The organism is Brumimicrobium aurantiacum, assembly GCF_003402975.1.
In the GTDB taxonomy this organism is placed as follows: domain Bacteria; phylum Bacteroidota; class Bacteroidia; order Flavobacteriales_D; family Crocinitomicaceae; genus Brumimicrobium; species Brumimicrobium aurantiacum.
This window is the reverse complement of sequence record NZ_QURB01000008.1, coordinates 115,344-173,014: the sequence shown is the minus strand read 5'-3', so window position 1 is coordinate 173,014 and position 57,671 is coordinate 115,344. Positions and strand designations below refer to the sequence as shown.

Sequence of the window (57,671 nt, the reverse complement as noted above, 5' to 3'; positions counted from 1 at the left end):
TTATACGACTTCAATTCGGCTATGAAGTCCTCAATCTTCTTATTTCCGTGTCCTATTGAATATATTGTCGTGTCTTTCATATTTGCAATTTACGAAATTCTTGTCATTTTTATGTGTTGTTTTTCAAATGCACCCCAACGTTGTTGTATATGGTTTGTTGCGTGGTTTAAGCACCTAATTTAGCAAATAAAAACCGAATAGAAAATCCGCGAGGATTTTCGTAAATAGGCTAGAACTAGCAATAAATTATATACGGTGTTGGCAGTAGTATTTATGATACCCAAAGCATATTTCTTTCCACTATTTTCCATTTACCATTTTCTTTAATACAAAATATTATTTCGCCTGAGCCACATAATTCCCCACATAAGAAATCAAAGTAAAAAATTGCTTTATCGTTGTTTTTATTTAATTTAAAATCAGAAAACCTAATTGACGCAATATATCTGTATTCTTTACTTTTCCAATATTCTTTATTTTGTTTTTCTAATTGCCCTAAATCCTTAATGCTATATTTTCCTGTTTGTTCTAATTTTTCCAATTCCAATTTACCTTTTTGAAATGATGTACTATCAACTAATTCAATTAAGAGTTGGTCAAAGTCTTTTGAATGTAGAGAGTCAGGATAGTATTTTCTAGGAAATGTTGATTCTTTGGTATTCCAATCTCTAAATTCCCTTTTAGGATTATTGAAATTAGAACTAATTCCTAATACTAGTTCTGACTTATCTAATTTAGGATTAGCAAAAGCTTCATCATACTTTTCTTTTTGAACATGGTGGCTTATTGAATCTTGTTTGTTCTCAGCATATTCCAATGGCATTGGTGGAATCGGAAGTCTTTCATAATAATATTCAGTTCCGACTAATTCAAGAAAGATATCGTTGAGTATATTTAGTTCAGAATCAATATTGTCTTTTTTAGATAAACAACTTACCAAAATAAAGAAAAAACTAATGTTGATAATGACTTTTTTCATATTACTGCCAACGTGTTTATATATCCAGTTAAACTGTATTTAGCCTTCCTGAAATAGAAATATTGTACAGTTTTATTGTTTTTTATTACCATAAAACTAATAAATATTACTTGATTTACAAGTCATCAAACGGACTTTTAATTCGTTGAATATCTCTATTGGTAACATGCGTGTAAATCTCAGTGGTTTTTGAACTTCCATGACCCAATAATTCTTGTATATAACGCAAATCTGTTCCGCTTTCCAATAAATGGGTAGCATAGCTATGCCTTAGCCAATGTAATGTGACTGGTTTCTTTATTCCTGCTTTTTTAACGGCCTTTTTTAAAACCTCTTGAATACTTGTAGGGCTATATTGTGTGCCTGGTGTCTGTCCCTCAAATAACCACGTTTTTGGTCGGTATGCTTTATAATAACTGCGTAATTCTTTAATTATCTTCTCACTAATGGGAACAACTCTATCTTTATTCCCCTTTGATTGATTTATTCGGAGTAAATAACGATCCGTGAGTATATCAGTAGGCTTTAGATTTAAAATTTCACCTCTACGTAAACCACAAGCATATGCCAAGATTACATAGTTCGGTGTTTCAAATTAAGTGGTGCATCTAAAATTTTCTTGATTTCTTCTTTACTCAATGCATTTGGTAATCGCTTTTCTTTCCTAGGTCGTTGAATTAACTCAGTCTCTAATTTCCTTTTCTCAACTGTTTTAAAAAATAATTTCAACGCGTTTATAAATTGATTCTGATAGGAATTGGATAGTTTGTTCTTTAAAATATACATATTATCAAATCGTATAATATCGTCATTTTCTATTTCGGAAATAGGTTTATCCTTATAAAACACTAAAAAGACACGCATAACATTTATGTAGGTGTTTTCCGTACTTTTAGAATAGCGATGAGCTGTGAGCCAATCTTTGAAATTCTTTAGTTGTTCAATTTTTTCCTCCGAAAGAGTGTCTTTATCGTAAATAGGCAGACCAAATTGCTTTCGATAGATCTTATTATCAGGTAAATGTCATGTTTTCTTAGAAGCGCTCCATTTTGCACCACGAAGTTTTTTAAATCGTTGGCGTAATTCTGGTTTGTTTTCGAAGCTTACAGCAATTCTAGACTGTCCTTTATGGGTGATAATCGTTGCTTTAAATTTAGACATGATTTAGGTTTTATTCAGTAACTCTTATTTAAGTTAATAAAAAACAATCATTAGTACGATGTTAAAAAGAATCATTTCTTCCCGGCCCTGACGGTAACGGAAATCCTGACGCAGTTGAATGTACAGCTGTTTGCGACAGAAGAGCGACCTTGGAAGCTCCTTTTGGGGCATTTTACAGCGTTACTTTTCAGCAAGACAGATTGGAGGTGTAGGCAGAACAGGACGCCAAATCAGCAAGAGTTTTGAGCAAAAGCATACAGGTAAAAATCAGCATGAGTATTGGGCAAGAGTATAGAAGTAACCAAACTATCCAACTTTAAAACTATCGAACTTGAAAACTAACCAACTTGACAACTAACCAACTTGAAAACTATGTAACTAACCACCTACTTCGTAAACTTAAACTGCAGGGTCACATACCCAGAAATCCCATCTGATGGTAAAATCCCTGGGCCAGGATATCCCGTTGCTCTTCGGGTGAAATAGCTAGCATTGGTGAAATTGTTTACCCCAAACTCTACTTGGAAGAACTTTTTGAAAGCATATTTTCCGCTAAAATCAAAGACAGCATAAGCCGGAACTAGTCCAATTACAGCGTCTCCTGATGCTTCTTCAGCATTCGAGGCATCCGAAAATTGAGAAGAATTGTAAGAATATTGTACTTTTAATGTCCAGTTTTTAAAGGAGCTACTGATCCCTGTTTTAATCATAAATTCACTCACATATTCAACTTTATTGCCTACATAATTTGGTTCTTTCGAGGTGATATAATTCGCATTGATATAAGAAGTATTCACGAAGGTTTTTAAAGTCCACTTTCTTTTCTTCGCACCTAGCTTTAACCAGTCAATTTCTGAGAACAATTCGAGTCCATAATTTTGTGCGTCTCCAATATTGGTACGTTCCTTTTTGATGGTTTTAGGTTTTGGTGCCAATCCAATTTTATCACCATAGAAAATGTAAAATGCAGATAAATCATAAATCAAAAGGTCGTTTAACAAGCCACGGAATCCGAGTTCAGAAGTAAAACCGTATTCATCTTTAATGTCAGGATCAACCACAACATTTGGATTGGTTACACGGATATCTGTAAAGTTAATGGCACGATAATTTTGTGTAATGTTTGTGTATAAATTCGATTTCTTTCCTGTTTTGTAAGAAACTCCGGCTCCAAAAAGAGGAACTGTTCTTTCTACAACATTCGAATCATTAATAGTAGAAATGGATAAGGTATCGAAATTCAAAGGGTGAACTACATATTGCTTGTAAAACCCACTGGATTGTGTTTCAATATTTTCAATTCGCACACCTAAATTAATCCTCAACTTTTTTCCTATAAAAAACATGTTTTCGGCAAAGACGGCTTGATTTAACGAAGGATAGGTAAACGATGAACCTTCGACATCATCTGGATTGACGAAAATAAAGTTGGCATCATCTCCATCGGCCGCTGTTCCTTGTTCTGTTTTTGTTTCTCCTTGATAAACCCTTGCTCCTATCAATAAGGCACCTTTAATTTTAGCTTCGTTTTGTTCGGATTTAAACCAACTGTATTTCTTCAAAAAACGCGCCTCTACTCCACCGTTCATAAAGTCAGAATAGATCATTTCACGATTTCCTCCTTGATCAGTTTGGGTGATTTTCCCTAAAAAGCCAATTGTTCTTCGGTTAGACACCATTCCGAAAGCACGTACGTTAAGTGTTGCGGTTTTACTTAATTCATAAGTCGAACGTAAGGCCAATAAATTCCAGTCAACAGCAAACCAATTTCGATCGCGCACACTTTGTCGTGGATCTTCTTCAAAATTAACATCGGTAAGACCTCCAGCTTGTTTGGTGAGGTAATTCATGTGGGTAAACTCTGCACTCACCTTCCAATTTTCATTTAAATAGTAGCCCAATTGTGCAAACGCTTGATGCTGGTAAAACGCACTATTATCACGGTAACCGTCTCCCCTTTTATATTGGTGATAAGCTTGATAAAACATACGGTTGTGCGTTCCTGAAACACGGTTAAAAGTACTGAAGTATCCATAACTTCCAACGGTATTTCGACTGGTAAATTCAAAAGGAGAATGTTCAACTGGATCTAAAATTTCAAAATTCAATAATCCACCAAACTGTGTTCCGAATTGCAAGGCGGCAGAACCTCGAATAATTTCAATGCTTTTTAAGGCTTCGATGGGTGGTGTATAATAGCTTTCGGGATATCCTAAGGCATCTGCACTAATGTCGTATCCATTTTGTCTGGTATTGAAATTCGCCGTTCTTTTTGGACTTAATCCTCTTCCTCCAATTCCTACTTGAATTCCTGCTCCATCATTTTCCCAAATGTTTAAACCCGGAACTTTAGCGTACATTTCACGTGCATTTCCTGTAGATTTTGCACCACTTAAATTTTCTAATTCTATAATTGAATTGGTTCCTGTGTTTAGTCTTACTCCTTTAATGGGTGGCATAAATCCGACGTTAAAATCAGCCATGCGTTTTTGAATGATCATGACCTCCTCAATATCTTGCGTTTGGTATTTCATGAACAATAGGTTTTTTCCGCCTAATTTCAATTCTTTTCCTACAACAACGAATAAACTATCATAGTAAGAAAAGCTAAAAACGAGGGTATCTTTAGGTTGTGCGGCTATCGCAAAATCTCCGTCAATTGAGGTACGTTTTAGCGCACCACTAGTAAGGTTGTGAATTTTCACTCCCGGAATAGCGTCATTTTCTTTATCTAGAACTTTTCCACGGTAAATTTCTTGACCAAATGAAAAAGTGACGAAGAATAACGCTATTGCAAATACAACTAATTTCATTTTTCAAATGGTTCTAACCAATTACGGTGTTTCAAATTATAATTTAAGGTAGACAAATCATGTTTTTTATCGACAAACAGTTGTGCTCGTCTACCGTTTAAAGCGACAAATACTTCTGCGTTTACTTCAGGATCGCGCAAAGTTATTGATTTAGTGGAATTAGAGAATGTCTTTCCATCAAATTCTGACTTTAAAAATTTAGCATACTGTAAAATCATATCGGGCTGGGTAGCCATTTGATCTTCTTGTCGAACGGTTAAATAGTCAGAATTGTCTACTTCAATGGTTCTTCCAGTTGCTTTATCCTTAATATAAAAAGTCGCTAAACCTTCTTTGTGCATCAACATTACACGCCATGAAAAACGGAACCCTTCTTCGTTCCAAAACAAATTTCCTGGATACAATACATAACGGAAAGGAATTACAATTTGGATAAAGATATAAATTACCAATGCTAATTTCACAAAACTATTGGCCTTTGGTTTGGCATCAATTTTATCTGGAACATAAGCTGGCCATTTGAAAATCGATTTCAATGCCAACAATAAAGTGCGGTGGAATTTGACACTAAAGAAAATAGTCGTAGAGAAAATCATGACCCAAGGAAAAACACCGATGGGAAACAACAACCATGTAACCAAATGGAAGAATATCACAACGATATAAGCGAAAGGTCTGGTTTTACGTTGCAAGAGGAAAAACACGATAAATAAGTCGTAAAAACATCCACCCCAACTCAATAAATAAGCCGTTGCTTCTTCTTGCAATAAATTTCCAATAAGCGGAATTTGATGATGCGCTTGCAGCCAAATTTTTAAAGGTTGTGCTTCCAAAAGCCAATCGGAGTTTAGTTTAGCGATTCCAGCGAAAATATAAACGACCGCCATTTGAAATTTCAAAATTCCTATGTGCCATGCCGAAACTAATTTTCTGCGTAAATGTGGTCTTCTTAAAACATCAATGGAAAAATCGCGATTGGCAGGTACAAAAATGAGTAAGAAAACCATTAAACTTACAAAATAGTAATGGTTTAAATAATTAGATTTATCAATCAGTTCTACGTAAGTAAAGCAAAGAAAATAAACAAAAGTACTGTAGCGATAAAAGAGTCCGATGACAATAAATAGAGCAGAAATCACCATGATAACAAAAGGCAAAAACATCCAGTTTCCGGGTAAAGGTTTCACCCATTCAAAGCCTAAATATCCGAAATAAAATTGCGGTTCGATATATTGTGTTGTTACCCAACCTTTATAAATAAACCGTACACTACTGAAAAGCAAAATAGCCCCAAAAATAATGCGAAACATTATTAGAGGAGCTATAGATTCTTGCTTAAAAAAATCAATTTTAAAAGGATTCCCTTTTGTCATATCTATCGATTAATCACCGTCATTGTCTTGGTATGTAATGAGCACACCAAAGGCACCCGTCATATCAGTCTTAATGTACACTACATGCTCTTGCAATTTGAGGTACAATTCATCCAACTGATCTGTTTTTGAAGGATCATTAATCGCCTCTTCTAAGGTCATTGAAAATCCTTGGGTTTTATCTAAAATAATTTCAAATCTATCTTTGATGGTTTGGTCTAAATCATCTTTACCAAGGTGAACTAGGTAATCGCTAAATCCAATTCCAGCAGCATCAGTTCTGTAACTATTTCCTTTATATGTTGTTGCCAAAGCTCTAATACTCTCTTCAAGTAATTCGAAAGAAATTCCACTGTAACGTGCTTCAACATAATCTGGATTAGCAAGACCTAAGTTCGCTTTTCCGATTGGAATACCTACTTTGGCTGTTTTCGCCAATTCAAAATCTCTATTGAACTCATTCACAAACTCTGAAAATGCAGAAGTTGATGAAGTTCCAGTAGATTCATTGAATTCACTTTCGTAAGTTGACCATCCATTCACTACATTTTGCGTTTCGTTGTATAATTTCTCAATCACTTCAGAAGCGTAATCTGCATAATCTGAATTGTTTTGAAACGATGTTAGCGAATTTGAGTTGTAGAACAAATAGTCTAAAGCGTTAAAACCAATAGCATCAAGGTTTACTACAGAAGACAAGTTATAACCACCGTTACTAATATTATCTTCTATTTTTGCTGTATCGACAGGATAAGTTGCTGTTGCACTTTTGAACCCGATATCTCTAATCGGTCCAAAGTCAAATATTTTAAGCCATTGCCAAATTATGTAACTCTCTTTCCAATGTAATTTTACTTCTTCAAGATTTGCACTATTTGGTGTCGCTTTGAAAGTTTCAAAACTTGACTTAAGATCTGATACTTCAGTACTAAAAGCGTTCAATGACGGCACAATGATGTTTGAAGAAACGTTTTCTAACATTTCTGCTTTATCAAAATCTGTCACATCATCGTCAACTCCTACCTTATCCTTACAAGAAAAGAGTAGTCCAGTACTTAATAAAACAACTAATCCTATCGATTTATATAGCATAACCTATTGTGTTAAATAATTTTGTGTCTATTTTCGACAAGCCACTAATTAATAGTTTGCTTCAATTGCAGCAATAATTCCATTTATGTCAGCAACAGTAATATCCCACATATTAGCAGGGAACATCGCCATAATTAATGCGTGATCAGTTTGAGAAACTCTTCTTGTTTCAAGCGGTGCATAACGGATGTTCCAAGCAAATGCATACGCTTCTGAAAGTGCATGGAAAGCTTTAGCATTGTCTGTTCCTAACTGTCCTTTTGCTGAATTCAAGTAAGTAACTGCTTGTCTAGCTGTAATTTCTTCCCACATCAAACGGATTTCTTCAATTGCTGCATCACGAGAAGTCATATCGTCATTCGAAATTGCAGCACGACCTTTCAAGAAGTTATCCATCATTACTGAATTCGAATTGATGTCAGCATCTTGTTTATCACAATATTTACCCCAGAAACTACCAGGAACTGTATTTGGGAAGTCTACATCTACACCGAAGTAACCAAACGCTTCGTCAAAGTGGTGCTCCATTGCTGTATAGTAATCTCCATTTGTTGGGTCTTCAGCTTCTGTATTATCAGCATTGATTTTCGAATCTCCAAAATAAACATTTACTGCTTGGTGCATGAAAGTCGCTCCCATCAATCCTTTTTCAATCAATTGAACTGGCTCATATCCATTTTCGTCAAACAAATAAGAACTAGTTCCTGATGTTAAAACACCTGCTTGACCACTTGCAGCAGTTTCCATATAATCGTTACTTGCTGTTGCTAAGTCAGACATCCAATCTTTAAACATTTGAACGTCGTTTGTAAAAGTTTTGTTTTCTAATTGTTTCGTTGAAGAAAATGAAAAGTTTCCACCACCATTATCTCCTGTATTTGCATACATATCTATTAAAGCTTGCTCAGAAACAGTAGCTCCTGTACCCGACTTCATCAAAACAACCATTTCTTCTAATTGATTCAAACGATCAGTTTGACCACTGTAACTCACTGTTGAATTACCGTTTTCATCTACAAAAGCATAAGTCGTAGGTACAGTATAACCGTCTTCACCTTGCTCATCGTATTTACAAGAACCATCATCTTTCTCAGCTTCAGAACTATAGTTTGTTGCCAATTCATCTATACAACCTTCTTTTTTACATGCAAACATCATTGTTGCTGCTAACGTAAAAACAAAAACTTTTTTATTCATATCAGTGTTTAATTATTTTTGTGCAAAAATATAGTTTGACCAAGGAAATCACAATACCACCAATTAGGTATTTAGAATGGTTTTAAATAAACTTTTTGAGGTTAACCGACGTTATATCAATAAATAAAAGTGAAAACAATGAGTTCAAAACGTAATAAATTATCACCGGAAGAAGAAAGAGTAATCCTTCACAAAGGAACTGAAAGACCATTTACAGGAGGTCTACTCAATGAAAAAGCAAAAGGTGTTTATACTTGTAAGCAATGTGACACGCCTTTATATACCTCTGAATCTAAATTCGACTCAATGTGTGGATGGCCATCTTTTGATGACGAAATAGACGGAGCTGTTGAGAGGGTTCCCGATGCGGATGGTAGAAGAACAGAAATTGTTTGTGCGAATTGTAAAGGACATTTGGGACACGTTTTTGAAGGAGAAGGATTTACAGCTAAGAATACGCGTCATTGTGTAAATTCTGTTTCTATGAATTTTAAGGGATTATAGTATCGAAGTTTTTTTTCGAAAATTTCATCTACGAAATTTCTCTGCGCATGGTATGGACGTTTTACAAAACGTCCATACAAATACACATCCTTTTTACGCTTGCGCAAAAGCATGGAAAAACAATTAAAATTTCTGACTTTATAATCGTTTGAATAGTATTTTTGTAGATACAGTGAAAAACACTCAAAACAATTGTTTTTTACAATCTTAAAATAGGTAAAAATGAAATACAGTAAGTGGTTTGTTCGGGTCAATTGGATAACATTGGTTTTAATATTTTTGGTTGTCATTGCGGGAAGCTTTGTTCGCATTACAGGAAGTGGAATGGGTTGTCCAGACTGGCCAAAATGTTTCGGACAATGGGTTCCACCAACAGACAGTTCTGCTTTACCTAGTGATTACAAACTCATTTACAGTGAAAAACGCGCTAAGAAAGTAGAAAAATTCGGCAACATTCTTACTTCTATCGGAATGGAAGAAACCGCCGAGAAAATTCGCAACGACAAATCCATTTTATATGAGCAGGATTTTAATGCACGTAAAACTTGGACAGAATATGCCAATCGTCTATTTGGCTTCTTGGCGGGAAATGGAGTTCTTCTCGTATTTCTATGGATCATGTTGAAATACCGAAAACGAAAATTGGTCATAACTGCAACGCTTAATTTAGTTCTACTTGTGTTTCAAGCATGGTTTGGATCTATTGTTGTGGCAACAAATCTAGTACCTTGGACCATTACCGTTCATTTATTCCTTGCGCTGGTCATAATTGGTTTGCAACTTTATCTTATTCGCTTAATTGCACCTTCTCAACAAAGAAACATCAAAGTAAGTAAGCAATTTTACGCCTTGGTCTTCTTCATCTTCGTGGTTACATTTTTTCAAATGTTTCTTGGAACACAGGTAAGAGAAGAGATTGATCATCTCACTAAGGCTGGAATTGGTCGTGAAGGTTGGTCCGAAAACTTGGGAATGATTTTCTTTATTCACAGAAGTTCTTCATGGTTGGTTTTAATTCTAATCACTGTGATGTTTTGGATTTCAAGAAAAAGTAAAGACTTACGCATCATTCATTGGGCGTTTGCCATGTTAGCCATTGAATTACTCAGTGGAGTGATCTTGAATCATTTCAATGTACCTGGACTAGTTCAAACAGCGCACTTACTCTTTGCTTGTGTGTTATTTGGAATTTTAATGATGGCTACGTTTAGATTAAAAACAAAGGAAATCGCTTAACTTTTATTATTTTACAACACAATACTTAAGGTAATCAAGATGGAAAAGATTCAGAATTATATCGATGGAGAATTTGTAGCACCAAAAGAAGGAAAGTATTTCGACAATATTGAGCCCGCTATAGGAAAAGCTTATTCATTAATTCCAGATTCTCAAGCGGAGGATGTTGAAAAAGCTGTTTCAGCAGCGAAAGAGGCTTTTCCAAAATGGTCTGGATTAAGTATTGAAGAGCGCGGAGACTGGATGATGAAGTTATCTGAAGGAATTGCAGCCAGAATGGATGAATTTGTTGAGGCAGAAAGTCGTGACAATGGAAAGCCAATCAAACTTGCTGAACATATAGATATTCCAAGAGCCATTTCCAATTTCAAATTCTTTGCAACAGGTATTCAACATTACGCTTCTGAATCGCATGAAATGGTTGGTGTAGGTGTAAATTATACATTGCGTAAACCACTTGGAGTTGTGGGTTGTATTTCTCCGTGGAATTTACCTTTGTATTTATTTTCTTGGAAAATTGCTCCTGCAATGGCCACTGGAAACTGCGTAGTTGCAAAACCTTCTGAAGTCACACCATACACTGCTTACTTGTTATGTAAAGTAATGGACGACATCAATTTTCCAAGAGGTGTTTTGAATATCGTTCATGGATTTGGTCATACCGCTGGAGACGCTATCGTTCGTCACGAAGTAACCAAGGCAATTTCATTTACGGGAGGAACAACAACTGGAAAAACAATTGCTAAAATTGCAGCACCAATGTTCAAGAAATTATCATTGGAATTGGGTGGAAAAAATCCAAACATCATTTTTGACGATTGTGATTTTGACGAAATGTTACGTACGACTATTCGTTCAAGTTTTGCCAATCAAGGTCAGATTTGCTTATGTGGATCAAGAATTTTTGTACAAAAAGGCATTTACGAGAAATTTAAAACAGCATTTGTTGAGAAAATCAAAAAATCAAAGGTTTCGTATCCATCAGATCCTAAAGCACAATTAGGCGCCGTGGTTTCTAAACCGCATATGGAAAAAGTATTGAACTATATTGAATTGGCGAAGGAAGAAGGTGGAACTGTTTTAGCTGGTGGACACCAAGTGAAATTAGACGCACCTTACGATCAAGGATTTTACATTGCACCAACTATAATTGAAGGACTAGACTATCAATGCAGAACAAATCAAGAAGAAATTTTTGGTCCGGTAGTAACACTTACCCCATTCGAATCAGAAGAGGAAGTACTTAAAATGGCCAATTCAACGCAGTACGGATTATCAGCAACTATTTGGACGAATGATTTAAAACGTGCGCATCGCATGGCCAATGATATCGAGGCGGGAATTGTTTGGATCAACGCTTGGTTGGTGAGAGATTTACGTACGCCATTTGGTGGAACAAAATCTTCTGGTGTTGGTCGTGAAGGAGGCTGGGAAGCAATGAAATTTTTTACTGAACCGAAGAATGTTTTTGTGAAATATTGATAGCTGTAGGCTTTAGGCGGTTTGCTTTAGGCATGTAATACTATTGAGATTTAGTTTTAACCCAAAGGGAAAGAAAGATACTCTTCGTTAGGTTTACGCAAAGTTCCTCGAAGATTCGCAGAGATACGCAGAGAGGAAAAGATTTTTTCTAACACAGAGATCATGGAGGAGTCACAAAGGTCTATAGGGTGTTTATTCATTATAACTTACGCTGAGTTTCGCAAAGATTCGCAGAGTTACGCAAAGGAAAGAAGGCAGAAGCACTTATATTGTAGACCACGACTTGGTCAACTAAAAAGAATTCCTTTTCTAATCACGATTTTCCTAAAACAGATTTCTCCATCGAGTAAAATCAAAGATTTCACACAATGATCGAAATGACAAGTCATATGAGTAGAACATCGAAAGAGGCTGTTTCAAGCAAAGCTTGAAACAGCCTCTTTCGCCACTAAATCAAAAAATGAATGTCATTTCGAAAATGCTTGCATTGAGAAATCTAATTCTAGTTGCGTTATAAAAAACCATTCAAAACCACATAATAAATCGTGAAATGCAGCGCTGCATTGACCAATAATAACAGAATAAAAGGAAAAGTTACTTGATCAGAAGTTAGCTTTTTATATTCTTTGTCAGGCCATTGTCTGGCTATTTTACGGATTTGAGTTCCGACAATAATCGTTAAAATCAAATAGAAAATAAAATATACAAAAGCATAAATGATGATTGAACTATCCTCCAAATTATTTACATAAATGAAAATTGGAACGAAAGGCAAGAAAAAGATCAATCCGTATTTTGCTCGTCCTTGATGTATTGAATTCCAAGAAAGACTACGCATTATATATTCCAAGGCCATTATTGGTGCTTTGAAGAATTCGAATTTTTTCTTATCTATTTTACCCATCACCGATTATATATACCTAAAAGGCGACTGCGATGAAGTATGATAACCTAATTCGTAATTCTCCATTCCCCATTCGTAATTACTCAATTAAAACTATCCAACAGAGTACTTCACTTTTTCTTCCGAGCTCAATGAAGCTTTCAATTCTGGCAACATAGACAACACTGTTTTGATAATGCCTTTAACATCGAAACCAACATCTGCATAAAGCTCTTGCTGTGTACCGTGGTGAATATATTCATCAGGAATTCCAAGCCTCTTCACTTTAGAAGTATATCCTTGATCAACCATAAATTCAAGAATTGCACTTCCCATTCCGCCCATCAAACAACCGTCTTCAAGCGTGATTACTTTATCGAATTTAGAGAATATTTCATGCAATAAACTTTCGTCTAGTGGTTTCACAAATCGCATATCGTAATGTGCCACTGAAGCACCCATTCCTTCAAGTTCTTTGATTGCTTCTTGGGCAAAATTTCCAGGGTGACCAATAGACAAAATGGCTACATCTTCACCATTGGTAACTTTTCGTCCAGTTCCAACTTTAATAGGTTTCATCACTGTTTTCCATTCTGTCATAACTCCTTTGCCTCTAGGATAACGAATACTGAATGGTCCCATATTGTCTTGCTGCGCTGTAAACATCATGTTTCTCAATTCCGCTTCATTCATAGGAGCGGCAACAATCATATTTGGAATACTACGCATATAAGCGATATCGTAAGCTCCATGATGCGTTGCTCCATCAGCACCAGCAAATCCTGCACGGTCTAAACAGAAAACAACATTTAGGTTTTGCAATGCCACATCATGAATCACTTGATCGTAGGCACGCTGCATGAAAGAAGAATAAATATTACAGAAAGGCACCAATCCTTGAGTAGCCAATCCAGCAGAAAATGTTACAGCATGTTGTTCTGCAATTCCCACATCGAAAGAACGATCTGGCATTGCTTTCATCATAATATTCAACGAAGAACCAGAAGGCATCGCAGGAGTAATTCCCATGATTTTCTCATTCTTTTCTGCTAATTCTACGATGGTATGACCAAAAACTTCTTGGTATTTTGGTGGTTGAGGAGAACTCGGTACAATTTTGACAATTTCACCCGTTTCTTTATTGAAAACTCCTGGTGCGTGCCACTGTGTTGGATTTCCTTCCTCAGAATATTTGAATCCTTTCCCTTTTTTGGTCAAACAATGTAAAATTTTAGGTCCAGGAATATCTTTTAAATCTTCTAACACTTTCGCTAATCCAATTACATCATGACCATCTACTGGTCCGAAATAACGAAAATTCAACGATTCGAACATGTTACTTTGTTTCAACAAACTTCCTTTTAAAGCGGTTGAAACTTTACTCACAACAGAACGTGCGTCAGGTCCAAATTTTGAAATCTTTTCCAACATGGTCCAGACTTCATCTTTCACTTTATTGTAGGTATGTGAAGTGGTAATATCAGTTAAATAGTCTCTTAAAGCTCCAACATTTGGATCGATGGACATACAGTTGTCATTGAGAATCACCAATAAGTTAGCGTCTTTTTCAAAACCGGCATGGTTCATTCCTTCGAAAGCCAAACCAGCTGTCATTGCACCATCACCTATTACAGCGATGTGTTGGCGCTCAGGAAGTCCTTTGTAACGATTCGCAACAGCCATTCCTAGAGCCCCAGAAATTGAAGTTGATGAATGTCCAACTCCAAAAGTATCATATTCGCTTTCACTTCTTTTTGGGAAACCACTTATTCCTCCTCGGGTACGATTCGTTGGAAAAGCATCTCTTCTCCCAGTCAATATCTTATGTCCGTAGGCTTGATGACCAACATCCCAAACCAATTGATCGTTTGGAGTATCAAAAACATAATGTAAAGCTACTGTCAATTCCACAACTCCAAGACTTGCGCCGAAGTGTGAATTTCCAATTTCAGATAAAACATCAATCATATATTGACGCACTTCCTCAGAAACTTGAGGCAATTGCTCCTCTGTTAACTTACGTAAGTCAGCAGGATTATTGATGTCTTTTAAGAGGGTACCCGGGTTAAATTTCGCCATGATCTAAAATGTGTTATTACAAAAGTACACTTACTTATGATATGTACAAAACACTTTAAACTTAAAATATGTTTAAACATTGTTTTTCGCTTCGTTAGAATTTTAAATTTAAATAAATTTCTTGATAAAACAGCTTTAAAACACAGGATTTCAAGGCGAAAGAAATAATCTTAGGAGATTGTATCAAATTCAAAAACCTCATCTTTAAAAATGTCGTGATTTTTTGAATCATATGTTCTTTCAACAAATCTCACTCTCCCATCTTTAGCAATAAAAAGCAAAGTAGAACATCGTGTTCCATAGTTTGGTGTATCAATAAAAATTGAAGACATGGCTTTTTCCAGTTCTTCGGATAATCCTGTTTCTGGAAGCTCATGAGTTTCGGCTTGATCTTGATTATTCAACATAGAAAACAGCACATTTTTATTGAGTTCATCATTTTGAACTTTCGTTGCGAATCGACTTTTAAGCGCTGTTAATTTTGGCCAAGGTGTATTAAGTACAGCATTACTCACTCCATGAAATCCAGCTTCTATTTTAGTAATTTCATTCGTATGATTAGAAAAATGATACACTCCCGTCGCATCGCCAAGTAACAAATTAAAGCCATTGTATTGACCTGCTTCCGCTTGAAGTTGTAACAAATACGCTTCACATGTATCACTGGAGTTTAAAAAATCAGGAATCAATTTCCCACGGGTAGGTGCGTCTTCTTTAATGTTTTCAAGATCCCGATAATTGGTTAACGCTGCCCATTTTCCTTTTTTACTAACGCCTAGCCAAGTTCCACCACCTTGTAAATCTTTACCGGCAAGAATATATGTTTCATTTTCTTCTTTCCAAAAATGTGCAGGTACAGTTGCGCGCTGATAAAACTCATCACGATTCGCAATAAGGATTAAAGGATACTCCTCCGAAACATTATACGCAAATGTGATTAGACACATAAAATTATATAGAATAAATTACAAACTTCAACAGCGATAATTAATTTCGCTTAATCCTCTTAAAATCTAAATGTCAATCCGGCCATAAATTGAAATGCATTTACTGGGTAACCATTCCAACGTTGATAATTTTGCGCTGCAATATTATTGAAGTTTGCAAAAATTGATAAACGTTTGGTGTATCTAAATTCAGCTCCCAAATTCACATCAGCAATTACTCCCAAATCACGGTAATAAACACCATCTTCAAGTTCAGCACCCTCTATTGTTGGATCAAAAACTTGTGCTTTTCTTCCTGTTTCTAAAGAGAAATCAAGGTTTGCAATTAATTTATCTGCAATATTGTATTTACCTCTTGTGATTAACTCCAATTGTGGCAAGTTCCACGCATAAGGATTATTATTGGCTGCATAAGTATTGAACTTACCAATTACATCAATCTTCAACTTTTCACTTTGTTGATAAGAAATACTTCCTGAAATTGTGGTTACAGAAACCGTATCGTACGCCACCCTAAACTGATTTCCTGACGAATGAATAGTATCATTGATAAATAGCGCATGATTTCTCCAATTTTCAAATGACACGTTTGCATTAAAACTAATTCTCGAAGTTAATGTTCCTTTAATTCCGAAATGAAATTTATAGACACTTTCGTTTAACAGTGGATTATTTGAACCGATAAATTCATTTTCTTCAGCCAACAAAGCAAATCGTTGTTGTTTTAACCCACCTTCTATACCTGCATAAGGGATAAACATATCATCGAATAAAGAGTATCTTGCTTCAGCAATTGGATATAAACTTGCATTGGTTTCATCGTGAATATCTAATGCGAACTCCCCTCCAATCTTGAACTGAACTTTTTCGTTTAATCCATAAAAACTCGTTAATGGACGTAATTGAATAACAGTATTGTTTGATGTGAATCCAGCATCATAAGGTGAAAGCGAATCGCCCGTTACACCATAACTAAATCCATTCCAACTTACATCTAAATCAGCACGAAGGTTTGACAACAAAACATTAGAACTGGTATTGTATTGCCAGCTTGTTTTTAAGCCAACATAATTTTCCATTCCTCTCCAGTCACTTAAACTGTCAGCTTCTGGTTTACGATCTGAGAAATTATCATATTCTAAACCTATTCTATAATTTAAAGTTGCAGAATCTTTTTTGTGCGAATCATAAAATGCATTGAAACCAAATGATTGGTAACGTTGTTTTATACTGTCGCGATCTGCTTCTGGATTTTGGAAACCATAATAATGTAAACCTTGATTTCTATAATGTGCTCCTCCACCATAAGAAAAACGGCTTTCTTCAATTTTACCAAAGGCTTTCACCTGAGTATTGTCATACATTGAGGGAGCATAGTCAGACAATTCTCCCCATTCAGAATGATGTAAAGCATGCACTCCCCAATTAAATCTTCTTGAACGTGTTGAATTATAATAAACCTCTCCCAATCCTCTCAACAAACTTCCAGCACCTAGTTTTGCATATCCATTGTACAACTGTGAAAGTTGTGCTCTATGACGAATATTCGCAGGCTCAATTCCTTCGACTTCAAAAGATGTTTCCTCTTTTAACACCAATAATGGATATTCAATCACAGAAGAAGTAATTGCTGTATCAATCATTTTTGGTCGCAAATAAATACGATATGCTGGAGCGATAGATCGATCCGAATCTGTAACGATATTCACATCACCTTCGTTTTGACCAAAAGCCAATGACAAAGTAGAAAATATACTTAAAAAGATAATTATATGTTTATTCATTGTCTTCATTATTAATGTCTATCATTCGGTTTGTATCGTCTTCAAAATCGTCTGGTGTATCTTTCAATTGCATCAGTTCAGCTTTTACTTTCTCCGCCTCTTGAATCACACCATCTTCCTTGTTTGGGTAATTGCTAATCACCAAATCAATTGTTTTTTCAGCTTGGAATAAATCATCTTTCATCATAAACACTCTCGACTGAAGGATTAATGATTTGGCAATCCAAAAGTCATAAGCTGGTTTACGCTGTAACAATTCATTGTGTAATTGCTCTGCCTTTTCGTAGTTCTCAAGTTGATAATTGGCGAAAGTTAAAGTATAAAGTGCTTCAGTTCCTCTCACCTTTCCTGTGTTGTCTGCCGTCCATCGAAGAAAAGTTAGAGACTTCTGGTATTCTTCTATTTCAAAATAAGACATTCCAGCAATGTAATTCCCTTCAATCTTGATGGTTTCATCATCCAACAATTCATCTTGAAGCACTTTATTTGCAGAATATGCTGCCTCATCATAATTTTCTAGAATGTAATTGGTTCTCATTAATCCAACACGCGTATTGAATACAATTTGCGGTTGTGAAGCTAAATTTTCTAACTTCTCATAATGCGGTAGTGCACGACTGTACTGTTCACTATTATACAATAGTTTTGAGGTTCTCACAAGTGCCTCTTCCGTATATGCAGAATTTGGTCGATTAATAATATTCTCATAATAAGTAATGGCCAATTCTTTCTCTCCACGTTGGTAATAAATATCCCCTAAATAACTCAACAATTGAACAGAAAAACGTCCATTTGGATAACGATTCAAATACTTTTTCAATTCTGGAATGGCTTCATCGTATTCTTCGTTGACATACAACTCACTTGCCGTTTCATAAAAGAAAATCTCTTCATCATCTTCAGAAATCTCAGCACATGCATATTCTTTTCCTAGACTCACAATCTCATCCTGACGACGTGTTGCACGGTAAACATCAACAATTCCTTGTGTTGCTCTTTTACAAGTTTCGTCATCTAATGTATATTCATTCAAGACTCTTCTAAAGAAACTTTCTGAATCTTGATACTGCTGTTGCTTAAACTTAATGTCAGCAATTTCTATCAAAGCATCCTTTACCAAGATGTTATTCGGATATTCTTTTGTAATATTCAAGAAGTTGGTTAATGATTCATTGTATTCTCCTTTGTTTTTATAACTCATTGCGATATCAAACTTCGCTGGAATAACATAGGATGATTTAGGGTAATCATTTAAAATTCTATTCAGTGTAGAAATTTGAGCATCTCTTTTTCCTGGGATTAACTTATATACCTTAGATAACGAATATAAGTATTGATCCTTTTTAGGGATATCATAGCTCAAGGCTTTTTCGTAATTCAATGCTGATTTTTGAAAATCTGGTACAGCTTTAGTATAATAACAATCCCCAATTCTAGCGTAAGCATCTGCCAATTTAGTCTCATTCTGAATGTCATTCAACTGTGTAAAAGTCCTAAAAGCTTGTATCGCTTGGGTCCAATCTTCTTGCATAAAATAAGCATAGGCTATATTGTAATAAGCAGCTTGTTTCAATTCAACATCATTCATTCCAGGAACATTCAAGAACTCCCTGAATTCAGTAATTGCTGTTGGAAATTGCTGTAACATGTAATGTGCATCAGCTTCCCAAAACTTAGCTTTACCAGTAATCATCGGGTCAATATCATAGCGAGAAACTCCTTGCAAGGCGTCTATACTTTCTTGGTAATTCCCTCTTTCATACTTCTCAATTCCCATATTATAAGAAACAACTTGATAAGCGGTTTTTAATTTGATATTCAATACAGGTATTCTGTCCAATGATTTCAAAGCTTCTTCATAATTCTTCGTACTTGAATAGACATTTACCAAGTAACTATACACATCATCTTTGCGTTCTGAATTTGGAAATTCTTTTAGAAACAATTCAAAAGCTTTGATGGCTTCATTGTAAGGATTGTAATCTAACTTATAAGATAAAACGGCATAGTTATATAAAGCATCTTCTTGAACAACTGGGTCAAAATCCAAGTTTGCAGCCGACTTAAAAGCAGTTCTTGCATAATTTAGTTCCTCCTTTTTAAGGTAAGATTCTGCAATATGGTAAAACGAAGTTTGTCCTAATTTATCTTCTGTTCTCGACACGCGGTCAAACATGCGAATGGCCTGATCATAACTTTTACTTCTAAAATAAGCATACGCCAAAGCATAACTTTGATCTCGGGTCATTTGCTTACGATTACTATAGTCTTCTAGGTAAGCAACCGCTTCATCAAACTTTCCAATTTTATAGTAAGCATCACCAATCAAAAGATTCATTTCTGCAGAATTATTTTCGATTCCATTTTCTTCTGCTGAGAAATCTGGCGCAAACTCTGTTACTTTGTCAAAATCTCCAAGTAGATAATATATTTGAGTTAGATAATATGAAACCTCATCCTTAAAAGTTGGGTTTTCTCTTAATTTCAAAAATCCATCCAAGGCTTCTTGATAGGTTTTATTCATGTAGGCAATGTGCGAATAATAGTACAAAGCAGGCGCACTGTAGTTTGAATTACCGTCTTTTATATCAAAAAATTCATTACGCGCGGCACTGTAATCCTCCAATTGAAAGTTTGAATATCCTAACTTGAATCTATAAGCTGTTAACAATGCTGTATCAATAGCAGTTGGGTCTGTTTTATCTAACCATTCGCGTGCATCTTTATATTTTTTACGCTGATAAAAGTGTTCTCCTATTTTGAAGAAAATATCGTTTTTATAAATACTTTCAGGATATTCATTGTTGAATTCCATTAAAATTTTCACTGCATCAGTATTATATAATTCCAATGCTGAAAGACCGACATAGTATTTTGCCTTGATGTACTGTGGATCTTGGGTGTCTTCAAAATCCTTTAGAAAAGTCGAAAAAACTTCCCTTGCAGCACTGTATTGTTCTTTTTCAAACAATTCTTCAGCCCTGTAAAAATCGGCATACTCTCCACTATATTCTTTGGTGGATTGACCCCAACCAAGAGTTGAGATTAAGGTAAAAACGAGAAAAATAAAACCACGTGTTGTAATCATCTTACGACTTTAATAAATACATTTACTTTAACTTATAAAAATAGGGAGTATTGGCATTGCAATTATGAGGGCCCTGAAAAGTTTTAAACGCAAATCTGTTAAGATTGTTATTTATATCAATATAATTCTTGTATTATTTTGTTGATATTTGTAAAAATTAACGACTGTGGAGAAGGTAATCGATATAAATCAAGGAAGGGTTGAACAGAAAAAAGTAACTGTTTTACAAGATATCAATGTAACTATTTCTTCGAAGGAATTTGTTTACTTAATTGGTAAAACAGGATCTGGAAAGAGTAGTTTCCTCAAAACGCTTTATGCCGATTTAGGTTTGGCTGACGGTCAAGGGGAAGTTGTAGGATACGATTTAAATAAACTTCGAAAAAGAGAAATTCCTTTATTGAGAAGAAAAATAGGCATCGTATTTCAAGATTTTCAATTGCTCACAGATCGTTCTGTAATGAAAAACTTATTTTTCGTAATGAAAGCCACTGGTTGGAAAAAGAAATCAGTGATGGAACAACGCGGATTAGAAGTGTTAAAAATGGTAGGAATTGAAGAGAAAGCCTACAAAATGCCACACGAGCTTTCAGGAGGTGAGCAACAAAGGGTTTCGATTGCCAGAGCGTTGCTCAATAATCCAAAGTTAATTCTTGCAGATGAGCCAACAGGAAATTTAGACCCTGAAACTTCTGGAGCCATTATGAATTTATTGCATGCTATTGCCAATGAAGGAACAGCAATGCTAATGGCCACTCACGATATGGGATTGGTGGAAAAATATCCTGGTCGTGTCTTACGTGTTGAGAAAAACACAATTAAAGAAGTAGAATCATTGGGGAATTTCAATCCCTTTGAAGTACAGGAATTTTAAAAAATAAAAAGCTTCAGAAACAAATAGAGATTAGAGTAACTCCAATACATTTTCTGGTGGTCTCCCTACAACAGCTTTATCGCCATTGACAAATATTGGCCTTTCGATTAATTTAGGGTATTGAATAAAAGCATCAATCCATTCATCATCAGAAAGAGACTTTCCTTTAAAGTTTTCCTTATAATCTTTTTCTCCTTTTCTAACAATCTCTTCCGCTTTCATTCCAAGCTTCCCTAGTAACGCTTTCAATTCAGTTTTACTTGGAGTATCATCAAGGTATTTTACAACCTCTACATCTGCACCTTTTTCTTCTAAGATTTGAAGTGCATTTCTACTTTTTGAACAACGTGGATTATGGTAAATTTTCATACGAATTATTTTAAAATAGAATGGGGTTAACCTAATTTCCCTTTAAGGGATTTCATAAATTTAGAGGCATAAACGAAATCAATGATCTCTTCATTCTCTGTTTTAATGATTTCTTCTTTCGTTCCTTGCCACCAGTTTCTTCCAGTATGGATAAAAACAATATGATCTCCGATTTCAATCACACTATTCATATCGTGTGTAATGACCACTGTAGTCATATTATACTCATAAGTAATTTCTTGAATCAAGTTATCAATCAACAAAGATGTACTTGGATCCAAGCCTGAATTTGGCTCATCACAAAACAAATATTTTGGCTTCATTGATATTGCTCTTGCGATGGCGACCCTTTTCATCATTCCTCCACTTAATTCAGCAGGCAATAATTTATTTCGGCCAGATAAGTTTACTCTTTCCAAACAAGTATTCGCCCTTTCGAGCATTTCTTTTTTGGACATATCAGTAAACATTTTCAATGGAAACATGATGTTTTCCTCAACGGTCATCGAATCAAACAAAGCAGAACCCTGAAACAACATACCGATTTCTTTACGGATGTTTTTTCTCTCTTTTCTTTTCATTTTAGAAAAGTCCCTGTCGTTGTACAAAACACTTCCTGAATCGACTTCCATCAATCCAACAATACATTTTGTTAGTACAGATTTTCCTTGACCTGATTGACCTATAATCAAATTCACCTTTCCCGCTTCAAAACGAGCTGAGAAGTCATGTAAAACATGATTTTCTCCAAAGGATTTATTTATGTTTTTCACTTCAATCATTACATGAGTATTAATTGAGTAAGAATAAAGTTTGCCAATAATATAGTAATACTACTCCATACCACTGCTTGGGTAGAAGATGTTCCTACATCAAGCGCTCCTCCTTTGGTATAATATCCGTAGTAAGAAGAAACAGAAACAATAATGAATGCAAAAACACAGGTTTTCACCAAGGCATAAATAATGTCTCCCATTTTAAAGAAGGCCCTCACACCGTAAGTAAATTCTTCATGAGAAGCTAATCCGGAAGCTGTAACTGAATAATAACCTCCTAGAATACTCAATCCCATTGAACAAATAATCAAAAATGGAAAGAAGAATACTGCTGCAATAATTTTAGGTAGTACCAAAAATGAAAGTGAATTTACACCCATTATTTCTAGGGCGTCAATTTGTTCTGTCACCTTCATTGTTCCAATCTCAGAGGCGATATTCGACCCTACTTTCCCTGCTAAAATCAAGGAGATAATTGTGGGTGAAAACTCTAAAATGGTACTCGATCGTGTGATATAACCAATCGTGTACTTGGGCAACAAAGGACTATCCATATTGGATGCTGTTTGCAAGGCAATAACCGCCCCCATAAAAACAGATAAAATGGCAACAATCCCTGCTGATTTTATCCCAATAGTTTCGATTTCTGTTATCGTTCTGGTATAATAGACTTTAAAGCGTTCTGGTTTAGAGAACACCTCTTTAATCATACCAACGTATTTTCCTATGCTTGTTATGTAACTCATTACTATTGCTAAATTAATAGCTTATTCTTAAACAAGCCCAATTATTCGATAAAATTTATTCTTATCGTTACTTTTACGACGTGAAAACAAAGAGAGAAAATATATCAAAAGCATTGGAAAGTTACATTCCAACATGTTACGTCCCGTATGTGGTAGACTTGATGTTTTCTCAAAAATTGAACTTTAGAATTAGTAAACCACGCAAAACGAAGGCAGGTGATTATCGACCTCCATTCAACGGAAAACCTCACAGAATTTCCGTCAATAGTGATCTAAATCCATACGCATTTCTAATTACAACTATCCATGAATTTGCACACATGACGACTTATATCAAATATGGCGGTTATGTTTCTCCTCATGGTAAAGAATGGAAAAGTGAATTTAAACGACTATTGATTCCCGTTTTAGAAAAAAAAGAATTGCCGGAGTCGATTGAACAAGCCTTATTGAAAAGTTTGAATAATTTAAAAGCATCAAGTTGTACAGACATTCACTTAACAAGAGCTTTGATGGCGTTCAACGAGAAGAAAGAAGGCACCGCTTTGGTTGAAGAATTAGAAAACAATTCATACTTTAAATTAGGTAAAATGGTGTTTCAACGTGGAATATTGCGCAGAAGAAAGTATCTTTGCACGGAAGTAAAAACTGGCAAAAAATATCTCGTCAATCGATTGGCGGAAGTTAAGCCATTAAATGAGGAGAAATGAAAGAAAATAATTACGCTGTAATTATGGCTGGTGGTGTTGGTAGTCGATTTTGGCCAATGTCTGTAAACGAATGCCCTAAACAATTTTTAGATGTTTTAGGAATTGGGAAAACGCTAATCCAATTAACTTATGAGCGACTTACTAAAATTGTTCCTGACGAAAACATTTACATCGTAACGAATGAAAGTTATGTTGAATTGGTAAAAACACAGTTACCTAAATTGAAGTCAAATCAAATTTTAACTGAGCCAGAACGTAAAAACACCGCTCCATGTATCACATTTGCTGCAGCCAAAATATACTCTCAAAATAAAGATGCCAACTTAATTGTTGCTCCTTCTGATCATTTAATATTAAAAGAAGAAAAATTTGAACGCATCATTAGTACTGCCTTAGAACGTTCAGATAGAGAAAATAGAATTTTAACACTTGGAATAAAACCAACTCGTCCTGACACAGGATATGGATACATTCAATTCCACATGGAAGGCGATATTATCGCAGGTCAAATCTCAAAAGTGCGTCAGTTTACGGAAAAGCCGAACAGAGAGATGGCTGAAATATTCCTAAAAAGTGGAGATTACTACTGGAATTCAGGAATTTTTGTTTGGAAAGCAGCTACGATTCTAAATGCCATTCAAAAGTTCAAACCAGATTTACATGAGTTATTCTGTGGTGAATTAGAGATTTACAACACACCTGGAGAATTTGAATTTGTCAACGAAGCCTTTAGAAAATGTGAAGATATTTCTATCGATTTTGCGGTTATGGAAAACGCAAAAAATGTTGATGTTATTTTAGCCGATTTTGACTGGAGTGACCTTGGAACTTGGGGAAGTTTATTCGACCACCTTGACAAAGATGTAAACGGAAACAGTATTAAAGGAGAGAATACGCATATTTTCAAGTCTTCAAACTGCTTAATTAATCTACCTGACGACAAATTAGCCATCATTCAAGGTTTAGATAATCATATTGTGGTGGAATCGGAGAATCGTTTACTTATTTTAGACAAAAAAGATGAACAAAGTTTAAAAACGTACTTGAAAGCAATTCAAGAATCATAGTATAACACAATTTTTGACCATTAAATTATGAGTTTAGAAATCCCCAACGATTTTAATTCCGATACCGACGACAAACCGTTTATTAGGTGTAAAGTTTGCGACCGCGATTTATCAGAAAGTCAAACACCTTACACCATTGAAAAAGCATACAAACGTGTTGACGAAGGTGAAGATGTAACCTTGTTTGAAGTAGCCATTTGTATTCCTTGTGCTGAAAAACAAGGAAAAAAAATGAGCAAAGAGTCAAGAGCATACATGATGAAAATGATGGGTAACGCCTCTTTTATCGAGAAACGTCAAAAAAGATGGGAAGAAGATTGGAGAGCCGATTGGAAATCCGCTTGTTTATTTTCTGACGAAGAAATTAAAATCAATGACGAATACCATATCGTAGGTCAATTTCAAAATGGAAAAATCATTCCATCGATGACTCCTTTTGTGATTGGACAAAGTTATATCGAGGAAATCCAAGAGAATCTATCTCTAGAAACGAAGGAAGAAATGGACCGATTTGGAGAACAGTTTCTGGGACCAGATCCAGCTTTGAGAGCCTTATTGAAGGACCATCAATTCGTTATCGTTTAAATAATTACGGATTATTCAATTACGAATTTAGGTTGGGTTCGCTTCGCTCAAGTTTTTTTTTCACACGGAATCACCTACAAAAGTCGGGATATAGAGTTTTTTCACTCTTGTGTTGAACTTTCCGATGTAGAGAGGTGCGCGGAGGTTTTATCTTTGGTGATTGGATAAAATTAAAGAAATAAGTAAAATAAATATTCGGAAATTCTCCTGAGGTAAGAGGAAACACTAACCCCAATGGAGAATGCTGAATTGATAAATTAATAGCAAAACAATAATCAACAAATTTTTATACTGATTTAAAAATCAATACAAAAAGTTATTATAAGGATATCTTACTTGGAAAATTGTTTTTACTTCTTCGTAAATCACGTGTTTCAATTCGTCAAAATTCGTTTTGTTTTCAGCGGAAATAAACACACACTTGTTGTTGTCAATTTTTGAAATCCATTGACTTTTCAACTCTTCAAGAGAATAGTTCTCTTGTGTTTTTGGTGACAAGTCATCTTCCTCTTGAGGGACGTATTTATACGCATCAATTTTATTGAAAACAACGATTGTTGGCTTGTCTTTCTTGTCAATTTCAGCCAAGGTTTCATTTACCACACGGTGGTGATCTTCGAAGTTTGGATGAGATACATCCACTACGTGAATCAATAAATCGGCTTCTCGAACTTCATCCAAAGTAGATTTAAACGACTCTACCAATTGATGTGGTAATTTCCGAATAAAACCAACCGTATCTGTCAATAAAAAAGGTAAATTCTCAATAACCACCTTTCGAACAGTAGTATCTAACGTTGCAAAAAGTTTATTCTCTGCAAACACCTCTGATTTACTCAAGGTATTCATGATGGTACTTTTCCCTACATTTGTATAACCAACTAACGCAGCACGCACCAATTGACCACGATTACCGCGTTGAACAGCTTTTTGTTTATCAATTTCCTTTAATTTTTTCTTTAAAAGTGAAATTCTGTCTTTAATAATTCGACGGTCAGTTTCAATTTGTCGCTCTCCTGGACCACGCATACCGATCCCTCCTTTTTGTTTATCAAGGTGAGTCCACATGTTTGTTAATCGTGGCAACAAGTATTGATATTGTGCCAATTCAACTTGCGTTCTTGCGTGAGAAGTTTGTGCTCTGGAAGCGAAAATATCTAAGATTAAATTACTTCGGTCGAGGACTTTAATTTCAAAAATTCGTTCGATGTTTCGGAGTTGGGCTGGAGATAGTTCCTCGTCAAAAATGACCATGTCAATCTTATTCTGAAGGACATATTTCTTAACTTCTTCAATTTTACCACTTCCCAAGAAAGTTTTAGGATTTATATTTTGCAATTTCTGCAAAAACTTTTTCTCTGTTATTGCACCCGCTGTTTTTGCTAAAAACTCAAGTTCTTCAATGTGGTCGATTGCTTCTTCTTCCGATTGATTTTGTACGATTGCACCAACCAATACGGCTCTTTCTCCTTTTAAATCCTCTTTTAACTTCCCTACTTCCATTCAGTTATTCTACGAATTAATTATTTTAATATTTGAAATTATACTTCCCTTAAGGCGTCTAGAAATAGCCAGCTCCTACATTGTAAATAAAAGGCCATGGAATAGCAACAAAAATGATTATCAAACCTAATCCATAATATCTTAAAATCATTTTATGCTTTAATGCTGGAATCGTTTGCTTTTCGGCTTTCTTTCTTCCTAAAGTAACAAAAATAATGGCTACAACCATTAATAAAATATGTTCAACTGTGAAAAATCTATACGTTGTTTCACTCATGGTCTGACTTGAAAAATTTACTTTATCACTGATGGCATAAAGCGCCAATCCAAGTAGCAATTGAATGTGTAAAAAGATCATCGAAAATAGATTGATCATTTTGTCTTTTTTCTCGTATTTATCTGATTTCAAATTCGCAATTGCATTCACAATAGCAATCACCAAAAACAACAATACGATATAACGTAAACCTGAGTGAGCAGCAACTAATCCTTTCATAATTATTTTTTTTCTCAAAAATACCAAAATAGACCGATTAAAGCGTATAAAAAGGAGAAATTAAGACGAAGGCTTCTCGGATGGAAATCAAGGTTGAATTCGAACCCTTATTACTGACCTACTTGCATTCACGAAATAATAGGATTTACCGCCTTCATCAACTTTTGCATATTGCATTGTCATTACCCTTAACGCAGATTCGTCTGCATATTTAAAATATCCAGACAACATAGATACAGGATTGGCTAAACCACTTTTTGTAATTCCAACAATAATTCCCGATTGCTCTTGAGAAACTCCTAATGAGGAAATTAAATAGATAAAGTAGTGCTGATCTCATGTGCTTTTCAATTAATAGACTTAAATATAGTCGATTACTTCAAATCTACAAAAGATAAAGCCTAAAACTATTGCTAAGGCGATTTTCCTAAATAAGCTATGAATTATCTATATTTCAAATACTTTAAATCTTAAAAACGAAATAATGAAGACACTTCATAATACCCTTCAGCAAGTCCTAAAATTCAACTTATGCGTTAAATAAAGTTATGTAACCAATTCATTACAACTTAAACACTAAAAAATATTAATTTCGCATCTTTTATATTAAATTATGGAAACTGTGCGAATATTCATTTGTATCTCTCTTTTCTCGTTGATTCAGCTTTTTGTTCATAGTCAAACCCCAATTCCAAACAATGGTGTTAAGGAATCGGAACCTTCAGCGCTTGTACTACGAAACGCTACAATTATTGTGAGTCCTGAAAAAACAATCAACAATGCTTCTATTGCGATTAAAGATGGTAAAATCACAGCCGTTGGAAAATTAATTCGATTTCCTGAAGGGGCTGTAATTGTTGATATGGATGGTAAAACAATCGTTCCTTCATTTATTGAAAGTTACACAAATGTCGGTCTACCAAACGTAAAAAGAAAAGAATGGAGTCCTCGACCTCAAATTGAAAGCAGTAAAGACGGGGCGTTTTATTGGAATGAAGCCATACACCCTGAGGTAGATGCAGCAAGACACTTTAAAGTGGACCCAAAAGCATCAAAAAAACTACAGGAAATGGGTTTCAATATTGCTGTTACACATATTAACGATGGTATTGCACGAGGAAACGGAGCCATTGTTGCTCTTGGAGAAGTTCCAGAGGAAAAAGCCATCATCAAAACAAAAGGTGCAGCTTTTTTCTCTTTGCAAAAAGGAGTTTCAAGACAAACCTATCCGTCTTCTCAAATGGGGGCAATTGCTTTATTAAGACAAGCCATTTATGATGCGCAATACTATGCAGTAAATAAAAAAGAGCTTCAAGAAAATTTATCATTAAATGCTTTAAGTGAACAATTAAATCACCCAATAATCTTTGTGGTTGAAGATAAATTAGAGGTTTTACGTGCCAATAAAATCGCACAAGAATTTGATTTGGATTTCGTTATTATTGGAGCAGGAAACGAATTTGAGCAAATTAACGACTTTAAAGAATGGGAGCAACCACTTGTTTTACCAATTGACTTCCCAGAAGCTTATGATGTAGGAGACCCATACATTTCTCAACAAATTCCACTAAGCGACCTAAAAGAATGGGAATTAGCTCCTTCAAATCCTTATGTTCTTCAGTCCAACAAAGTAGATATAGCCCTAACTTCAAAAGGACATCAAGACGCCAAAACATTTTGGAAGCATTTTCATAATGCATTAGAACGTGGATTATCAAGAGAAGATGCCATTGCTGCCCTGACTACAACCCCGGCAAAAATCTTCGGAATTAGTGAACAGGCAGGAACTTTAGAAAAAGGAAAGATTGCTAGTTTCTCCGTTTTTGATGCCGATCCATTTGTAATGAAAAACACAACCTTGCTAGAATCATGGTCAATGGGAGTAAAACACCATACCAAAGAGGTGGCTGATATTGACATTCGTGGGAAATACAGATTTAGCCTTCCAGAAACATCTTACATCATTGACATCAAAGGAAGTGCTGAGAAGCCAACTGGTACAGCCATGAGTTTCTTCAAATCGGTTGATCCTGAAACAAAATTATCCACTATAGACACTCTAAAATCAAAGGTAAATATTACTGTAGATTATAGAGATGCTGTTTTCTATTTTGATGTTAAAGACAATTACAATGAAGGCGTTGTAACGCTACACGGTAATTATAGTCAGAAAATCAATGCTTTTCTAGGTCAAGGTCAATTACCAGACGGAGAATGGGTTAAATGGTCAGGGATACAATTATCAAGCTTAGAGAATGACAAGGATGAAATTTCAAAAAACACAATAAGTGTTGACACCAGTGAAGTGGGTGACATTTGGTTCCCGAACATGGCATATGGATTCGACACTATTCCTGAGGAGGAGATTTATGTTTTAAGAAACGCAACCCTCTGGACGAACGAAAAAGAAGGAATTATTGAGAAAGGAACCATCATTTTAAAAGATGGAAAAATTGATTTTATAGGAACAGGAAACTTTAGCATTCCTTCACGTGCAATTGAAATTGATTGTAGCGGAATGCATGTCACTTCTGGAATTATTGACGAACATTCGCACATTGCAATTTCAAAAGGCGTTAATGAAAGTGGACAAGCTGTTTCTGCAGAGGTGAGCATAGCCGATGTTGTGCGTAATGATGACATCAACATCTACAGACAGTTAGCTGGTGGAGTAACAGTTTCACACCTACTGCATGGTTCTGCCAACCCAATTGGAGGACAATCAGCGATCATTAAATTAAAATGGGGATATTCTCCTCAGGAAATGTTGGTAAAAGATATGCCAAAATTCATCAAGTTTGCTTTAGGAGAAAATGTAAAACAAAGTAATTGGGGAGATTATCAAACGATTCGTTTTCCGCAAACAAGAATGGGAGTTGAACAAGTCTTCTACGATGCTTTTTTACGTGCAGAAACTTACAAGAAAAAATGGAAGAAGTACAATGAATTGTCTCCACGACAAAAAGAGAAGGGTAACATTTCTGCACCTGCTATAGATTTAGAATTAGAATCTATTTGGGAGGTTAAAAATAGCGAACGCTTCATCAGTTGCCACAGTTACGTCCAAAGTGAAATCAATATGCTAATGAATGTTGCAGATTCGATGGGCTTTACTGTTAATACATTTACCCATATTTTAGAAGGATACAAAGTGGCAGACAAGATGGCCAAACATGGTGCTGGAGGAAGTACTTTTTCAGATTGGTGGGCTTACAAATACGAAGTAAAAGATGCAATTCCTTTTAATGCGAACATTATGCAAGAACAAGGTGTATTGGTTGCCATTAATTCTGATGACGCTGAAATGGGGCGCCGCTTGAATCAAGAAGCTGCAAAATCGATAAAATACGGTGGAATGAGCGAGGAAGATGCTTGGAAAATGATTACTTTAAATCCCGCAAAAATGCTACATCTTGATGATAGAATGGGAAGTTTGAAAGAAGGTAAAGATGCAGATGTTGTGATATGGACGGACAATCCTTTGAGCATAAACGCACAAGTAAGTAAAACCTTCATTGATGGAGAACTCCTTTATGATGCATGGAAAAGTGTTGATGAATATTACAGAATTCAAGAAGAAAAAGCCCGCATCATTAGCAAGATGTTGACATCAAATAAAAAAGGAGAGCCGAAGAAAACTTTCGTTAAAAAGAAGGAAAGACACTGGCATTGCGACACTATTGGAGAATCAAAACACTAGAAAACTAGAAATATGAATACACAGAAATTAATTATATCGTTCTTTCTTTTTGTATGTTTTGGATTTTCTGGGACTGCACAAAAAACCATCTTATTTTCTAAAGCTACCGTACATATAGGAAATGGAAAAGTGATCAATCAAGGATTGGTTGGAGTTAAAGGAGATGAAATTATACTCGTTGAAAATGCACTAACGCACAATATAGACAAAGCAGTTTGGGATACTATAATCGACCTTAAAGGTTTAGATATTTATCCTGGCTTTATTGCACCAAATTCAAAATTAGGTCTAACAGAAATTGATGCGGTAAGGGCTACACGTGATTTCAAAGAAGTGGGAACTTTTAATCCTCATGTTCGTTCCTTAATCGCTTACAATGCGGAATCAGATGTCATTGGAACAGTTAAAACAAATGGTGTGTTTTACACCCAAGCAACGCCAGAAGGCGGTGTTATTTCGGGATCATCATCAATTATGAGTTTAAATGCATGGAATTGGGAAGATGCTGTTTTAAAAACCGATGATGGAATCCACCTCAATTGGCCAAACCCTATAAGCGGAGGAGGTTGGTCTGGGAAATCCAAATCACTTAATGAAAATTACAGTACAAAATTAAAAGAGATACGCTCATTTTTTGAGGCTGCTCACGCCTACAGTAAGTCAACCGATATTTTTGACCAACGATTTGAGGCAATGCGTGAACTATTCACAGGAGAAAAACGACTTTACATTCACGGAAATCAGATGCGTGCGATTTTAGATATCATCGATTTTCAAAGAGAGTTGAACATCAACTATCCTGTAATTGTTGGTGGTTATGATGCCCACAAAGTTACAAGTGAGTTAGTCACAGCCAATGTTCCAGTCATTATAAAAGGTGGACATACACTACCTTCAAATGAAGATGATCCGATTGATTTACCCTATCGACTTCCCTATTTACTGAACGAAGCAGGTGTTTTATTTTGCATTCAAAATTCAGGTAGAATGGAAACAATGAACACAAGAAACCTCCCTTTCTTAGCAGGAACTGCAATGGCCTATGGATTAAATCAAGGAGAAGCACTTTCTGCCATCACTCTGAATACTGCAAAAATCTTAGGAATAGGAGAAATTGTTGGGAGTATTGAAGTTGGTAAGAAAGCCACTTTGTTTGTCAATAATGGAAATGCATTAGATATGCGTACCAATAATATAATTACGGGAATGATTAATGGTGAATTTATAGATTTAACTAACATTCAAACCGATTTATACGACAAGTATCAAGAGAAGTATAAAAAAGATCAACAAAATTAAGACATAAAAAAAGCTTGTCGATGACAAGCTTTCTTAAATCATTAAGTGAGCCAATTCTCACTTTTGAAAAAAGGCAAAGTCATTATTTCTCTGACTTCATCAATCCTCCTTTAACATCTGAGTGAACTTCTTTTGCTGCTTCTTTAGTTTCCTCAACACCATCATTTACTGATGATTTTACATCTTCAGAAGTCTCTTCTATATTTTCTTTAACATCTTCAGAAGTTTCCTCAATGTTTTCCTTAACATCCTCTGAAGTTTCTTCTAAGCTCTTTTTAGCTTCTTCAGTAGACTCTTCTATATTTTGTTTTGCTTCTTCTGTTTCAACATTAATCTTGTCTCCTGCAGCTTCACCAGCTTCATTCATTTCTTCTTTCACATCATCCATTTCATCACCTACAGAATCATTGTTTTCACAAGATGTAAATGCAACTGATACAGCGAATGCACTGGCGTAAATAAATAATTTTTTCATGTAATTTGTTTTAGTTATTCATTAATAATAGTTATGTCAAATATATAATAATTTGACAAGGGGTTAAAACAAGTCTTTTAATTATTTGTAGACTCTTCTATATTCTCTTTAGTTTCTTCTGCTTTTTCTTCGATTTTATCTCCAGCAGCTTCACCAGCTTCATTCATTTCTTCTTTCACATCATTCATCTCATCTCCTACTGAATCATTGTCTTCACAAGATGCAAAAGCAAATGACATCGCAAGCGCGCTAGCATAAATAATTACCTTTTTCATATAATTAATTTTTAGTTAATAACATTTGAATAGTTGTAAATATAAAAATAATTATATAGGTAAATATGGAGGTTTTTATAAAAACGGTTAAAATCAAGGAATTTGTGTAATTATACCTAAACATATCAACTATCATAAAAAAGACAAGGAGGAAATCATCAATTGTTTCGCACTTTTTAACTTAAGACTCCACAATATCATTTAGAAAACGCTTAATTGTAAAGTTAGCTTTGTACCTTTGTAACAATCAAAATAAAAGGAATGAACATTCAAGAAATACGATCTCAATTTCCAATTTTGTCTGAAAAAATTCATGGGAAACCATTGGTTTACTTCGACAATGGGGCGACTACTCAAAAACCGAGTTCTGTAATTCAGCGTATTAATGATTATTACGCCAAAGAAAATGCAAACATTCACAGAGGAGTTCACACATTAAGTCAAGAAGCAACTTCTGCTTACGAAAATGCGAGAACAACAATACAGCAATATCTAGGCGCAAAGGAAAGTCATGAAATATTATTCACAAAGGGAACAACAGACAGTATAAACCTAGTTGCTTTCTCTTTTGGAGAATTGCTTACAGCAGAGGATGAAATCATAATTTCTGCGATGGAACATCATTCAAATATTGTTCCTTGGCAAATGCTTTGTGAACGCAAAGGATGTAAACTTCGCATCATTCCAATGAATGAAAATGGAGAGTTAGCTCTAGACCAGTTCGAGACAATTCTTTCAGCAAAGACAAAACTTGTTGCTGTTACTCACATTTCGAATGCATTAGGCACAGTTAACGATGTAAAACACATCATTGACAAAGCACATAAAGTAGGTGCAAAAGTATTAATTGATGGCGCTCAGAGTATTCAACACATCCAGGTTAATGTTCAAGAATTAGATTGTGATTTCTATGCTTTTTCTGGCCACAAATTATTCGGCCCAACAGGTATTGGCGTACTTTATGGAAAAGAAGAAATCCTAAACAGCATGCCGCCGTATCAAGGAGGTGGAGACATGATAAAAGAAGTCACACTGGAAAAAACGACATATAACGAACTTCCACATAAATTTGAAGCAGGAACACCTAATATTGCAGGAGGAATCGGACTCGGTGCAGCTTTCGAATTCCTGAACTCACTAGACATGGAAGCAGTACTTCAACACGAACAAGAGTTATTGGATTATGCCACCGAAGCATTATCGAAAATTGAAGGAATACAGTTTTATGGACGAGCCAAAAACAAAACGAGTGTAATTTCATTTTTAATTGAGGGTACACATCCTTATGATGTGGGTACGCTACTTGACAAAATGGGGATTGCTGTAAGGACAGGACATCATTGTACACAGCCCATCATGGATCAATTTTGTATTCCAGGAACCATTCGTGCATCATTCGCGTTTTACAATACCAAAGAGGAAATTGATATCTTTATCAAGGCTTTGGAGAGGATCATTCCAATGTTAAAAGATTAATTAAGATTGATTTAAAAATTTTAGAAATGAGTATAAAAGCTAAAGAACAAGAGATAATTGATGAATTTGCCATCTACGATGATTGGATGGACAAGTATGAATACATCATTGAACTAGGTAAAGATCTTCCTTTAATTCAAGATGATTTAAAAACTGAAGATAGATTAATTAAAGGTTGTCAATCACGTGTATGGCTAAATGCAGAAACAGAAGACAACAAAATGAACTTCACTGCTGATTCTGATGCTATTATCACTAAAGGAATCATTGCTTTATTGATTCGTGTAGTCAATGATGAAACACCTGCAGATGTAGCAAAATCTGACTTTGCATTCATTAAAGAAATTGGTTTACAGGAGCACTTATCACCTACCCGTTCAAACGGATTAGTGAGTATGGTTAAGGAAATGAAGTTGAACGCTTTGAAAGCCGTAAAATAAGTTATCCAATGCTCAATAGCGTAATCAAAAAAATTATAGGCATCACAATATTATCCTTTGTATTTACCAGTTGTGATGACCCAGAATTAGATGCATTAATGACTGACTATTGTGAGTGCATTAGTGCATCTCGCTATCAAACAGACAAGCATATTGAATGCATTGAAATCATGGATACTATTCAAGAGAAGTATAAAGACCAGCCTCGTAGACTGTTAGAAGTTATTGAGAAAACAGATGACTGTTACTAGTTATTGATTCCTTTCAAGAAATTTTCAAGATTACCATTTTTAGCAACTTTTTCATCTCCTAAAATCAAGATTGAATTTGGTCGGTTTCGGTCTAACCACATGTTAAAACTAGAGTTCGTTGCAGCTAAAGTTCCATTAATATCAACCTTATGAACTGAGGTATTTCTTTCACTTAGTTCAGATTGAATATCATCATCGTCTTTGGTAAAATTATGGTTCTCGTGAAACAAAACTACACCTTCAACGAGCTCACTTAAATCATCTTTCTTTTTGGTTGTATGAACCACTTGGATACGCTTATCCTCAGCCCATTCTGCAATGGCTTTTCCAAACTTATTGTTCTCGATAACGTATATGGTTTCTACTTTCATTCTTTTTACGATTAATTAACCAATTAGCGGTCTGTAAAATCAGGCACAAAAATAATGACTTCTTATTAATTTCAAACAATAAATTAAGAATAAAATTCACTGATTTATTCGAAGTATATTTATTTGGATGATTTTAGGTTCTACAAACAGTTTAAATTGACGTTTACTATAACTCCTTCTCTTATTTATCGTTAACAAATTTATACCCAACTCCTTTAACGGTCTGAATATAATGAGATCCAATCTTTTCTCTCAACTTTCTAACATGTACATCGATGGTTCGATCACCAACAACGATATCAACTCCCCAAACAGTGGACAATATTACATCTCTTTCAAATACTTTTCCAGGCTTGGAGGCCAATAAATCTAACAATTCGAATTCTTTTCTTGGAAGGTGAACATTTTCTCCTTTAAGGGTTACAGTGTATTTTTCACGATCCACATTCAAGATACTTGTCTCATCATCAGAAGCTCTAAAACTTCCTTTATTCCTTCTAAACAAAGCATTAATTCTACTAATAAGGACTTTAGGTTTTAAAGGTTTTGAAATATAATCATCCGCTCCAGCGTCTAATCCCGCAACTTGACTATAATCTTCATTTCTGGCAGTTAAAAAACAGATCAACTTATCGTCATATTGTGCGTTATTTCGGATGACTTCACAAACTTCAATTCCATCCATCACCGGCATCATTACATCCAATAAAATAAGATCAATTTTATCTTTGTTTTCAGCCAAAACCTCAAGGCCTTCCTTTCCATCTCCAGCGAGAAAACAAGAAAAACCTTCTTTGGATAAATTATAGTCTAATAATTCACGGATCTCCTCCTCATCATCTAAAATCAATATACCTTTCATTGATAGTTTTATTGGTTAGACAAATATAAAAATTCTCCGCAATTTAATATAACCTTAAAATTAAGTAGTAGATGTTTTTCAAAAATAGTAATTAGCATTTTTTACAATTTAAAGGAGTTTTACACGATTCTTACTCCTTTTAAAATGGTATATTTAATCACAACCAAAATTAATTTTATGAAAAAACTATTATTTATTACGGGTATTTTATTAATGTCGACATTCTCTTTTGCACAAACTTATCAGCACGCAATTGGTTTAAAAGGACTAAGCCCTCACAATCCGTTTAGTGGTGGTGGTATTAATTTTAAAACCTTTATTGGAGGAAGTAACGCTTTAGACATAACGCTTGGTGGTGGTAATAATCACCTTACAGGACAATTACTTTATGAATGGCAAAGACCTACAGGCTGGACTGATGGCTTTGACTGGTACCTAGGTGTAGGTGGAACCCTTGGTGCATGGAACAACGGTAACCATTGGCATGATCATGATTATGATGATGGATTTTTCTTAAATGCAGATGCAGTAATTGGGTTAGACTTCAATATTCTTCCCAATACGAATATACCGCTAGGCTTTGCTGTGGAAGCAGGACCAAGCATTGGAATCATAAACAGTAGGTCATTTGGTTTAAGTTCTGCCGTTGCTGTTAGATACATAATCAAGTAATTAGAATCAGAAAATAAAAAAGCCCAACTTGAAAAATTAAGTTGGGCTTTTTAATACATCAATTTTTTGTTATTGTTTTTGACTCGAAATTTCAGACTCGCTTGACATCGTCATTGGTATTTCTAATCCTTCAGGCATTTGAGGATTTCCTTTGACATACGCTACGCCCTCCATTTCTTGAATGATTTTTGCCTCTTTAATCCAACCTGATTTTGGGTCAACTTTATATTCCGCTGAAGCAGTCCCATTCATATCATATTTAATTTCTAAACCACCAATTAAAGCATATTCATCCTTATTAATCGTTGTTATATTGGATTCACTTATAATCAAGGCATAATCTTCATTTAACTTTGTTAGCTTTAAATCAGCTTCAGATTTTGCCTTCATTCCAGATGAAAGAATCGTTTCAACCATCCATTTATCCCCTAATTCAACAGGATTTTCAGGATAAATTGCTGTTACAGATTCTAAATTTCCTGTAAAAGCTTTCTCTCCATATGTTTTATTTAATTCGGCCTTAATTTGTTTCTTTTGTGCTCCAGACAGTCCCTGAACCTCATCAACCATCACATCCCAAATCCCATTCATTTCGTTTGCGTCTAATACTCGACCAAATTTGCTAAGTGTGATTTCAAAAGAAAAATCAGTCATTTTCTTAAGTAAATCAGAAAAAATATCATCTGATCCAGGGTTTTCAGAATCAAACTCCATCGTTCCTTGAGGACTGTTCATTTGCATCAACAGATCTACAAACCTTACATCCATCACATATCCTTTTCGTTTAACTTTTTTGACAAGAAAGGAAGTGGTACCAATTAAAGATATTGTTGTATGCAATTCCTGACCTTCAATATGTTGAAGAACTTTGGTTGTTGAGTTAGAATGTTGTAGGTATTCCTTTCCTTTTTCTAGATTCAAATACAATCCTTGTGCATAATTCGAGGAAATAAACAAAAGAGTAAATACAATTGTGTAGAGTGTTTTCATAATAATAAAGAATTAAATAATAGATTAGATTGTAGCTTATAGCAATATAGCTTATGCTTTGAATCTAATCAAGAATTTCAAAAATACTATTAAAATCAAACAACTGACATTTTACAATCCTTAATTTACGCTTCAAACAATCCATTTGGGTATGGATCAAAAAAAACCTCATCAAAAAGATTTTTCCAAGTGGAGTATTCAATTCGATGAGGTTTTAAAACAGTATTTTTAAAGCTTACTCAATGTAGCTCAATCTCAACATATTTGATTTCCCTTTAGACTCAATCGGCATTGATGCAACATTAATAACCAATTCTCCTTTGCTCAAGAAACCTTTATCTTTCAAAATGTATTTTATATCTGCAATTGTATGATCTGTACTTACCATTTTATCATAGTAAATTGCGCGAACACCCCAAACCAGATTCAATTGTGTTAAAATTTCTCTGTTACTTGTAAAAACAAAAATTTGCGATTTTGGTCGTTGTGATGCAATTTTATAAGCTGTATATCCAGAGAAAGTCATGGTAACAATTGCTTTAGCATCAACCCTATTCCCAAGTCTTGTTGCATTAAAACAAATTGAATCTGAAATAAAACGTTCTTGGTTTTTCTCAGGAACTTCTTCTTTGTAGTAAATCATGTCTGATTCTTCAATCTTACGAACAATTTTATCCATTGCTTGAATAACTGTAATCGGATGCTTACCGACAGAAGTTTCTCCAGACAACATAACTGCATCTGTTCCATCTAGTACAGCGTTTGCAACATCATTCACCTCAGCACGAGTTGGCGTATAATCTTCAATCATACTCTCCATCATTTGCGTTGCAACAATAATTGGTTTTGCGTGCAAGTAACATTTTTTAATCAGCATTTTTTGAACCAATGGCACATCTTCCATAGGAATCTCAACACCTAAATCACCTCTAGCAACCATGATAGCATCCGTTTCCTTGATGATTCCATCAATATCTTTAATGGCCTCTGGCTTCTCTATCTTAGCAACAATCTTCGCTTTATTTCTGTTCTTACTAATGATGTGTTTCAATTCAATGATATCTCTTGTAGAACGTACAAACGACAATCCTATCCAATCCACATCATGCTCCATTGCAAACTGTAAATCATTGGTATCTTTCTCAGTTAATGAAGGTAATGAAATCACAGTATTTGGAAGGTTCACTCCTTTGTTTGAAGATAGGATTCCACCGTGTGTTACAACAGCTTGAATTACTTTTCCATCTGTAGAAACAACTTTTAGTTCAAGCTTTCCATCATCCAATCGAATGTGCTCACCTGGTTTGATATCTGCAGCCAACTGAGTATAATTGATCGAAAAGCGAGCACTTGTTCCCACAACATCTTCATCTGTTACGATTTCAACATTTTCACCTGGAACGAGCTCCACTCCATTGTTTTCCATTTCACGGGTACGAATCTTTGGACCTTGTAAATCGGCAAGAATCGCAATATTCAACCCTGTTTCTTCATTTAACTCTCGAATATTTTGAATAACCTCTTCATGATTCTCATATGAACCATGAGAAAAATTGATTCTCGCAACATTCATTCCTGCTTCCATCATTCCTTTCAATACTTGCTTTGATGATGAAGCTGGTCCTATCGTAGCTACAATTTTAGTTCTTTTCATGTCTTTCTATATTTTCTAATGTTTCTTACATCCATATTAAAATATGAACTTATTTGCAGATTTCAATTCATAAGGATCAAAGTCAAAAGCTGTTAGAATACAAGGTATTTGCTTTAATTGAGAGAGAAGATTTTTTAAATCAACACTTCCAGCTTCTCTAATCACTAAAAAAAAATCAATTTGAGACTTCTCCGGAACTAAATATTTACCTTGACTTTTATTTTGAATAAAGTAATAGCTTATATTATCATTCTCATCTTCCCATTCATACAAAGAATGTGAAGAGTTTATAGTCCCTTTTTTTCCTGAAACCATGAAGGGCTCTATTGATTTTCGAAGTTTTAAATCAATTTTTTCATTAATCGCCCAGCAGACCCTATAATCTCCTTGATGACTACATAAACCTATTAAATCAAAATTAAAATCTTCGTCTAAACTTAAGGTATATTTCGCCATAAACTCATTAATCTACAAGAAGTCAAAATTACAAAATTTTGATGGATTGAGCGTATTAAATATTTATTAATTCGCCCTCTCCACTTGATACCAAAGCAATGGTGCTCCTTGCTGGTTTGGCACGAGTAATGGATGAGTCAATTTCAATTTTCCAAGTAAGGATGTACGTAAATCAGCTTGAATTAATAAAGAGTGATTGGCGTACCCAAAAAAGAAGATGCTATATTTGGTTAAAGGTTTTAAACCCTCAATTTTCATTCTGTTGGGACGCCACGATATTTCTGTTGGCGTAACATAGCCCTCAGGAAGTGTATTACATTTATTTTCTAATGATGGATCATTCGACGCTGAAGCGGTTTGCACATTAAAGGTTCGATTGTAAACATAACCTTCGACTTTGCTCTTCTCATCACCAATGATATATTGATGTTCTACAAGGTACTTATCAGAGCCTTTAAACTTAGCCCTTTCTCTACCTAACAGCTCCTTATCATTAATCAGAGAAATAAAACGATCACTATTAAAGTAATCTTTAGTTTCAATAATAACAGGCCAACTCTCGCTTTCATCCCTTGATTTCGGCAAAGGATCAACCTCATCAGATTTCATAAAAGCAGCCCAAATATAATGTCCAATACTCCCTGTAAAAGGATAGCGCATTACATCTATTTTATGTCCTTGATAGTCTGAACACATGTGGGTTCCATCTCCATGATCAGACTCTCCGAAGAGAACGGGTTTGCCATAAACTTCCTTCAATCGATTAATTGTTGCAGCAATAGAATTTTCATTTTGAAACTTATTATTTGAACTTTTCTTAGAGTGAATTGTTTTTTCGGGACTTCGAGAATAAAACGAGATTGAAATCACATCTATATCTTCTAAAAACCAAGTACTATCAACAAATTCAGGTTGCTCCTTTGTATAATGAGAGTAAATTGCACTTTTCCCAGATGGATTCCTTCCTACAGCAGCAAGTAAATGATTATTGTAATTTAAACTATCTTTGATATAACTTGAAATCTGCTTATGATATTCATACACTGCTTTTCTAGCCTTATCTCCTGTTTCCGAGATTTCATCATAAGGCCGATCATCAGCATAAGGGTTTTCATCTATGTGCCAAGGTTCACACAAAAGCTCAACCATAGAAATACTTGTTGAATAACCCCATCTTGCCATGATATACCTTGTTTTCTGCTTCAAATAACGCATTCCCAACTCTTCTAAAAACATATCCGAAGGCGTATCACTATTCAATATAATAGAATACCCTGATGGAGAACTTGGATCTTTATAAGGCCAAATATTTTCATCATACCAGTGATTTGCAAAATCATATCTAAACTGATGATAATCTCCTAACTTCATAAAGTAGGTATGATACATTAAATTCAATTGAATTAAGGCATTGTTCTCTTCACAAAAAGCGACGATATTATCCATTTCCCAAGCAAAATTTTGACGCCCTTGATAATAACCGACTTCTTCAAATTCTATATCGTTGGCACTAGGATGAAACAACATTCTAAAATACTCTCCACCTTTTCCAACATAGTCTTTTACCAAAGTTTCATACTCTTCCCATGCAGCAATATCAAGTGTTGAGGTTTTATCTAAGTCATACATTAAATTATTTTCGTTACTCGGAAAAGGAAGGTTTACCCCGGTTGGAATAATTGTGCGTCCATCTCTTTCTAAATATTGAGTACGCTCATTTAAAGACACAAAACCTTTATACTTCGAATCAAAAACATTGAATGATTTTCTTTTAGAAATATACACCTGCTCTCCTTGTAATTTAACAAAAACCTTAACACTCCATTCTCCAATGTGTTCAGGAGCAAAACGAATTCTAAACTGGTAATCTGTTTGAAGATAATTCCATCGGTTAGCGTTTTCATTTCTTTCCATTTCGTGGTACCAAAAACCCACAGATTCCGATTTTTCACCACTTTCCTTATGCATAAAAATCGCTTTAACATCTATGTCCCAACTCACAAATGGATTTAATCCACCACGCTGATTTGGCCTACCCGCCATGTAACGTCTAATCATTTGTAAAACTGAATCAGGTAATTCTACCCCTAATTCCAAACGAGAGTTTTGCGCAACCTTTGATTGATCTTGATTCATGAATTTAAAATCAATCGTTTTCAATTGATTGTCTTGACCAATCACTAAGGCGGTTAGAAAAAGAGAAAAGAATAAAAGGAAATATACTTTCATAAGTGAGTTTTTATAAAATAAAAGAATACAGAAAAGTTATCTCTAGAATAATCTAAAAATCACAGGTCTACTTGGTGATGCATCATTTTCGAATGGAGCCACTTGAAGGTTTAACAAATAGGTTCCATCTTCAACTTCATTAGGAACAAAAATCATTTCTGTAATTGTTCGATCGAATCGTGGATTTTCAGGAACTTGCCAAAAACCATGGTGAAATGCCAATTCACCACCATCTGACTCCTTATCTACACTCGGCAAGTCCAACAACAGATGCTTTATCTTTTTCTGATTGAACAACTCCAAACAATCTACATCTAAGTAAGGAGGATTGGTAGAGGAATAATTTTTTGACTTTTTGTCAGGCGTATTTGGCAATGTTCTAAGAATTACGGCCTCAACACTATCATATTCCTTCAGTTTTTCTAATTGAGCTAAAGTTACAACAGCATCTTCACCTTTATGAACAGGTGAAACGCTAATCACCACTGCCTTAAAGAAATATTGATTAAGATGCTTATTTATAGAATAAATTTCCGGCGTGATGTGACCTAAACACTCTGTATGTGTTCCGTGGCCATGCGGATTAAAAAAGATATTACGGAAATTTACAGCTCCACCTTGTTTAACTTCGCCAATCCACTCGTCTTCCATTACAGGTTCAAAACGCGGTGGTTTAACATACCATGCCAAGGGATTATCCGCATCATTTGATAAAGGAATAGATAAATCTATCCCTTTATTTAAATCAATCTTTTCCCCTTTTTCTGTTGTTACAATCATGGTATCCTTTGACTAAAACGTAATTTTCACTTGTTTTTAAACTCTATGGTAATGACCTCACCAATTGTTGATAACGACTTGTATAAGTTTCCTCACCCGTACAACCTTGTTGATTGGCTTGCTCATAGAAATATTCAATTCTATTGGCAGGACTTGGATGTGTACTTAACCATTCTGGAGTTGAAGCTCCACCTTCTGCTTCTATTTTCTCAAAGAATTTCGCTCCACCAGCAGCAGCATAATCTGTTGGACACAAGTAAGTAACTGAAGCTTTATCAGCCTCCGTTTCATGAGTTCTTGAAAATTTCAATCCTACAATACTAGAAGTCAAATCTTTAATCAAGGCTCTATCACCAGCAATGATATTCAACAAAACATCTACTCCATAAAGTTTTGTCATCTGACGTGTTGAATGACGTAAATCTGCATGACCAATTTCGTGAGCTAAAACACCAGCCAATTGTTCTTCAGAATCTAAATACTTAATTAAGCCTGTGTAAACATAAATATAACCACCAGGTGTACAGAATGCATTTTTGGTATTATCATCTTTAATGATACGTAATCTCCAAACAAAATCATCCTTATGAGTTACATTTCCAGAATTTAAAATCGTATTTCTGATGTCATATAAATACTTATAAGGTGTTGGATTTTGTGCACTGTCTAAAACAGGATACTCTTGTGGATTATTATCAATTTCAGCAGCTACCTCTTTTCCTAATTCTTTATCATTTTCTATGGTAAATAAATTAATATTCTGTACTCCACCATTAAAAAGGTTACATCCAGATAAAAGGAACATTGAACAGATTAAAACACTAAATACTTTTTTCATTTTTAATTGTTTTTTAAGGATAAAAATAAATACAAATCATTTGCGAAACGAACCCGAGTAAATAGCCAGTAGCCACTTCTCGAATAGAATGCGCTTTTAATATTAATCGAGCGGTTAAAACTAAACCACCCAAAAGTAAAATACCAATTAAAATAATAATTGGTGTTCGTTCTAAAGGTAAAGAAAACATATAAAGAAATCCAAACAAGGATCCCATCCCCATTCCATGTAAACTTATTTTAGATTTTTTCGTGATAAAATAAGAGGCAAAAGCTCCTACTGCACCTCCCAACACCATCGCCTTAATTATTGATGGAATAAGTGCATGTGCAGGCTGAAAAATTAAAAACAGATACAAAACCAAGCAATAAAAAGTCATGATTGCAATGGGAGTCAATCGCTCTTCCTTACTTGCCATTTGCAAGGAATTAATGGATTTATTGAGTTTTAGCACAATTAACGATAAGCCTGGTGCCATCACAATAAAAACGAGAAACAACAATAAGAATAACATCTTTATTGATGAATCTAACATATACAAGGAGGCCGAAGCTTCAAAAGACCCTGATTGAATTGGCAAATTTAAAGCAATGAGCAAACCATAGATTGGTGTAAACAATGGTAAGAAAATCCACGAAAGTAATTTTGCAAAATACTTCATCAAAGTTCTTTTCTTAAACGGGCAACAGGAATATTGAGTTGTTCCCTATATTTCGCCACTGTTCTTCTAGCAATATTATATCCTTTCCCTTTCAACAAGCTTGCTAATTTCTCATCTGTTAAAGGTTTTCTTTTAGACTCTTCTTCTACAGCCTCCAAGAGAATTTGTTTTACCTCTCTTGTAGAAACCTCTTCACCTGAATCTGTTGAAAGCGACTCTGAGAAAAAATGCTTTAATGAAAAGGTTCCGTATTGTGTTTGAACATATTTTGAATTCGCAACACGAGAAATAGTTGAGATATCCAAATCGACAATCTCTGCAATATCTTTCAAAATCATAGGACGTAGCTTTGTATCATCACCAGTAAGGAAATAATCTTTCTGATAATTCATAATGGCAGTCATCGTCGAAAACAAAGTATTTTGTCTTTGTTGAATGGCATCAATGAACCATTTTGCAGCGTCTAATTTACTCTTCACAAAAGTTAATGCCTCTTTGTCAGACTTCTTTAACTTTGCGCCTTCAGAGTAATTTTTCAGCATATTTTTATAACCTCGATTAATTTTTAAATCTGGTGCATTTCTGCCGTTTAGTGTTAAACTCAACTTTCCATCCTCCTCAATCACCTGAAAATCGGGAACTACCTGTTGCAATGATTTTGAAGCACTTTTTAAAGAACCACCTGGCTTAGGATTCAATCGGATAATTTCATGAACAGCATCTTTTAAATCCTCCTCCGAAATCTCCATTTTGGCGATAATCTTTTTGTAATGCTTTTTGGTAAATTCTTCAAAATAATCTTCTAAGATTTTTAAAGCTGTATATCTTGTAATGTCTCCATCTTGCCTTCTTTCCATTTGAAGAATGAGACATTCTTGTAAATCTCTTGCTCCAACTCCTGGAGGATCAAGCTCCTGAACATAATTCAGGACATTTTCGAGTTCCTTCTCAGTAGTCATAATATTTTGAGAAAATGCCAAATCATCGACGATAGATTCCAAATCACGTTCTAAATAACCTGCATCATCCAAACTACCGATAAGATACGTTGCAATTAACACCTCTTCTTCTGTAAGACGTTGCATATTAAGCTGACTCAACATTCGCTCTTGGAAAGTCTTCCCAGAAGAAAGCGGCATCGATTTATCTTCGTCGTCCTTTCCTTTATTTACAACATTTGTTTTATAAGCAGGCTCATCATCAGTAAGATACTCATCGATATCAAAATCACGTTCGTCTTCTCCAGCTTCCTCTTTGTATTCCTCTTGTTCGAACTCGTCCTCCACTTCTTCCTTTCCTTCTTCAAGTGCAGGATTCACTTCCAACTCTTGCTTAATACGTTGATCCAACTCCATTGTTGGCACCTGCAACAATTTCATCAATTGAATTTGTTGCGGTGAAAGCTTCTGTTCTAACTTTTGAGAAAACGACTGTTTAAGTGCCATAATTAATTTTTTCTAGGCTTAAGATAAAAATAATTATCCTAATTCAACCTACTTATCATTAAAATTCAGCGTTACCTGGTGTTCTTGGAAATGGAATTACGTCACGAATATTTGTCATTCCAGTAGCGAACATCACCATTCTTTCAAACCCTAACCCGAATCCAGCATGAGGAACAGTTCCAAATCTACGCGTATCCAAATACCAATACAATTCATCTTCGTGAATATCGAAGTCTGCACATTTCTTTTTCAGTACGTCCAAACGTTCCTCACGTTGTGAACCTCCAACGATTTCACCAATTCCAGGGAATAAAACATCCATTGCCGCAACGGTTTTATCATCATCATTCTGACGCATGTAAAACGCTTTAATTGTTGCAGGGTAATCTGTAATAATCACAGGGCACTTGAATTCTTTTTCTACTAAATAACGCTCGTGCTCAGAGTGCAAATCTACTCCCCATTCTACATCAAACTTGAATTTCTTCTTTTTGAATGGCTTAGAATTTCTAAGAATTTGAATTGCTTCAGTATATGTGATACGTTTAAATTCATTGTTGGCAACAAATTCTAAACGTTCAATTAAAGTTAATGGATTTCTGTCCTTCTCTGGTTTCGATTTTTGTTCTTGAGCATCACGGTCATTTAAGAATTTAACATCGTCTACATAATTCTCTAAAACATAGTTCGACAAATACTTCAAGAATTCTTCCGTCAAGTCCATGTTGTCTTTCAAGTCATTAAAAGCAACCTCTGGTTCAATCATCCAAAATTCGGCCAAGTGACGAGATGTGTTAGAGTTTTCAGCTCTAAATGTTGGTCCAAATGTATAAACCTGACCCAAAGCCAAAGCTCCAAGTTCTGCTTCCAACTGACCAGAAACAGTTAAGTTTACAGGCTTGTCGAAAAAGTCCTGACTAAAATCAACTTTTCCATCTTCTGTTTTAGGAACATTATTTAAATCGAAGTTTGTTACGCGGAACATTTCTCCTGCACCTTCTGCATCAGAAGAAGTTAAAATTGGGGTATGTAAGTTATAAAATCCTTTATCATTAAAGAATTTGTGAATCGCGAATGTTAATCCGTGACGAATTCTAAACACCGCCCCGAATGTATTCGTTCTGAAACGCAAGTGCGCTTGCTCACGTAAAAATTCTAATTTGTGCTTTTTAGGTTGCATTACCGTCTTTTGAACATCATCTGGATTTGCTTCTCCAAGAATCTCTACTTCTTCAACAGAAACTTCTACTGCTTGACCTTTACCTTGAGAGGCCACTAAAGTTCCACGAACTTCAACAGCAGCAGCAGTACTAATCTTTTTTAAGATGGCTTCATCAAAATTTTCATATTCAATTACTGCTTGGATATTATTGATTGTTGAACCATCATTAATTTGGATAAAACGATTGCTTCGAAAAGCCCTTACCCAACCTTTAACAATAACCTTTTCGCCTACTTCAGACGACTCCAATAACGCTTTAATTTTTGTATGTTTCATTGATATAATTTTGACTTCTGCAAAAATAGAAAATTACATGAAGATTCGCAGGAGTTTTGTAAAGGTTATTAAGAAGAATGATACTAAGCCATTATTAAATCCCTTAGCGATATTTATAAGTCTTCTAAAGTACAACATTGTGTTGTGACTGTGTCACTTATTTTTACACAGAGGAAGAAGAATCTTTTCACAGAGATGCACATAGGTGTAGCATAGATAAAAAATTGTTGAGGAGTTTTAAGAGCGAACACTCTTTATTCATAATTCACCAACATATTATCTAACACTTCCTCCCTTCCCCACCCAACTTAATACAAACTTAACATCCAAAAAACCAGCCTTTTCATTATATTCGTTAGCAATTCTTAAATTGAGAACAAAAAAAATATACAATATATGAATGAAACAAAGCGCACAAAAGCACAAGAAGCAACCCAAGCCATAGAACGTATTTATATTGCAATGCGTCATTTATTTAACCGCGGTTTCTATAAACCAATGGGAATTTCAGGAACCACTTTAAGAGAAGGACTTTTAGCTTTGCAACCAGAAATATATGGCTCTATTGGTGAAGACAAAGTTGAGTTGAGCGGACTTCTATATGTGCTGGATCGACTACCACACGGCATTGAAGAATGTCCAATTATCAATTTAACGGGAGATGAAGGTTATCAATTATCAAACATTCAACCCATTGTACCTCCCAAAAGAAGAAGAAACTGTTACCGAATTGATAAAGACCAAATGAATGTTGAAATTACCCGTGGTCGATCGGATATTTATGATATTCTTACCCATCTTACTTTCTTATTTATTGAATCACATAAAATTGCAAACCGTGCAGTAATCAATGATACCGGATCATTGACCAGCGAATGGTTAAAATTTGAAAAGGTGATACTACAAGAAGAAATTTCTAATGATGAATTGGAAGTTGCCATGTTCCATTGTGCAAATATTTTGGGAAGAACATTCCAAGAAGTTCTCGCAATACATAAAGCCCTAGCGACGAAGGAGAAGCCTAACCGCTTATTAAAAGTTATATATTGGCTTGGAAAATTAGCGATTGAAGAAGTATTAGAAATCAACAAACGCATCATTTTATTTAGTCCGGTTTTACGCGAAAGAACAGGCCATCACATGCATGGTGAACGCTGGGCAAATCGGATCAAAAAAGAACTTGAGGATCAAGATATTATTGACCGACCAATTCACATTATCAGTGCGAATATGCACAGTGTGATGAATTATTTATTCAGTAAACAAACCATTACGAATCAAAAGGAGAAACTCAATAAAATTGAAGTATTTGAACGTTTAAGTCAGCCACAAAATAGGGAGGACAGGAACCAAATTAGTGAACTAGCGGCTCAACAAGGAATGACCTACCTCAAAGATGTTTCTGGAACAAATATAGATGTTCAAATTTTTGACTTATCGAAAATGGACTTGAGTAAAAGCTACCTTTCCGACCTTGCTGAATCAAGTAACGACGTAATCATTGTGATGGATTACGCTTTTGGAGAACAAGCCTTTGAGACCATGGATGAGTTATTGAAACCCTATAAAAAAGGAAAAAACGGAACAGTTAAACTCGATGTTGATTCAGTTTCAATTATGGGAAAAGCTGGGATCTTAAAAGGAAACAAAGGAGATATAATGATTCCACAAGCCCATATTTTTGAAGGCACAACGGACAACTATCCATTTGAGAATGAATTGACTTTAGCTGATTTTGAAAAGGAAGAAATCGAAGCAAGTGATGGTCATATGATCACTGTTCTGGGAACGTCATTACAGAATAAAGAAATGTTGACTTATTTTAAAAAGTCAACTTGGAATGTGGTAGGCCTTGAGATGGAAGGGGCACATTATCAAAAAGCAATTCAAGCCGCTTCTTTAATTAGAAAAAGTGTGAGTCCTGATCTAAAAGTAAGGTATGCGTATTATGCATCAGACAATCCATTGGAAACGGGAAGTACTTTAGCCTCTGGTGGACTTGGGTTAACAGGGGTAAAACCAACCTACTTAATTACAGAGAAATTTTTAAATCAGATTATTCAAAAGAAGTAATTCAATCAAAAAATAGGTTAATACAATGCACTTAAAGACAAGTCTAAAGAAAATTCAACAATCAATTGACAAAGTTTTTGGTGATAACTTGACAATTAACATTAACTAACAGTTAGTTAAAAGTTTAAAAACCTATACGTTTTGATATTAACTTTTAATTTGCTTACTTTTGTAAACGATTTTAAGAAAACATTTAGAAAAATAAAATAAATGAGCGAAGCAAAAGAACAATTGAAATACAAGGTGAAAGATATTAGCCTTGCAGATTGGGGAAGGAAAGAAATTAGACTTGCTGAATCTGATATGCCAGGTTTAATGTCATTACGTGAAGAATTTGGTGCGCAAAAGCCACTTAAAGGAGCACGAATCGCAGGATGTTTGCACATGACTATTCAAACTGCAGTTTTAATCGAAACATTAGTTGAATTAGGTGCAGATGTTACTTGGTCATCTTGTAACATTTTCTCTACTCAAGACCATGCAGCAGCAGCAATCGCAGCAGCTGGAATTCCAGTTTTTGCTTGGAAAGGTATGAATGAGGAAGAATTTGACTGGTGTATTGAACAAACATTACACGCATTTGAAGATGGAAAACCATTAAACATGATTTTGGATGATGGAGGTGACTTAACGAACATGGTTTTTGACCGTTTTCCTGAGTTAACTAAAGACATCAAAGGACTTTCTGAAGAAACAACTACAGGAGTTCACCGTTTATACGAAAGAATGAAAAACGGAACATTGGTAATGCCAGCAATCAACGTTAATGATTCTGTTACTAAATCTAAATTTGACAACAAATACGGATGTAAAGAATCTCTAGTAGATGCTATCCGACGTGCTACAGATACAATGATGGCTGGAAAAGTTGCTGTTGTTTGTGGTTACGGAGATGTTGGTAAAGGTTCTGCTGCTTCATTAAGAGGAGCTGGAGCTCGTGTTATCGTTACTGAAATTGACCCAATTTGTGCTTTACAAGCTGCAATGGACGGTTTTGAAGTAAGAAAATTGGATAATGTTGTTGGTAACGTTGATATCGTTGTAACAACTACAGGAAACAAAGACATCGTTGTTGATCGTCACTTCAAAAAAATGAAGGACAAAACAATCGTTTGTAACATTGGACACTTCGACAACGAAATCGATGTGGCTTGGTTGAACGCAAACGCAACAACTAAAGATGAAATTAAACCACAGGTTGATCTTTATGACTTAGACGGAAAAGACATCATTCTTTTAGCTGAAGGTCGCTTAGTAAACTTAGGTTGTGCAACTGGTCACCCTTCATTTGTAATGTCTAACTCTTTTGCAAACCAAACATTGGCGCAAATGGAGCTTTGGAACAATTCTCATAAATACGAAAATGAAGTTTACATGTTGCCGAAACACCTTGATGAGAAAGTTGCTGAGTTACACCTTTCTAAAGTTGGTGCTGAGTTAGAAGAACTTTCTAAAGAGCAAGCTGATTATATCGGAGTAGATGTAAAAGGTCCATATAAACCAGAACATTACCGTTATTAATATACTTAGTGCATTTATTTTAAGTGCCTAAAAACTAAAAGAGCTATCTCGTTGAGATAGCTCTTTTTTTGTTTCAATTTTCTTGACTTTATATTTATTTCGAATTATCGCCGTATTAAATATCCATCCTTAAGTAGGCGAAGTAAAACTTAAAATCGTTTACTGTTTTACCACTCGAACAGTCTGTTCTTCAAATTGTGAAACAACTTTCACCAAGTAAACTCCAGTTTCATATCGTTCTAAATCAACAGCTATATCTTTCTTATTTACTTTTCTTCCTCCCACCCTTTGACCATAGATGTTATAAATCTCAATTTCTTCAATAATCTGATCTGAAGTGATGGTAACAATTTTATTCGTAGGATTTGGATAAACATTAATTTTAGCTGATTTTTCAAAATCATGAATCGAAAGTAACTCAACACCCAATAAGGCAATATTATTCATGATTACTTCATCGCTATTATCCGCAGTCATATCACTACCATCAAAACGCATTCTAATTTTAAAATTCGGATTATTGTTGGCCAAGGCTACGTTTGTAAAATCAAAAGTTAAGACTTCATAAGCTCCAGTAATTGCCATCACAGGATTTGTCATATCATCATCAATCCATTGTGAACCATCCCAGTAATCGACAAGAATACTTTCAGCGGCTCCATTAGACATTACAGCTAGTGATAATGCTATATCTTGCAAATCATTGGTTGGCACATTAAAAATCAGATGATTTTCTAAGCCATTTGATCTAAAAGGTTGTCTTACTTGAACCCCTTTAATATCAGCATTGGCGTAAGGAACATTATTGTTTGCTTCACTAAAATAATTCAGTGAAGTAGGCTCATTTTTTCTTTCAAATGATGCCTTTCTCCAACTTTGGTGCGTTGGTGTAAATGGATAACCTGCCAAACAAGAGTTATACTCAATTGATGCGGCAAGATTATTATCTGCATACGACACATTAACATTTTCAAATGGAGTATCATTTGGTGTTTCTCCATCAAACATCCAGAAGTAAACCATTTCTTGAGGGTTAGAAATAGGAATAAAGTTTGCTTGTATTTGTTGATCATTTGTTGCTGTAACAGTAATTACAGGATTCGTTCCTGTTTGATCACCTGACCAATGTGAAAACATATATCCTGGCAATGCTTTTGCTTCCAACCTAACTGGAATATTATGAAAGTATTGTCCTATCCAAGGGTAAGGGTTTTGCGGCACACCAGGTGTTGATTCCTCAATATCAATGGTATTGATTTTTATAAAACCTTCGGTATCACTCGATACATCCAATTCAAAATCTACAATACTATTGATGGAAAAGTAACTTTTAACTTCATCTCTTTGAATTCCTGGTCTATTTGTTCCCCAATCTAATAATTCTTGTTGTTCCGAGGATTTGTAAAAGTCTACACGTGGAAATCTGTTTTCATCTTCAAGTAAATAGGGATTAACCTCATTAAAAACATCATTTACAACATTGTTGAAATAAGTTGTTCCCAAAACTGTATTCATCACATCGGCAAATCGATTAATAAATTGATTTTTAAAACCCTGATTCTCTATTAAATTACCAAACATCTTTCTATAATCAGAGCCTGTTGTATCTAAATAATGTTCAAGCCAATTGATATTAGGCTGCATAGCGGCTTCAAAATCTTGCACTGTAATACGCCATTTTCCATCTCCATAACCACCGTTTTCAGGAACTCTCGCACGCCAAAACTTTCTTTCAAAACTATTATTTGCTGAAAATATTTCCATTATTTCATGATCAATAAAAGTTGTCATATCCAGAATATCTTCAACTTGATCATAAAGAGCTTGGTTTGACATATCATTATCGCGAATAAAGTCACGCATACTTATAAAATCAGTAAAATCTGAACTAATCCCTTCATCCAAACCACAATTAGCCCCTTTACAATCTATTATTGCAATATTGTCAACGTTTAAGTCATAATTAAACTCAAAATACCTGTCATCTATCCTATCGCGAAAAGCTGTTAATCCCCAGAACTCCCCATTAAAGAAATGAACAGCTGGTTGAATACGAGTCGCTCCGCTATATATCGGTTGCATTGCTGTATTAAAAACCACATCGTAAGCAATTGAACCACCCGAACCATCTCCTCTAAGCATTAATCGCTTAAACTCTGTGTTGGGAACCGGAGCATCAAAAATATCCTTTTTGAAAATATCATGCTGAAATGTACTATTTGTATCATATTCACTTCGCGCATACAACCTAAGGTTTTTAATTCCCAACGACCTTGAGTTATTACCGTGAATTCGCATTCCTGCATTAATATTAATCACAGGGTCTAATAAAGCCGCAGAAGATTCAAAGATTTCGATATTTGCAGGATACTCCCAGGCACTACCACTTCGCCAATAGTTATTCCATTGCGGACGGTAATACTGATTATTATTTGGATTATTTGCACGCCATGTATCAAAATCTACACCTGCATTATAGATTCCATCATCATAATCAAATAAATTTCGCTCATTGGTTTGTATTGAAATTAATGGAATATTATATGGATTCCCTCCTGACCAAACAAAAAATGTTTTAGATGTAACCGTGGATGCTATTCCGTTAACATAAGCACGTGCACGAACTACAAACCCTTTTCTCACCGGATTTATTGGAACATAAATATCATGTTGACGCGTATTTTTTGCAGCCATATCGTCTGGATCAACGGAACGATCGTAAACATTAATCACAGAAGAATATTGAATGGACTCATGTGAATCTGTCAGCATTGGTCCTGGTGTTCCATTTACTTGTGTAGGGTATTCATTTTTATATTCATAATTTACTCCACCAACATCACTTAGCTTTGGTTCTGAACCATCTGTTGTATACACTATTGTAGCATTTGGATTAGCATGAGTTAATGTAAGGTCAAAACCTGCTGTAAACAGTCCTGATTCATGTGAAAAAGTTGGTGGGAGAAGTAACTCATTTAGTCCTGTTCCTAAATTGGAAGATCCAGGAGTACTCGAATAAAAATACTTCCATGCTCCCGTTCCGTCTGGTTGTCTTCCGTAAGAGACATCTGCTTGTAGTGCCACACCAGTCGTTTGATCAATCATCATTCCTGAAGGCTCTGTCAATTGCAAGTCTTCTCCTCCAGAACTAATACTGAAGTTAGTGTGTAATTCTTGTCCAACAACACTTCTGTCTTTTCCTGAAGCGTACACAAGTAAAAAATCTCCTGGCTGAATAGTTTCTGCTGGAAACATCCATTTAAATGGAAGGGTGATATCATCTGAAAGACCATATCCGTTTAAATTAATGGCTGTCCCACCATAATTATAAATTTCTATCCAATCTGAGAAATCTCCGTCCTCATCATCAATAACCGTATTGTTAGAAGCCATGACTTCATTGATTGCGATATCTTGTGCTGATACTTGAGACACAACAAAAAGTGCAAATACAATTGATTTTAGGTGTGATTTGAAAAAGTTTATTCTTTTCATTTTGGGTGGTGATTTTATATTATAAAATGTAATGTAAAATACTATTTACATGGCAAATATAAAGAAAAATAATTCTTTGCCTAAAGTCAATATTTCTTAAAACTAACTCTGTAAACTAATTAACCTTAAAGAAAACTTAAAAGGGTTTAGCGATATTTAGATTCCGCGTGTTTTGAGGGCCTACTAGAAATAGAAAAGCAAATCCTTTTAGATCCAATTTTTAGAAAAAATCACAAAAAAATGAGTGCACTATAAGCACACTCATTTCAATATGTAAAAACTTATTATCTTACAATGACTTGGTACGTCCACCATCAACTGGAACATTAATTCCATTGATATAACTTGCCGCCGGACTTGCTAAAAAAGCCACTGCATTCGCTACTTCTTGAGGTTCTGCAATTCGTTTCATTGGAGACATTGATGCCATATTGTCCAGTATCTCTTTATAATCGATTCCATCAGATTGTGCCGCTTTATTCTCAGCAATAGATTGTAATCGAACCGTATTTGTTGCACCTGGCAATACGTTATTTACAGTAATATTAAATTGTCCCAACTCATTGGCCAATGTTTTACTCCAGTTTGCAACTGCTCCACGAATGGTATTTGAAACACCTAACCCATCTAATGGTTGTTTTACAGATGTAGAAATTACATTTACAATTCTTCCGTAACCTTCTTCTTTCATTCCAGGATAAAGCGCTTGAACAAGTACATGATTACATACCAAGTGATTATTAAAAGCAGAGATAAACTCCTCCACTTTTGCCTCTCTAATTAGCCCTCCTTTTGGCCCACCTGTATTGTTAAGTAAGATATGAGCTTTGTTTTCACTCGCCCAGTTTTTGATTTTCTTTTCTAAATCCTTTGGGTTAGAAAAATCAGCAACGATATAATCATTTTTAGCATTTTCATTCAATTCCGCAAGAACTGATTTTAATTTATCTTCATTTCTAGCAATCAAAGTAATTGACGCTCCCATTTTAGACAAAGTTAAAGCTGATTCTTTTCCAATACCTTGGGTACTACCACAAACAACTGCGTGTCTTCCTGTTAAATCAATGTTCATATCTACTTATTCTACAGTTACTGATTTCGCTAAATTTCTTGGCTGATCAACATTTGCCCCTCTCATTACGGCAACATAATATGAAATCAATTGAAGCGGAATGGTTGTCAATAAAGGTGTTAAATTCTCATCTGTATCTGGAATTTCAATACAATGATCTGCCATTTCCTTAACTTGCTCATCACCTTCAGTTATCACAGCGATGATCTTTCCTTTTCGTGCTTTAACCTCTTGAATATTACTTACCACCTTCTCATAAGAAGGACCTTGAGTTGCAATAACGAATACAGGCATTTCCTCATCAATCAATGCAATAGGACCATGTTTCATCTCTGCTGCTGGATAACCTTCTGCGTGAATGTAAGATATCTCTTTAAGTTTCAATGCCCCTTCTAATGCTACAGGGAAAGAGTTTCCTCTACCAAGATATAACGCGTTTGAAGCGTCTTTATATGCTGCTGCAATCTCCTCCAACTGATCAGCCTTTTCTAAAATTTTAGCAACTTTATTTGGTATTAAATCTAATTCTGTAATGATTTTACGGAATTCAGATTCAATGATTGTACCTTTTTTACGCGCTATTGTCAACGCCATTAAAGTTAAAACTGTCACCTGAGCAGTAAATGCCTTTGTAGAGGCAACACCAATCTCTGGTCCAGCATGAGTATATGATCCAGCATCTGTTACACGAGAGATCGAAGAACCAACAACATTACAAATCCCTAAAATAGTTGCTCCTTTAGATTTTGCTAAATCCAATGCAGCTAAGGTATCAGCCGTTTCACCTGATTGCGAAATTGCGATAACAATATCATCTTCATTAATGATTGGATTTCTATATCTGAATTCAGATGCATACTCTACTTCTACTGGAATTCTTGTTAAGTCTTCAAACAAATACTCACCAACCAATGCAGCGTGCCATGATGTTCCACATGCCACCATGATAATTCTTTTGGCTTTGGTCAATTGTTTTTCGTAATCTTTAATTCCTCCAAGACCTACCCAGCCTTCATCAAGGTTCAATCTTCCTCTAAAACAATCTTGAATAGATCGAGGTTGTTCGTGAATTTCTTTCAACATAAAGTGTTCATATCCACCTTTCTCAATAGCTTCAAGTTGCATTTCAAGCTTTTGAATATATGGTGTCTTTTCTTTATTTTGAATACTAAAAATTCTCAACCCTTCATTTCTATCTACTATGGCGATTTCTTCATCCTCCATGTAAACTACTTCATTGGTGTACTCAATGATTGGAGTAGCATCTGAGGCCAAATAAAAATCGCCTTGTTTACCAATTCCAACAACCAATGGACTAGACTTACGTGCAGCGATCAATTGATTTGGATTGTCTTTACTTACAACAACAATAGCATAAGCACCAATTACACTAT

The 57,671-nt window shown here is 35.0% G+C and carries 51 protein-coding genes (2 of these 51 cut by a window edge); 16 read left to right on the top strand and 35 right to left on the bottom strand.

The features are described from left to right. From DXU93_RS12695 to DXU93_RS15070, 5 genes are all read right to left on the bottom strand, one after another. Window positions 1-80 carry the start of a DUF488 domain-containing protein gene (locus tag DXU93_RS12695; protein ID WP_116881673.1) on the bottom strand. Its footprint begins 472 nt before the window's first position, so only the first 80 of its 552 coding nucleotides appear in the window; its start codon is at window positions 78-80; its stop codon lies beyond the left edge, outside the window. 191 nt (window positions 81-271) lie between these two features. After that, complete coding sequence (locus DXU93_RS12690) at window positions 272-979, bottom strand: hypothetical protein (protein ID WP_116881672.1); 708 nt, start codon at window positions 977-979, stop codon at window positions 272-274. 115 nt (window positions 980-1,094) lie between these two features. Next, a complete protein-coding gene (locus DXU93_RS15220) occupies window positions 1,095-1,550 on the bottom strand; it encodes a tyrosine-type recombinase/integrase (RefSeq protein WP_240623459.1) in 456 nt (151 codons plus the stop codon). A gap of 2 nt (window positions 1,551-1,552) precedes the next feature. After that, window positions 1,553-1,924 (bottom strand): tyrosine-type recombinase/integrase, encoded by a 372-nt coding sequence (locus tag DXU93_RS15215; RefSeq protein WP_240623460.1) that lies wholly within the window; start codon window positions 1,922-1,924, stop codon window positions 1,553-1,555. Window positions 1,925-2,002: 78 nt separating this feature from the next. Next, window positions 2,003-2,140: a hypothetical protein gene (locus tag DXU93_RS15070; protein ID WP_165851408.1), complete on the bottom strand. Its 138-nt coding sequence runs from the start codon at window positions 2,138-2,140 to the stop codon at window positions 2,003-2,005. 130 nt (window positions 2,141-2,270) lie between these two features. Between DXU93_RS15070 and DXU93_RS15065 the strand changes: the two genes are divergently transcribed. Then, on the top strand, window positions 2,271-2,435 hold the full coding sequence (locus tag DXU93_RS15065) for a hypothetical protein (RefSeq protein WP_165851407.1): 165 nt from the start codon (window positions 2,271-2,273) through the stop codon (window positions 2,433-2,435). 91 nt (window positions 2,436-2,526) lie between these two features. On the opposite strand, the gene DXU93_RS12680 is transcribed toward DXU93_RS15065, so the two are convergent. The 4 genes from DXU93_RS12680 to DXU93_RS12665 are packed head-to-tail and all read right to left on the bottom strand — an operon-like array spanning window position 2,527 to window position 8,615. Next, window positions 2,527-4,953 (bottom strand): TonB-dependent receptor family protein, encoded by a 2,427-nt coding sequence (locus DXU93_RS12680; RefSeq protein WP_116881671.1) that lies wholly within the window; start codon window positions 4,951-4,953, stop codon window positions 2,527-2,529. Then, complete coding sequence (locus tag DXU93_RS12675; protein WP_116881670.1) at window positions 4,950-6,326, bottom strand: HTTM domain-containing protein; 1,377 nt, start codon at window positions 6,324-6,326, stop codon at window positions 4,950-4,952. The genes DXU93_RS12680 and DXU93_RS12675 overlap by 4 nt, the downstream gene beginning before the upstream one ends. Before the next feature lie 9 nt (window positions 6,327-6,335). Further along, window positions 6,336-7,418 (bottom strand): imelysin family protein, encoded by a 1,083-nt coding sequence (locus DXU93_RS12670; protein WP_116881669.1) that lies wholly within the window; start codon window positions 7,416-7,418, stop codon window positions 6,336-6,338. 48 nt (window positions 7,419-7,466) lie between these two features. After that, window positions 7,467-8,615 carry a DUF4856 domain-containing protein gene (locus DXU93_RS12665; protein ID WP_116881668.1) on the bottom strand — a complete coding sequence of 383 codons (1,149 nt, stop codon included), beginning with the start codon at window positions 8,613-8,615 and terminating at the stop codon, window positions 7,467-7,469. Between the two features lie 138 nt (window positions 8,616-8,753). Between DXU93_RS12665 and DXU93_RS12660 the strand changes: the two genes are divergently transcribed. The 3 genes from DXU93_RS12660 (at window position 8,754) to DXU93_RS12650 (ending at window position 11,837) form a co-directional block, all read left to right on the top strand. Continuing rightward, window positions 8,754-9,119 carry a methionine-R-sulfoxide reductase gene (locus tag DXU93_RS12660; protein ID WP_116881705.1) on the top strand — a complete coding sequence of 122 codons (366 nt, stop codon included), beginning with the start codon at window positions 8,754-8,756 and terminating at the stop codon, window positions 9,117-9,119. 222 nt (window positions 9,120-9,341) lie between these two features. Beyond that, entirely contained in the window at window positions 9,342-10,355 is a 1,014-nt protein-coding gene (locus DXU93_RS12655; protein ID WP_116881667.1) for a COX15/CtaA family protein, read from the top strand. Window positions 10,356-10,394: 39 nt separating this feature from the next. Continuing rightward, complete coding sequence (locus DXU93_RS12650) at window positions 10,395-11,837, top strand: aldehyde dehydrogenase (RefSeq protein WP_116881666.1); 1,443 nt, start codon at window positions 10,395-10,397, stop codon at window positions 11,835-11,837. Between the two features lie 511 nt (window positions 11,838-12,348). Here the strand turns inward: DXU93_RS12650 and DXU93_RS12645 are convergent. From DXU93_RS12645 to DXU93_RS12625, 5 genes are all read right to left on the bottom strand, one after another. Further along, the gene (locus DXU93_RS12645) at window positions 12,349-12,741 is read right to left on the bottom strand and encodes a hypothetical protein (protein WP_116881665.1); all 393 of its coding nucleotides are present in this window, start codon (window positions 12,739-12,741) and stop codon (window positions 12,349-12,351) included. Between the two features lie 93 nt (window positions 12,742-12,834). Continuing rightward, window positions 12,835-14,799 (bottom strand): 1-deoxy-D-xylulose-5-phosphate synthase, encoded by a 1,965-nt coding sequence (dxs, locus tag DXU93_RS12640; protein WP_116881664.1) that lies wholly within the window; start codon window positions 14,797-14,799, stop codon window positions 12,835-12,837. A gap of 170 nt (window positions 14,800-14,969) precedes the next feature. Next, window positions 14,970-15,746, bottom strand: coding sequence for an NRDE family protein (locus DXU93_RS12635; protein ID WP_116881663.1), 777 nt, complete (start codon window positions 15,744-15,746; stop codon window positions 14,970-14,972). 59 nt (window positions 15,747-15,805) lie between these two features. Continuing rightward, window positions 15,806-17,530: a TonB-dependent receptor gene (locus DXU93_RS12630; protein ID WP_123776134.1), complete on the bottom strand. Its 1,725-nt coding sequence runs from the start codon at window positions 17,528-17,530 to the stop codon at window positions 15,806-15,808. After that, window positions 17,523-20,618 (bottom strand): tetratricopeptide repeat protein, encoded by a 3,096-nt coding sequence (locus tag DXU93_RS12625; protein WP_116881661.1) that lies wholly within the window; start codon window positions 20,616-20,618, stop codon window positions 17,523-17,525. The genes DXU93_RS12630 and DXU93_RS12625 overlap by 8 nt, the downstream gene beginning before the upstream one ends. A 166-nt stretch (window positions 20,619-20,784) precedes the next feature. Between DXU93_RS12625 and DXU93_RS12620 the strand changes: the two genes are divergently transcribed. Next, complete coding sequence (locus DXU93_RS12620; RefSeq protein WP_116881660.1) at window positions 20,785-21,492, top strand: cell division ATP-binding protein FtsE; 708 nt, start codon at window positions 20,785-20,787, stop codon at window positions 21,490-21,492. Window positions 21,493-21,522: 30 nt separating this feature from the next. Here the strand turns inward: DXU93_RS12620 and arsC are convergent, their stop codons facing one another. Genes arsC through DXU93_RS12605 form a run of 3 tightly spaced genes read right to left on the bottom strand, consistent with a single transcriptional unit; the run spans window position 21,523 to window position 23,383 of the window. Then, on the bottom strand, window positions 21,523-21,861 hold the full coding sequence (arsC, locus tag DXU93_RS12615; RefSeq protein ID WP_116881659.1) for an arsenate reductase (glutaredoxin): 339 nt from the start codon (window positions 21,859-21,861) through the stop codon (window positions 21,523-21,525). 26 nt (window positions 21,862-21,887) lie between these two features. Further along, on the bottom strand, window positions 21,888-22,643 hold the full coding sequence (locus DXU93_RS12610) for an ABC transporter ATP-binding protein (protein ID WP_116881658.1): 756 nt from the start codon (window positions 22,641-22,643) through the stop codon (window positions 21,888-21,890). Next, window positions 22,643-23,383 (bottom strand): MlaE family ABC transporter permease, encoded by a 741-nt coding sequence (locus DXU93_RS12605; RefSeq protein ID WP_116881657.1) that lies wholly within the window; start codon window positions 23,381-23,383, stop codon window positions 22,643-22,645. Before DXU93_RS12605 ends, DXU93_RS12610 begins: the two co-directional genes overlap by 1 nt. Before the next feature lie 80 nt (window positions 23,384-23,463). On the opposite strand from DXU93_RS12605, the gene DXU93_RS12600 reads away from it, so the two are divergent. From DXU93_RS12600 to DXU93_RS12590, 3 genes are read left to right on the top strand one after another with little or no spacing between them, the layout of a single operon-like run. Beyond that, complete coding sequence (locus DXU93_RS12600) at window positions 23,464-24,093, top strand: SprT-like domain-containing protein (RefSeq protein ID WP_116881656.1); 630 nt, start codon at window positions 23,464-23,466, stop codon at window positions 24,091-24,093. Next, window positions 24,090-25,160, top strand: a complete 1,071-nt coding sequence (locus tag DXU93_RS12595; protein WP_116881655.1) for a mannose-1-phosphate guanylyltransferase — start codon at window positions 24,090-24,092, stop codon at window positions 25,158-25,160. Before DXU93_RS12600 ends, DXU93_RS12595 begins: the two co-directional genes overlap by 4 nt. Window positions 25,161-25,187: 27 nt before the next feature. Next, complete coding sequence (locus tag DXU93_RS12590; protein WP_116881654.1) at window positions 25,188-25,745, top strand: hypothetical protein; 558 nt, start codon at window positions 25,188-25,190, stop codon at window positions 25,743-25,745. A gap of 303 nt (window positions 25,746-26,048) precedes the next feature. Here the strand turns inward: DXU93_RS12590 and hflX are convergent, their stop codons facing one another. Together hflX and DXU93_RS12580 are read right to left on the bottom strand one after the other, a co-directional pair. After that, window positions 26,049-27,248: a GTPase HflX gene (gene hflX / locus DXU93_RS12585; protein ID WP_116881653.1), complete on the bottom strand. Its 1,200-nt coding sequence runs from the start codon at window positions 27,246-27,248 to the stop codon at window positions 26,049-26,051. Between the two features lie 58 nt (window positions 27,249-27,306). After that, window positions 27,307-27,744, bottom strand: coding sequence for a cytochrome B (locus DXU93_RS12580; RefSeq protein ID WP_116881652.1), 438 nt, complete (start codon window positions 27,742-27,744; stop codon window positions 27,307-27,309). Between the two features lie 613 nt (window positions 27,745-28,357). Between DXU93_RS12580 and DXU93_RS12575 the strand changes: the two genes are divergently transcribed. After that, a complete protein-coding gene (locus tag DXU93_RS12575) occupies window positions 28,358-31,444 on the top strand; it encodes an amidohydrolase family protein (RefSeq protein ID WP_116881651.1) in 3,087 nt (1,028 codons plus the stop codon). Window positions 31,445-31,456: 12 nt separating this feature from the next. Further along, window positions 31,457-32,743 (top strand): amidohydrolase family protein, encoded by a 1,287-nt coding sequence (locus DXU93_RS12570; RefSeq protein WP_116881650.1) that lies wholly within the window; start codon window positions 31,457-31,459, stop codon window positions 32,741-32,743. 82 nt (window positions 32,744-32,825) lie between these two features. Here the strand turns inward: DXU93_RS12570 and DXU93_RS12565 are convergent, their stop codons facing one another. Next, complete coding sequence (locus DXU93_RS12565; protein ID WP_116881649.1) at window positions 32,826-33,218, bottom strand: hypothetical protein; 393 nt, start codon at window positions 33,216-33,218, stop codon at window positions 32,826-32,828. 77 nt (window positions 33,219-33,295) lie between these two features. Further along, window positions 33,296-33,493: a hypothetical protein gene (locus tag DXU93_RS12560; protein WP_116881648.1), complete on the bottom strand. Its 198-nt coding sequence runs from the start codon at window positions 33,491-33,493 to the stop codon at window positions 33,296-33,298. A 261-nt stretch (window positions 33,494-33,754) separates the two neighbouring features. Between DXU93_RS12560 and DXU93_RS12555 the strand changes: the two genes are divergently transcribed. The 3 genes from DXU93_RS12555 to DXU93_RS12545 are packed head-to-tail and all read left to right on the top strand — an operon-like array spanning window position 33,755 to window position 35,660. Then, complete coding sequence (locus tag DXU93_RS12555; protein ID WP_116881647.1) at window positions 33,755-34,969, top strand: aminotransferase class V-fold PLP-dependent enzyme; 1,215 nt, start codon at window positions 33,755-33,757, stop codon at window positions 34,967-34,969. A gap of 26 nt (window positions 34,970-34,995) precedes the next feature. Then, a complete protein-coding gene (locus tag DXU93_RS12550; RefSeq protein WP_116881646.1) occupies window positions 34,996-35,409 on the top strand; it encodes a SufE family protein in 414 nt (137 codons plus the stop codon). Window positions 35,410-35,417: 8 nt separating this feature from the next. Continuing rightward, window positions 35,418-35,660, top strand: coding sequence for a hypothetical protein (locus DXU93_RS12545; RefSeq protein WP_116881645.1), 243 nt, complete (start codon window positions 35,418-35,420; stop codon window positions 35,658-35,660). On the opposite strand, the gene DXU93_RS12540 is transcribed toward DXU93_RS12545, so the two are convergent. Both DXU93_RS12540 and DXU93_RS12535 read right to left on the bottom strand, forming a co-directional pair. Continuing rightward, entirely contained in the window at window positions 35,657-36,031 is a 375-nt protein-coding gene (locus tag DXU93_RS12540; protein ID WP_116881644.1) for a hypothetical protein, read from the bottom strand. The genes DXU93_RS12545 and DXU93_RS12540 overlap by 4 nt on opposite strands. A 181-nt stretch (window positions 36,032-36,212) precedes the next feature. Then, window positions 36,213-36,893, bottom strand: coding sequence for a response regulator transcription factor (locus DXU93_RS12535; protein ID WP_116881643.1), 681 nt, complete (start codon window positions 36,891-36,893; stop codon window positions 36,213-36,215). Window positions 36,894-37,070: 177 nt separating this feature from the next. Here DXU93_RS12535 and DXU93_RS12530 point away from each other — a divergent pair, with 177 nt between their 5' ends. After that, window positions 37,071-37,565, top strand: a complete 495-nt coding sequence (locus DXU93_RS12530; RefSeq protein ID WP_123776133.1) for a hypothetical protein — start codon at window positions 37,071-37,073, stop codon at window positions 37,563-37,565. A 69-nt stretch (window positions 37,566-37,634) separates the two neighbouring features. Here the strand turns inward: DXU93_RS12530 and DXU93_RS12525 are convergent, their stop codons facing one another. The 9 genes from DXU93_RS12525 to asnS all read right to left on the bottom strand — a co-directional run bounded on the left by DXU93_RS12525 (window position 37,635) and on the right by asnS (window position 48,116). Then, window positions 37,635-38,555: a DUF6263 family protein gene (locus DXU93_RS12525; protein ID WP_116881641.1), complete on the bottom strand. Its 921-nt coding sequence runs from the start codon at window positions 38,553-38,555 to the stop codon at window positions 37,635-37,637. 235 nt (window positions 38,556-38,790) lie between these two features. Continuing rightward, complete coding sequence (gene pyk, locus DXU93_RS12520; RefSeq protein WP_116881640.1) at window positions 38,791-40,209, bottom strand: pyruvate kinase; 1,419 nt, start codon at window positions 40,207-40,209, stop codon at window positions 38,791-38,793. A 36-nt stretch (window positions 40,210-40,245) separates the two neighbouring features. Beyond that, window positions 40,246-40,665 (bottom strand): IPExxxVDY family protein, encoded by a 420-nt coding sequence (locus DXU93_RS12515; RefSeq protein ID WP_116881639.1) that lies wholly within the window; start codon window positions 40,663-40,665, stop codon window positions 40,246-40,248. A gap of 66 nt (window positions 40,666-40,731) precedes the next feature. Continuing rightward, window positions 40,732-42,894, bottom strand: a complete 2,163-nt coding sequence (locus DXU93_RS12510; protein WP_116881638.1) for a DUF5060 domain-containing protein — start codon at window positions 42,892-42,894, stop codon at window positions 40,732-40,734. Window positions 42,895-42,936: 42 nt separating this feature from the next. Next, window positions 42,937-43,674 (bottom strand): cyclase family protein, encoded by a 738-nt coding sequence (locus tag DXU93_RS12505; protein WP_116881637.1) that lies wholly within the window; start codon window positions 43,672-43,674, stop codon window positions 42,937-42,939. Window positions 43,675-43,717: 43 nt separating this feature from the next. Then, window positions 43,718-44,512: a M48 family metalloprotease gene (locus DXU93_RS12500; RefSeq protein WP_116881636.1), complete on the bottom strand. Its 795-nt coding sequence runs from the start codon at window positions 44,510-44,512 to the stop codon at window positions 43,718-43,720. A 13-nt stretch (window positions 44,513-44,525) separates the two neighbouring features. Next, window positions 44,526-45,173: a hypothetical protein gene (locus tag DXU93_RS12495; protein ID WP_116881635.1), complete on the bottom strand. Its 648-nt coding sequence runs from the start codon at window positions 45,171-45,173 to the stop codon at window positions 44,526-44,528. Next, the gene (gene rpoN, locus DXU93_RS12490) at window positions 45,173-46,618 is read right to left on the bottom strand and encodes an RNA polymerase factor sigma-54 (RefSeq protein WP_116881634.1); all 1,446 of its coding nucleotides are present in this window, start codon (window positions 46,616-46,618) and stop codon (window positions 45,173-45,175) included. Before rpoN ends, DXU93_RS12495 begins: the two co-directional genes overlap by 1 nt. A 58-nt stretch (window positions 46,619-46,676) precedes the next feature. After that, window positions 46,677-48,116, bottom strand: coding sequence for an asparagine--tRNA ligase (gene asnS / locus DXU93_RS12485; protein ID WP_116881633.1), 1,440 nt, complete (start codon window positions 48,114-48,116; stop codon window positions 46,677-46,679). Window positions 48,117-48,512: 396 nt separating this feature from the next. On the opposite strand from asnS, the gene DXU93_RS12480 reads away from it, so the two are divergent. Next, window positions 48,513-50,189 carry a DUF6909 family protein gene (locus DXU93_RS12480; protein ID WP_116881632.1) on the top strand — a complete coding sequence of 559 codons (1,677 nt, stop codon included), beginning with the start codon at window positions 48,513-48,515 and terminating at the stop codon, window positions 50,187-50,189. Window positions 50,190-50,399: 210 nt separating this feature from the next. Next, the gene (gene ahcY, locus DXU93_RS12475; RefSeq protein WP_116881631.1) at window positions 50,400-51,710 is read left to right on the top strand and encodes an adenosylhomocysteinase; all 1,311 of its coding nucleotides are present in this window, start codon (window positions 50,400-50,402) and stop codon (window positions 51,708-51,710) included. A gap of 159 nt (window positions 51,711-51,869) precedes the next feature. On the opposite strand, the gene DXU93_RS12470 is transcribed toward ahcY, so the two are convergent. The 3 genes from DXU93_RS12470 to glmS form a co-directional block, all read right to left on the bottom strand. Then, window positions 51,870-55,205: a CotH kinase family protein gene (locus DXU93_RS12470; RefSeq protein WP_116881630.1), complete on the bottom strand. Its 3,336-nt coding sequence runs from the start codon at window positions 55,203-55,205 to the stop codon at window positions 51,870-51,872. Between the two features lie 289 nt (window positions 55,206-55,494). Then, window positions 55,495-56,277, bottom strand: coding sequence for an SDR family oxidoreductase (locus tag DXU93_RS12465; protein ID WP_116881629.1), 783 nt, complete (start codon window positions 56,275-56,277; stop codon window positions 55,495-55,497). A gap of 6 nt (window positions 56,278-56,283) precedes the next feature. After that, window positions 56,284-57,671, bottom strand: the 3' portion of a protein-coding gene (gene glmS, locus DXU93_RS12460; RefSeq protein ID WP_116881628.1) for a glutamine--fructose-6-phosphate transaminase (isomerizing). 460 nt of this gene lie beyond the right edge of the window; 1,388 of the gene's 1,848 nt are visible here — the last part of the coding sequence; the start codon falls outside the window, past its right edge; the stop codon is at window positions 56,284-56,286.

Excerpts from the sequence above, each read along its gene's own strand:
- DXU93_RS12690 (WP_116881672.1), bottom strand. The coding sequence starts at position 979 with ATGAAAAAAGTCATTATCAACATTAGTTTTTTCTTTATTTTGGTAAGT.
- DXU93_RS15070 (WP_165851408.1), bottom strand. The coding sequence starts at position 2,140 with ATGTCTAAATTTAAAGCAACGATTATCACCCATAAAGGACAGTCTAGA.
- DXU93_RS12680 (WP_116881671.1), bottom strand. The coding sequence starts at position 4,953 with ATGAAATTAGTTGTATTTGCAATAGCGTTATTCTTCGTCACTTTTTCA.
- DXU93_RS12675 (WP_116881670.1), bottom strand. The coding sequence starts at position 6,326 with ATGACAAAAGGGAATCCTTTTAAAATTGATTTTTTTAAGCAAGAATCT.
- DXU93_RS12670 (WP_116881669.1), bottom strand. The coding sequence starts at position 7,418 with ATGCTATATAAATCGATAGGATTAGTTGTTTTATTAAGTACTGGACTA.
- DXU93_RS12665 (WP_116881668.1), bottom strand. The coding sequence starts at position 8,615 with ATGAATAAAAAAGTTTTTGTTTTTACGTTAGCAGCAACAATGATGTTT.
- DXU93_RS12660 (WP_116881705.1), top strand. The coding sequence starts at position 8,754 with ATGAGTTCAAAACGTAATAAATTATCACCGGAAGAAGAAAGAGTAATC.
- DXU93_RS12655 (WP_116881667.1), top strand. The coding sequence starts at position 9,342 with ATGAAATACAGTAAGTGGTTTGTTCGGGTCAATTGGATAACATTGGTT.
- DXU93_RS12650 (WP_116881666.1), top strand. The coding sequence starts at position 10,395 with ATGGAAAAGATTCAGAATTATATCGATGGAGAATTTGTAGCACCAAAA.
- DXU93_RS12645 (WP_116881665.1), bottom strand. The coding sequence starts at position 12,741 with ATGGGTAAAATAGATAAGAAAAAATTCGAATTCTTCAAAGCACCAATA.
- dxs (WP_116881664.1), bottom strand. The coding sequence starts at position 14,799 with ATGGCGAAATTTAACCCGGGTACCCTCTTAAAAGACATCAATAATCCT.
- DXU93_RS12635 (WP_116881663.1), bottom strand. The coding sequence starts at position 15,746 with ATGTGTCTAATCACATTTGCGTATAATGTTTCGGAGGAGTATCCTTTA.
- DXU93_RS12630 (WP_123776134.1), bottom strand. The coding sequence starts at position 17,530 with ATGAATAAACATATAATTATCTTTTTAAGTATATTTTCTACTTTGTCA.
- DXU93_RS12625 (WP_116881661.1), bottom strand. The coding sequence starts at position 20,618 with ATGATTACAACACGTGGTTTTATTTTTCTCGTTTTTACCTTAATCTCA.
- arsC (WP_116881659.1), bottom strand. The coding sequence starts at position 21,861 with ATGAAAATTTACCATAATCCACGTTGTTCAAAAAGTAGAAATGCACTT.
- DXU93_RS12610 (WP_116881658.1), bottom strand. The coding sequence starts at position 22,643 with ATGATTGAAGTGAAAAACATAAATAAATCCTTTGGAGAAAATCATGTT.
- DXU93_RS12605 (WP_116881657.1), bottom strand. The coding sequence starts at position 23,383 with ATGAGTTACATAACAAGCATAGGAAAATACGTTGGTATGATTAAAGAG.
- DXU93_RS12595 (WP_116881655.1), top strand. The coding sequence starts at position 24,090 with ATGAAAGAAAATAATTACGCTGTAATTATGGCTGGTGGTGTTGGTAGT.
- DXU93_RS12590 (WP_116881654.1), top strand. The coding sequence starts at position 25,188 with ATGAGTTTAGAAATCCCCAACGATTTTAATTCCGATACCGACGACAAA.
- hflX (WP_116881653.1), bottom strand. The coding sequence starts at position 27,248 with ATGGAAGTAGGGAAGTTAAAAGAGGATTTAAAAGGAGAAAGAGCCGTA.
- DXU93_RS12580 (WP_116881652.1), bottom strand. The coding sequence starts at position 27,744 with ATGAAAGGATTAGTTGCTGCTCACTCAGGTTTACGTTATATCGTATTG.
- DXU93_RS12575 (WP_116881651.1), top strand. The coding sequence starts at position 28,358 with ATGGAAACTGTGCGAATATTCATTTGTATCTCTCTTTTCTCGTTGATT.
- DXU93_RS12570 (WP_116881650.1), top strand. The coding sequence starts at position 31,457 with ATGAATACACAGAAATTAATTATATCGTTCTTTCTTTTTGTATGTTTT.
- DXU93_RS12565 (WP_116881649.1), bottom strand. The coding sequence starts at position 33,218 with ATGAAAAAATTATTTATTTACGCCAGTGCATTCGCTGTATCAGTTGCA.
- DXU93_RS12560 (WP_116881648.1), bottom strand. The coding sequence starts at position 33,493 with ATGAAAAAGGTAATTATTTATGCTAGCGCGCTTGCGATGTCATTTGCT.
- DXU93_RS12555 (WP_116881647.1), top strand. The coding sequence starts at position 33,755 with ATGAACATTCAAGAAATACGATCTCAATTTCCAATTTTGTCTGAAAAA.
- DXU93_RS12550 (WP_116881646.1), top strand. The coding sequence starts at position 34,996 with ATGAGTATAAAAGCTAAAGAACAAGAGATAATTGATGAATTTGCCATC.
- DXU93_RS12545 (WP_116881645.1), top strand. The coding sequence starts at position 35,418 with ATGCTCAATAGCGTAATCAAAAAAATTATAGGCATCACAATATTATCC.
- DXU93_RS12540 (WP_116881644.1), bottom strand. The coding sequence starts at position 36,031 with ATGAAAGTAGAAACCATATACGTTATCGAGAACAATAAGTTTGGAAAA.
- DXU93_RS12535 (WP_116881643.1), bottom strand. The coding sequence starts at position 36,893 with ATGAAAGGTATATTGATTTTAGATGATGAGGAGGAGATCCGTGAATTA.
- DXU93_RS12530 (WP_123776133.1), top strand. The coding sequence starts at position 37,071 with ATGAAAAAACTATTATTTATTACGGGTATTTTATTAATGTCGACATTC.
- DXU93_RS12525 (WP_116881641.1), bottom strand. The coding sequence starts at position 38,555 with ATGAAAACACTCTACACAATTGTATTTACTCTTTTGTTTATTTCCTCG.
- pyk (WP_116881640.1), bottom strand. The coding sequence starts at position 40,209 with ATGAAAAGAACTAAAATTGTAGCTACGATAGGACCAGCTTCATCATCA.
- DXU93_RS12515 (WP_116881639.1), bottom strand. The coding sequence starts at position 40,665 with ATGGCGAAATATACCTTAAGTTTAGACGAAGATTTTAATTTTGATTTA.
- DXU93_RS12510 (WP_116881638.1), bottom strand. The coding sequence starts at position 42,894 with ATGAAAGTATATTTCCTTTTATTCTTTTCTCTTTTTCTAACCGCCTTA.
- DXU93_RS12505 (WP_116881637.1), bottom strand. The coding sequence starts at position 43,674 with ATGATTGTAACAACAGAAAAAGGGGAAAAGATTGATTTAAATAAAGGG.
- DXU93_RS12500 (WP_116881636.1), bottom strand. The coding sequence starts at position 44,512 with ATGAAAAAAGTATTTAGTGTTTTAATCTGTTCAATGTTCCTTTTATCT.
- DXU93_RS12495 (WP_116881635.1), bottom strand. The coding sequence starts at position 45,173 with ATGAAGTATTTTGCAAAATTACTTTCGTGGATTTTCTTACCATTGTTT.
- rpoN (WP_116881634.1), bottom strand. The coding sequence starts at position 46,618 with ATGGCACTTAAACAGTCGTTTTCTCAAAAGTTAGAACAGAAGCTTTCA.
- asnS (WP_116881633.1), bottom strand. The coding sequence starts at position 48,116 with ATGAAACATACAAAAATTAAAGCGTTATTGGAGTCGTCTGAAGTAGGC.
- DXU93_RS12480 (WP_116881632.1), top strand. The coding sequence starts at position 48,513 with ATGAATGAAACAAAGCGCACAAAAGCACAAGAAGCAACCCAAGCCATA.
- ahcY (WP_116881631.1), top strand. The coding sequence starts at position 50,400 with ATGAGCGAAGCAAAAGAACAATTGAAATACAAGGTGAAAGATATTAGC.
- DXU93_RS12470 (WP_116881630.1), bottom strand. The coding sequence starts at position 55,205 with ATGAAAAGAATAAACTTTTTCAAATCACACCTAAAATCAATTGTATTT.
- DXU93_RS12465 (WP_116881629.1), bottom strand. The coding sequence starts at position 56,277 with ATGAACATTGATTTAACAGGAAGACACGCAGTTGTTTGTGGTAGTACC.